This is a genomic window from Paraburkholderia sp. BR10954 (assembly GCF_040965775.1).
GTDB classification, from domain to species: Bacteria; Pseudomonadota; Gammaproteobacteria; order Burkholderiales; family Burkholderiaceae; genus Paraburkholderia; species Paraburkholderia youngii.
The window spans coordinates 113,061-170,006 of sequence record NZ_JBFRCK010000008.1 but is presented as its reverse complement, the minus strand read 5'-3'; the positions used below and the strand labels follow the sequence as shown (position 1 = coordinate 170,006).

Here is a 56,946-nt window from a genome sequence, read left to right as displayed (position 1 = left end):
CTGTCGAGTAAGGGCGGCAATGTGCGCGCCTGATCCAGCTGAGTCCGCACGGTTCGCGCCGCCTCCCAGAAACAGTCGGTCTTACCTTCGGTGATCGAGGTGATACCGGATGTAATATACAACCCGACATCGTCTTCGATGGAAGGCAAATGGTGACGTGCATTGATGGGTGACAGACTGCGCCGCGATGGCCCTTCACTGGCAAGAAGCGCGGCGGCCGTCAGGGCGCTGTGAAGCGTCGTACGTTCGTAACGGCAGCGCAAACCCAGTTCGTCGACGACATCGGGCGAGAGTGAAAACGTCGCGATGACAGGCTGTCGCGAGGGTATGTGACCGACTGTCATCGAGACAGCGTCATACCGTGAAGCGGTCGAGCCGGGGGTGATCAGTTGTTCGCGGCTCATGCGCGCTGGCAGTGGGGCGCGAATTTCACCCTGCACCGCTGCGAGAATATCCCTTGTGAGATAAACGGCGGAGATACCGTCGCCAATGGCGTGATGAACGGCCAGTAGCAAATGCGAAGTCGATTCGCCCTGAACAAGGCGTACGCGTATCAAGGGGCCTTTCTCCGCGTCAAAACGCGTATGGAGTTCGCGGGTCGCGGCACCCATCCATGCAGCCTCGCCTGTTCCATGATCCAGTCGAAACTGGATGGGCTCGCCAGTCGCGACGAATCTCGGCCGTGCCCCAGGGTCGCAGACAATGCGGACGCGCAATGGAGGATGTCTTTGCTGAACCGCGGCCAACGCGGTCGGCCAAAAAACTCGGCCTGACGGAAGATTGTCGATCTCTGTCACCAGAAGAAAATGACGCGGCTCGATTCGATCGGTCGCCCAAAGGATCTGTTCGAAGGCGTCCAGTTCACGCGTCAGGACATGAGTCGACCCGTCCTGCATCGTGGTTTTTTGCTCGGTGTTTGACATATCGATTGAATGACACTGGTGAATTCTTCAATTATTTCCACCTCGGCTGCTGAGGCAGTTGTGCTGGAAAAAGGGCACAGCTATCCCACGATGCCAAGAACGAACGCATTCACGGCCAAAAGCAATAGAATCAGGATCGCAGGCAGATAGCGTATGGCGACTGATCCGGCATCGCGCTTGTGCGAACCGGGCGTCGCATTGAACCTTGCTCGTTTTCTCATTTCGAAGGATTCTGGAAGCGGCGCGCGCAACGATGATGCACACCCCGCAGCGAGGCGCGCGTGGTCTCACGGCACAGCGTTGAAGGTTCCCGGCAACGAACAGCGTTGCCGTGTTCAGTAGGCAGCAGCCATCGACAGCAGCAGATAGCGCATGAGTTCGATTTCTTCATCGAGCGGCGCGTTCGGCGCGGCGTTGTCGTCCGTCGACGGCGGCGCCGTATCTCCGTCGAGACATGCAGCAGTCGGCGCTTCCGGGGTGCAAGACGCATTGCCACCGCCCGGACCGCCGCGCCGAAGCAATCGGCTCAGCGCGCCGATCACGAGGGATCCTCGACGAGATGCGTTTCGTCGATCGGTATCCGCATATAGCGGCGGCCATTGTGGTCGGAAGCGGGCAGACGTCCGCCGCGCAGATTCACCTGCATCGCGGGGAACAGCAGTGCGGGCACCTTCAGCGTGAGATCGCGCGCAGTTCGCAGCGCAACGAATTCGCTCTCGCTGATGCCGTCGCGCACATGAATATTGTGTTGCCGCTGCTCGCGGATCGTCGTCGAGAAGCGTACGTTACGCCCCGCCGGCGGGTAGTCGTGACAGACGAATACGCGAGTCGATTCGGGTAGTGCCAAAAGCCGCCGGATCGACGCGTAGAGCGTTTGCGCATCGCCACCCGGGAAATCGCAGCGTGCCGTGCCGAGGTCGGGCATGAACAGCGTATCGCCGACGAACAGCGCATCGCCAACCAGATAGGCCGTGTCGGCGGGCGTGTGTCCAGGAGTTGGAATCGCACGCGCCGTCATTGTGCCGATCGTGAATGCTTCCTCGGGGCCGAATAGATGATCAAAGCCGTGCTCATCGGCGAGATCGAATGTCATCGAGAACAGCGAGCGCACGTTGACGATGCGCTCGCTCGTTGCGATGGTGCCGCCCATGCGGCGCTTCAGTTCGACTGCACCCGACAGATGATCCGCATGCGCATGCGTTTCGAGAATCCATCCGACGACGAGTTGCTGCTCGCCGATAAACGCGAGGATGCGATCGAGCGACGCAGTCGATGCGCGCCCCGACGCCGCGTCATAGTCCAGTACGGGGTCGATCACCGCGCAAGTCGAACCGGCGCCTGCATGAACGATGTGACTGACGGTGCCCGTTGCTGCATCATGAAAAGATTGAACGTGAGGGAACATAGCACTCCTGAAACGTGATTCACTGCATGCACGAAGCGCGCACGAGAAAGAACGTGCGTAGCGCGGCGGGCGCGGGCGCCGCTGCCCCGTGATCGACATAGCGTTCGATCTGCACGTGATCGAAACCCGCTTGGAAGCAGGCTTCGCGAAAAGTAGTCGGTCCGTAGACGCGAAAACCGTGGCGGCCGAACGGCATCGACAGCGCCGCTTCGGGTGTCATCGCGGCGATCACCAGTCGCCCTTCGTCGCGCAGCACCCGGCGGATTTCCCGTAGGGCTGCCAGCAGGTCCGGCCAGAAGTAGACGCTGTTGATCGCGATGGCCTTGTCGAATGAGGCGTTCTCGTAGGGAATGCTGGCGGCATCGGCCGTCGTCAGCGCGACGCTTCCGCGCGCGAGCAACATGGCGTTGCGTTCGCGAGCCGCGGTTGTCATCGTCGGCGATATGTCAAGGCCGACGAGTGTGAGCCGTGGCGCACGCGTCAGCACGGATTCGATATGGCCGCCGTTGCCCGGCCCGATCTCGACGATGCGTTCGTCCGCTTGCGGATCGAGTCTGGTGAAGGCCGCGTCGATCAACGCCGCGTTGACGCGCTCCATCATGTCGCCAACTGCGAGGCCGGTCTCGCCCGCAGGACACGCGAGGTGCGACATCAGGGTATCGATGTCGATGCCCGCGAGTGCGTCGCTGCTGCTATCGGTTCTGGAGGTCACCTTCGACTCCTTCTTCGTGCGGCTTCACGAAAAGCAACGACGACGCGAGGACGACGACAAAGTTGACAAGCAACGCGATCACAGCGGCATAGACAGGCATCGCGAGCGCGCCGACGTGAATCGTGTAAGTAGCGGTCTTGAAGCCGTTCCCGGCAATCATCCACGTGCCGGTGCCCAGCCCGGCTATCCAGCCTGCCATCAGACTGCGTGCGCGCATGGCCGGCACGAAGAGACCGAGCACGACAGCAGGCAAAGTCTGCGTAATCCACACCCCCCCGAGTAACTGCAACTGAATCGCGAACTGCACGGGCACGAACAGGACAAAACCCAGCGCCCCGAATTTGACGAACAGCGAGACCCGCTTCGCCACCCGGGTCTCGCGCGCCGCGCTGCAATGCGGCGCGAAATACGGCCGCCACACGTTGCGCGTGAACAGGTTGGCCGCGGCAATCGACATGATCGCGGCGGGCACCAGCGCGCCGATGCCGATCGCCGCGAACGCGACGCCGACGAACCACGAAGGGAAGTAGTGCAGGAAAAGTGCGAACACCGCGAAGTTCGGACCGTACTGCCGGAACTGATCAGCGTACTCGGGCATAGCGCCGACACCCGCTGCGAGCGCCATCACACCAAGCAGTGCTACGAAGGCGAGCAGCAGCGAATACGCGGGAAGCAAGGCCATGTTGCGCCGGATCACGCGATCCGATGAGGCGGAGAGTGTTGCCGTCATCGAATGCGGATAAAGCAGCAACGCAAGCGCCGAGCCGAGCGCGAGTGTTGCATATGACGAGTAGCCGTTGAGGCTCGTGGCGTCCGGCGCTTTCAGCAGCAGCTTCGCTGCCGGCAACGCCGCGAACATGTGGCCGAAGCCGCCAAGCTGCGTCGGGATCACGATCAGTGCCGCGATGATCGTCGCGTAAATCAGCAAGTCCTTGACGACAGCGATCATTGCGGGCGCGCGCAATCCGCTCGACCACGTATAGACCGCGAGCACGCCGAACGCGACGAAAAGCGGCAGTTCGCCGAGCCACCCATGCGTCGGAAAACCGAGCGCGCCGAGCGTGACCTGAATGCCCACCAATTGCAGCGCGATGTACGGCATGGTCGCGAGCAAGCCCGTCAACGCAATCGCGAGCGCGAGGGGACGACTGCCAAAGCGGTGTTCGATGTAGTCGGCGACGGTCACGTGGCCATGCTGGCGCGCAACGCGCCACAGGCGCGGCAAGACGAGAAAGCCGAGGGCAAACGTGATGATGGTGTAAGGCACCGCAAAGAAACCCGTCGCTCCCGCCGCAAATACAAGCGCCGGCACGGCGACGAAGGTATAGGCGGTGTAAAGGTCGCCGCCGATCAGGAACCAGCTCATGACAGTGCCGAAGCGCCGACCGGCGAGTCCCCATTCGTCAATGGCGCTGAGATCGCCGCGCCGCCATCGCGATGCCACCATGCCGAGCGCGCTCACCAGCGCAAAGAGTGCGACGAAGATACCTATGGACATCACGTTCATGCGGCACCTTCTTGCGATCGCACGGCGGCCTTGCGTACGGCGCGCGCATCGAGCAGGTAGGCCGCGCCCGTCAGCAGCGCGCCCGCGAGGACGCAGCCCGTTTGCCACCAGTAGAAGAATGGCCAGCCATCGAGCGTTGGTGTCACGCGGTTGTAGAAGGGCACGCAGAGTACGGCAACGATAGGTGTGGCAAGCAACAGTAGAGTCAGCCGGGTTGTCATCGGTCGAGATCCAGGTCGAAAACGGGGGTGAACGCACGCGAGTGCGCGTTGATGAGCGCAGCCAGCCGTTCGATGCCGCGGTCGATCTGCTGCGGCGATACGGTCGCGAAGGACAGGCGCAGAAAGTGGTGGAGCGGATCGCGTGCAAAGAACGGCGCGCCGGGGACGAATGCGACATTGACGGCAAGCGCGTCCTCGAGCAGTGCCGCGCTGTCGATGTCGGGCGGCAGCGCGAGCCAGACGAACATGCCGCCTTCGGGCACGTTCCAGCGCACGCCTTCGGGCATATGCTTGTCGAGTGCAGATAGCATTGATTCGCATTGCTGATGATAGAAACTGGCAAGCCGCGGAATGTGAGATTCGAGAAAGCCGTCGCGCACGGTCTCGTAGACGATGTGTTGCGAAAGCGTCGAGGTATGCAGATCGGCCGCCTGCTTGACCTGGACAAATTTTTGCTGCAGCACGCCCGGCACGATCATGTAGCCGACCCGCAATCCAGGCGCGAGGGCCTTTGAAAACGAACCCAGGTAAATGACGTTGTCGGGCGCCATCGAATGGATGGACGGCAACTGACCGGCGTCGAACGCAAGCGCGGCATAGGGATCGTCCTCTACGACCATGAGCCCGGTGCGGCGGGCGATTTCCGCGATCTTCCTGCGACGCTGGAACGGCAGACGCGTCCCCGTGGGGTTCTGGAAGTTCGGCTGCAGATACAACAGCGCGGCGCGCTCGGGTTCGATGTATTCGAGCGCTTTCGACACGATGCCGTGGTCGTCCGTCTGCACGCTCACGAATTCGGGTTCGTATAGCGAGAGCGACTGCAACGCGCCGAGATACGTCGGCCGCTCCACGAGCACCGCGCTTTGTGGATCGACGAGCACCTTGCCGATGAGGTCGAACGCCTGCTGGGAGCCGCTTGTGATCAGCACGTTGGACGGCGTGACGGGATGCTGGCTGGTCGAGTGCGCGCGCGCGATCCATTCGCGCAATGGCGCATAGCCTTCCGTCGCGCTGTACTGAAAGCTGTCGGCACTGGAAGCATGCGTCGCCCGAGCGGATGCATCGCGTAGTGCGGCGAGCGGAAACGAGGCGGGCGACGGAACGCCGCCCGCAAACGAGATCATCTCGGGTCGTTCGGTAAGCTTGAGAATTTCACGAATCGCCGAACTGTTCAGCGACCGCGCACGTTGAGCGATACGCCTCTCGGCATGGGACAACTTATTTGCCATCTGATTGCTCCTTGAAGAGCGTCATCGTAGACAGCAGGGAAACGATAAAAAAGATGGATCGAGGAGTAAAACTGTTTCCGTAGGGAAACGACAGGGATAGCGACGCAATCGGGCCCGCGCGACTTTTATGCGCTCGAATGAAGGATTGCTTGCGAAGGGACTCAGTCGTTCATCAAGGCGGGCAATGCTTCCGCGAGATAGTCGACGGTCACGCGCATTGCTTGCGTCATGCCGCGTTGCGACGAAAAGACGACACTGAGCGTGCCGCGTGGAATGTGCCAGTCTGGCAAGACACGCACGAGCCGGCCGTCCGCGAGTTCTGCCTTGCACATCGGCGCGGGTAGGGCGACGACGCCTAGCCCCGCCTGGGCGGCGAACTTCGCGAGCGGCGCGTCGTTGCAGCGAATCCTCGGGTGATATGAAACGGTCGCGGTGCGGCCGTTCGACCCATGCAGCAACCACGTGCTGTCGGTATCGCGACGCGCCAGCTGCATGCCGGACACGCCATTCAGCTCATGCGGTTCGGTGGGCGGTCCGTTCGCGAAGAGCGTGGCGCTCGCGACGAGCACAACGCGCGTTTGAGCGACGGGGCGTGCAATCAGCGAGGAACTTTGCAACGGCTCCGTATGGCTGCGTAGCGCGATGTCATACCCTTCTTCAACGATGTCGACATAGCGGCTGGAGGTCAGCAGATCGATGTCGATTTTCGGATGCATGACGAGAAACGGCGGCAACACTTGATCGAGCGCCATGCGGACGATGCCAGCCGCGCACGTGATGCGCACGCGTCCGACCGGCTCCGTTAGGCGCGCTTGCGCGGCCTGCTCGGCATTGCGTACTTCGTTCATCACGCGCAGGCAGTGCGCGTGGAAGTCCACGCCTGCCTCGGTGAGCGAGAACTTGCGCGTCGTGCGGTTCGCGAGGCGCAGTCCCAGCGCCCGCTCCAACGCCTGCAAGCGTTTGCTAAGGGTGCCCTTGGGAATCCCGATCGCGTCGGCCGCGGCGGAAAAACCGCGTTTCTCGACCACGACCGAAAAATAATACAGATCATTGAGGTCGATCATGGCGATCGTTTCCTTGGTGAAACAATGAATCCATTCTAGACCGCTTTGAGGGCAGTTTTCGTGTTGCGGAACGCTGAACAAAATGGCGCAGCACGCCGTAGCGCGCCGCCCGCGCGGATCACAGGATGCCGTTGCCGAGGCCACCGTCGACCTGGATCGTTGCGCCGTTGATATAACTTGCGCGGGGAGACGCCAGAAACGCGACCAGCGCGCCGAGTTCCTCAGGGCGGCCGAGGCGCCGCAAGGGTACGTCTTCGGCCAATTCCGCCAGCCCCTGCTGTTCGCTCTTGCCATCAGCGAGTTTCTGCTTGAGCGACGACTCGCGGATACGGTCGGTTAGTATCAGTCCCGGCGCCACGTTGTTGACGGTGATGCCATTTCCGTTCGCCTCGCGTGACAGCAGCTTGGCGAGACCGACTACACCCATGCGCATGCTCGTAGACAGTATCGATCCTTGCACCGCGTGCCGCACCGAAAAGCTGACGATATTGATCACGCGGCCCTCGCCGGAACGGCGCAGATGTGGCAGCGCCAGGCGTGTAAAGCGCGCAATGCTCATGAAGCTGAGATCGAACGCCTGCTGCCACGCGGCATCGTCGAACGTGTCGAACGAGCCGAAGGGCGGACCTCCGGCGTTGTTGACGAGAACATCGAGCGAGCCAAAGCGGGCGATGGTATCGGCGATCGCATGCGACGCGTCGTCGGGACGCCGTACATCCACGGTGATCGCGTCCGCGTTCGGCACGCCCGCATCGCGTAGTTGCGCAAGCGCGTGCGCATGACGGTCACCGTTCGACGACGCGATCATCACGTTCGCCCCTTCGCGTCCCAGTTCGATTGCGCTCGCCAGCCCGATTCCGCGCGATGCGCCTAGCACGAGCGCCGTTTTTCCAGACAGTTTCAGATCCATCATCTACCTCTTGTTTACAAGAACACCGGCAGTCTAGTTTCCGGCGATACTTGCATAAATGGTCGGTTTGGTAATGCTGGATTCCATTATTGAAACGACTGGTCGACGCGCTCGTCTGGGGATTGAACTTATGGACTGGAACAGATTGCGGTTTTTTGTTGCCGTCTATCGGCATCGCACGCTTGCGGGGGCTTCCCGCGAACTGAACAGCAATCCGCCCACGGTCAGCCGTCAACTCGCGGCGCTGGAGCATGAACTGAAATCGAGGCTATTTCTGCGCACGCCCCGCGGCTATTTGCCGACAGACGCAGCCGATGCACTGATCGACGTCGCGATGCAGATGGAGAGCAGTGCGCTGGAACTCGAGCGGCGCGCGGGCGGTGCAGATACGTCGTTGAGCGGTGTGGTCCGTGTTGGCACGTCGGATGTGCTGGGCACCGGGTATGTGATACCGGCCATTGCATCAGTGCGTCGCGCGTACCCGGAGATTCGCATCGAAGTGGATATCGCCTCGGCATTTTCCCGGCTCGCGCAACGCGAGAACGATATCGTCGTGCGTAACGTACGGCCTGAGCAGGCGTCCGCAATCGTGCGTCGTTTACCCGGACTGACGACTGCCCTGTATGCGAGTCCAGCGTACCTTGCGAACTTCGAGACGCCACGTGACATCGGCGATCTCATTGCGCACGAGTTCGTAGCGCTCGTCGCGGGCGACGGGATACGCTGGTTTCCGCCGCTGCACGCGCTGCGCCCCAGACTGCGGGTGCCGGGCGTGCAGGTAAACTCGATTCTCGCGCTCGTCGCCTCCTTACAAGGCGCGGTGGGCATCGGGGAATTGCCGGCCTATATAGGTGATGCCATCGCTGATCTCGTACGCGTGCTCCCCGATGTAGAGAGTGCCTACGATGTCTGGCTCGGCATGCATGCTGATTTTCATCGAACGGCGCGCGTACGTGCCGTCGTCGATATGATCGTTCAACAGTTTCAGGGCGGCAAGCTGGTTCATTAGCGGGGTGGGTGACCGCCAATCCGAAGGCAGCGCTGCAGAATACGGCTTGCGTCCCACGTGAGGATCGATACTTCACTTGCCACATGAACAGGAGGAAGCCTTGCAATGACAAGGGAGCGAGCGGTATGCACATCCGCGTCAGGAATGCAGATGCGCGACGTTCAGCGTGACGGGGAATCGGCCTTTGGCATTCGCCGTATGCTCGTGGGCGAGTTCGAAGAAAGCCTGACTGCACGGCGAGAGCGAGCGCCCCTTGAGCCAGACGAGATTCAGCGCACGCTCTATTCGCATGTCGGCCACTTCCAATGTGCGCAGTTCGCCACGAGCGATTTCCTCACGGATACTGAGTGAGGATACGTAGGCCATGGTCTGTTGCGCGACAAGCATGCGCTTGATGGCCTCGGTGTCGCTCACCGACATCGAAGGTATCATCTCGAGCCCGGCGCGCTGATACGCGCATTCGACTACCGCTCGCGTACCCGACCCCGGTTCGCGCAGGATTACCGTCTGCGCTGCAAGATTGCGTGCAAGCAGTGGCCCGTTGTTTTGCCGATATGCCGGCGCGGCTGCGAGTACGATTTCGTCGGAGCCAATATATTGCGCATGCAGGCGTGCTTCGTCATATGGACCCTCGATGAAACCAAGCGTGAACTCGCCGTTACCGAGGCCGCTTATGACCTCCTGTGTATTGGTCACAGTCAGTTCGATGCCGACCTTCGGATAAAGCGTCGTGAATTCGGCGATCATCTGCGGCACGAGATACACACCGAGCGTTGCGCTCGCACCTATTTTCAGGTGTTCTGGGCTCAGGCCAGCGACTTCCTTCAATTCGAATCGCGCCGCTTCGGCGAGGGTGAAGATCCGGTCCGCGTAACCGAACAACAGTTTTCCTGCATAGGTAAGGGACACGCCCCGGGGCAGCCTGTCGAACAGCAGAACACCGAGACGCCCCTCCAGTTCCTTGACCTCGCGGCTAACGGCGGGCTGGCTCACCCGCAGGCGCCGAGCGCCGCCACTCAAGCTGCCGGCACGGGCAACTTCGTAGAACGCAAACAGATGAGTGAAATTCATTGCCAACAGCCCGCGAATATCGCCGTGGCCGATTCTCGGTCCGAGATCCGATGATCAATGGCTTCCGACGCGATGGCCAAAATGGTAGCGGCGATTCGTTTGCCATTGAAGGAACTTGTGCGAGCAATACTGTTTCCTCTGGGAAACGATCGACTTAAAAAGAGGCTGCCAGACTCTGAAAACGAGTCGGGTATAACTCCAGGTCAGAGTAGGAGGTGCCTATTTTGTATTTTTCAGAACGCCTAACGATGAATAGCCTAGTCGCTCCGTTTAACACACCGGTGTCGACATGTCGTCCCTTTTCCCGAACCGCCCAGCATTGCGCAGCAAGAATCCGACTGGGCCTCGTTACCTTATTGGAGTGCTTCCCGGCATCGCGCTATGTATCGGCGTGTGCTTGATCGCGTGGCTGCTGCAAGCGCTGCAAGCGCATCTATTCGGTCACGTGTGGCTTGAATCGCTCGTGCTCGCGATTCTCGTTGGCGCGCAGGTCCGCGTCATATGGACGCCAGGCGAGCGTTGGACGCGCGGAATTACGTTCAGCGCTAAAACCTTGCTGGAAATCTCTGTCGTGCTGCTCGGTGCATCGTTTAGTGCCGCCGCGTTGCAAGCGACCGGCATCAAGTTGCTGTCGGGCATTGTCGTGATCGTCGTCGCGGCCATCCTTGTCAGCTACGGAATCGGACGCGCACTCAAGTTGCCGAGGCGCATGGCGCTGCTGATCGCGTGCGGGAATTCAATCTGCGGAAATTCGGCCATCGCGGCTGTTGCCCCCGTGATCGGCGCAAGCCGTGATGATGTTGCTGCGTCGATCGCCTTCACGGCGGTGCTTGGCGTTGCGGTAGTGCTTGGATTGCCGCTGCTGTCCCCGGTTCTTCGTCTTAACGCGGTGCAGTATGGGACATTGGCAGGTATGACCGTCTATGCGGTGCCACAGGTGTTTGCCGCGACCGTGCCGGTCTCAACCGTCAGTGTCCATATTGGCACGCTGGTCAAACTGGTGCGTGTGCTTATGCTCGGACCGGTGATGCTGCTCCTCTCGGCGCTCGCCCGTAGGCGTGATGCGAACACAGGAACGCCAGAGCAGGGCAACGACGGGACGAACCGGCCCGGTATGGTTCGTCTGACGAAGCTGGTGCCATGGTTTATCGTCGGCTTCGTTCTCATGGGCGCGGCACGCGCGACGGGGCTGATTCCGATGACGCTGTTGCAGCCGGCAAGCCAGTCAGGCAGCGCGCTCACTGTCGTTTCAATGGCTGCGTTGGGTTTAGGTACCGATCTGCGAACCATCTCAAAGGCGGGGCTGCGCGTCACATTTGCGGTGATTCTTTCGATACTCGCGTTGGCGGCGATGAGTCTGGTGTTGATCAACATATTGCGGATTGCATGACGTTGCCGTCCGGCCGATATATCGACGAGCCGACTCCTGCAAGGGTGCAAGACTGGCTGGCTTCGCGCACGGACGCGCGACAGGCGTTCGCACGCCTCGTCCTCCATTGTTTCCATGCGGAAACGGTTTTTTCCCGCAGCCTGCTTTTTCATGCGCTCGACCTTGCCTACGCTGTCGTTTGCCTGGAAGCGCGTCGACGGATGCCGGATGCCGTGCGTGTATGGACAGGTCACGCTGGCGATCGCGAGGGGCGCCGCGAAGTCTTCCTTGTTCGAACGTCGCGCATGTCAGAGGAGTGTCGTTGATGTTTCCGTGTGTCGAGACGTTTTACGATCCTTCGGCGGGCACGGTCAGCCACATTGTCTACGCCGGTTACGGCTCGCCGTGCGCCGTCATCGACCCGGTTCTCGATTTTGACGCCGCCATGTCGACACATTCGATCGAGCGCCTCGTCGCTTTCGTCGAGAAAAAGCGTCTGGAGGTTGAGTGGATACTTCAGACGCACGCGCATGCCGGTCATCTTTCGGGGGCGTCGGTGCTCAATGGCCGCGTCGGCGGAAAGACCGGCATTGGCCGCAGCATTGTCGACGTACGATCGATGCTTTCTGCGACGCTCGATCTGTCGAGCGAGCACGGTTTCGATCATCTGTTCGCCCCAGATGAGGTCTTCTTTATCGGCACGCTGCAGGCCCAAGTGCTTGCCATGCCCGAACCTGCCCCGTTCGATGCCGCGTTCATGATCGAGGACGCGCTGTTCGTCGTCGATACGCTGTTCATGCCGGAAGTGGGAGCGTGGCGCCGGGTTTGCGTTCGTGGACCTGCAAGTCTAGCCTGGCATGCATGCCGATTTCCATCGCACGGCACGCGTACGTGTCTTGGTCGCCAGGATCGTTAGCATGAAAATGCATGCCGGAGGCGGCGCTCCAGAGAATGGCGCTTTAAACAGGCGTCACGTGGGAAGCCTGAAGCGAAGCCCACATTGCTCGTGCTACGCGCGCCTGCTCGTCCGCGGACTTTGCTCTTCGACGCTCAACACGACCTTTCCAATGTTCTTGCGATCTTCTATCTAGGCATGCGCGTCGCCAGCGCGTTCGAATGGGAACGTGCGGTCGACATGAGGCCGAATCCAACCGGCTTCGACTCCGCCAAGCAGAGACCTCATCCACGCTTGCAGTTTTGGGACCTCGTGCCACAGATGCCCCAGGTTGACGCCAAAGACGCCGCGATTGCGACTCATCAAACTGAGCGGATGAAACCACGGAGTGGCGGCGGCGAGTGCGAGCAAGCGTAGAGCGCCGGGCAACTGCGTGGTGGTGGCGCTGGAAATGCCAAAGATGCCGAGACGGCCTGTCGAGCGCAGGGCCGAATAACTCTTCTTCCAATGGGAGCCGCCGAGAGGGTCAATGATCAATTCAGCCCCAGCGCCCGAGGTAAGCCTTATGAATTCTTCTTTCCAGTCACCACGAGTGTAGTCAATAGCGTGGTTCAGGCCGCGTTCGCGCAAGAATGGATGTTTGGCGGGACTCGCTGTCCCGTAGATCGTCGCGCCCAGGTGGCGTGCGATGTCGATCGCAGCCAATCCGACGCCACCACCTGCGTTATGGACCAGTACTGAGTCGCCGGCTGTCACCGCGCCCATCACCACCAGCAACTGCCATGCGGTGAGGTACTGGACGGGCAGCACGACGGAATGCTCATAATCCAACGCGGCCGGCATGGCGAACACTTGCGATGCTGGAACCGTTACGGTGTCGGCATAGCCGCCGAAGTGGACGAGCGCGAACACATCGCGGCCAAGCCATTGCTTGTCGACCTCGCTGCCGAGTTGGTCGACGATTCCTGAAACTTCATAACCCACGACCATCGGTGGGCGCGGTGCATCTGGATACAGGCCGCGCCGGGCAAGGATATCGGCGAAGTTGATGCCGCAAGCCTTGACGCGCACGCGAACTTCGTCTGGTCGCGGATTCGGGTCTGGCGCTTCACGAACCTGGAGCTTCTCCGGTCCGCCATGACCCGTGATCACGATTTGTTTCATGGGCTGTTAATTCAAACGTACCTCGTTTAACTGATCCCCACGCTCAAATTCGGTCATTCCTGCGTCGGTATAAAAGATCGCCGGACGCAGGTCGGATTATGATCGGATTTGCTCCACCACGTCTTGGAATCGTTCCAGATCGATGAGGATTTGAAACCGGGTTGCTTCGAGCACTGTCCACTTTATCGCAAGAGGAGGGTCAAATGGTTGACTTCAAAAAGCCTCGCGCCATCGGCTTCAACCACGTGGCGCTGGAAGTCGACGATATCGAGGAAGCGCTGGCGTTCTATGGCCGCATCTTCGATTTTCAACTGCGTGGCAAGAGCAAGACAATGGCCTTTATCGATCTTGGCGACCAATTCATCGCGTTGCAGGCAGGACGCAAACAGCCCGCCGATGACGGCCGGCATGTCGGCCTCGTTGTGGATGACAAGCAGGCGGCGCGCGCGGCTCTCAAGGCGGCGGGGGTCGAGCCGATCGAAGGTCCGTTTCTGGATTTCCGCGACCCATGGGGCAATCGCATCGAGATCGTGGGCTATGACAATATTCAGTTCACAAAGGCTCCGAACGTTCTGCGGGGTATGGGCCTGACGCATCTGACGAAGAACGAAAGCGCGAAAAAGGAGCTGGCGGAAAAAGGCATGGCGGACAGCTAGAGCGACCGTGACGACCGACGTTCAGATACGTCCGAATTCGAGTTGCGCGTTAATGCCGCCGTAGCCTCATTGCGGCTTGTTCACGGACTGCGCCATACCCGTCGCGCGCCTTCCAGCGGCGCAGTGTTCGAGAAGAAATATGAGGCGCGTTTTCACCAGCCCATGCTGATCTGCGCACCGTTTTCGTCCGACGCCACACTCGCTTCTAACAAGCACCTATGGCATTTAACATAATATAATTTATCAACGATTTTAGTGTAGGTCCCAAATAGAAATGTCGGGTTTCCGCTAAATAGAAATGTCGGGTTTCCGCTAAATAGAAATGTCGTGTTCTGGGTAGTTTGACTGCCGGACATCCGCTCAGGGAGCCGGCGATGAACGCGACCGGGACGATCACGATGACGATGCGTGAGATCGATCGGCTGAAGGTTATTCAGGCCGTGACCGAAGCCCGGCTCAAGCCGGGCCAGGCCGCCGAACGCCTGGGGTTGAGCGTGCGCCAGATCGAACGGCTGGTGCTGCGTTACGACGCGGCCGGCGTGGCCGGGCTGGTGTCAGGCAAGCGTGGGCGTGCAGGCAACCACCAGCTGCCTGCTGGCAAGGCGCAGCGGGCGCTGGCGCTGATCCGCGAACGCTATGCGGATTTCGGGCCGACCTTGGCGCGCGAGAAGCTGCGGGAATGTCATGGCATCGAACTGGCGGTCGAAACGGTGCGCACGCTGATGATTGCCGCGGGACTGTGGGTGCCGCGCAGGGATCGCCCGCCGAAGGTGTACCAGCCGCGTAACCGCCGCGCGTGCCTCGGTGAACTGATCCAGATCGACGGCAGCGATCACCGCTGGTTCGAGGACCGGGCGCCCGCCTGCACGCTGCTGGTGTATGTCGATGACGCGACCAGCCGCCTGATGGCGCTGCATTTCACGGCGACCGAATCGACCTTCGGCTACTTCGAGGCAACGCGTGCGTATCTGGAGCGGTACGGCAAGCCGGTGGCGTTCTACAGCGACCGGGCGAGCGTGTTCCGCAGCACGGCGGCCGGCAAGACGGGGCGCAGTGTCACGCACTTTGGCCGCGCGATGTATGAACTGAACATCGACACGTTCTGTGCGAACTTGAGTTCCGCCAAAGGGCGAGTGGAACGGGCGCACCTGACACTGCAGGATCGCCTCGTGAAGGAACTGCGCCTGCCCGGCATCAGCACGGTGGCGGGCGCCAACGCTTACGCGCCCTCTTTCATGGCCGCCTACAACGCGCGATTCGCGAAGCCGCCGCGCAGCGCGTTCGATGCACACCGGCCGTTACGGGCTGACGAGAGTCTGGATCTGGTACTCACGTGGCGCGAGCCGCGCAAGGTCACGAAGGCGCTCACGGTGCAGTACGACCGCGTGCTGTACCTGCTGGATGACACGCCTGAGCACCGCAGGCTGATCGACCGGTACATTGAGGTCTGGGAGTATCCGGATGGCCGTATCCAGCTGAGGGCCGATGGACGCGTACTGACCTGCCGGCAATATGACCGGCTTGCTGAAATCGATCAGGGCGCGATCGTTGAACACAAGCGTCTGGCTCACGTCCTTCAGGTGTCGCAGGCGATCCAGGCGCAGCGCGATAACCGGCGCATTGGCAAGGCGCCCTCACGGACTCACCGGGGTGCCGAAACCCGGGGTCAAGGCAATTCGCCAGGCAAAAAGAAGCAACGTGAATTTACTCAGGCCGATGTTGAACGGGTGATCGTAGATCTGGCGCAACAAAGAAAAGGACCGGTTCTACCACGCAAACCTGGCCGTCGGTCGGCAAGGGATCTCACAACAGACGTCAGCGCCCTGCCCGCTCAGGCCCGAAAGCTATATCTGAATCTGGCCATGACATTAGGGTCATAGGCACCGGCTCCGTAACTGGAATGGAGTGGCCATTCGACCTATATTCTCGGCCAGGAAGTTCCTCGCTTTGTCGGCCACTTGATGACCTGCAGCGATGAGGCGCTCCGGACTATCTAGCCATATTCGCAGCTGCCAGTTTTAGCCGCGAGGCGAATTCCACCGCCGCGGGCTTGAGGCGATTGCCTCTGCGCGAGAGAAGATAAAGGTCCACGTGCACAACCGGATTTGCTCGGCGCCCTTCCCGCGTTAATTGCGGCCTGCGAGTCGAAGGTTATCCATGTCCGGAGTAGGGATGGCTTCGCTGATCGACATCCAAACCCCGCCAGGTCATCATTAGGGGACAAAACTTTGGAGCCACAGAATGAGGGCATCGAATAACGGCATCCACCCAGGCACGCTCAGGAACCGTGAGCGGAAGTCTCGGCCAGAAGCTATTGAACAGCGCATCCAATTGATTTTTTAAGCTGGCGCTGACTTTATTGGCTTTGTTAGATGTATGTCATTGACGAAATATATGACAGGTAATTAACCATCAATCCATCCGCGCTGACATGCCGACCGCTTTCGCACAGACCGTCGAGGCCCACTTTGCCGAACTCAGTCCAACGCCCCAGCGCATTGCCAGTTATATGCTGGCGCATCTCGAGCGACTAGGCCTGGCAACGGCTGACCAGATCGCGCAGCAAACGGCCACCAGCGGAATCTCTGTGGGGTGTTTCCTGCGCAGCGTCGGCTATCGCAGCCTCGACGACCTCAAGCGCGAACTGCGCGGCGCGCAGGGGCGCCAGTGGATGATTACCGACCGGCTCGACGAATACCGGTGTATGCGCGAGCAGTTGGCCAACGCCCCGCGCCACGGCAAAAACGGCGAAAACCTCCGAACTAGCGCCCTGACCCACTCGCTGCAACTCGTCGACACGATCCAGCATGTGTACCAGTTGGCGCAATCGCCCATGTTCGCCCGCATCGCGGAGCGCATCTCCCAAGCGGGCGCCGTATATATCCTCGGCATCCAGTCGACCCGCGGCACCGGCAACGCGTTCAACGGCTACCTCGAATACATCCGTCCGCGCGTCTTGTACTCCGACGGCATGTCCGGCTCATACGTCGATTCGCTGAACTCGGAATTCGCCGCACCGTACCTCGTCATTACCGACACGCGCGCCTACCCGGTGATCGCGCGCCGCTACTGTGAAGCCGCGGCGCATCGTGGCGGGCAGTTTCACTGGCCATCGACATCTATTGCCCGTGGGCTCGTGAATTCGATTGCGATTTGTTGCAGATCAAAACCGATGTCGGCCAGTTCTGGGACTCGCTGGCGCCGCTCAGCTGTCTGTTCAACCTGCTGATGATTACCGCGATCGTTGCTCGACTGGGGACCGCGATCGACGAACGCGTCGCAGCGAGCTGCAAGGCGAATTCAACCAGTTCGATCTCTAACCCTCTCACATCCGGAATCTGAACGCGCCCGCCATGACACAACCGCGACTCATCGAAATCACCGCCGCCACGCATGGCGTGGACATCGACCTCGTCTATGCCACCGAGCGCAATTTGACAGGCAAGCCCATCTACAAGGAAGCTCACTGCCTGCTGCTCGAACCCGCAGAAGCCGCTTTGCGCGAGGCAGTGGAGATTGCCCGCAACGCCGGCCTGACCGTGCGGATTTTCGATGCATACCGTCCGCCCCAGGCGCAACAGGTGCTGTGGGATTTTCTGCCCGACCCGACCTACATCGCTGAGCTTGGCCGTGGTTCGAACCATAGCCGCGGCACGGCGATCGATCTGACGCTGCTCGACGCTGACGGCAACGAACTCGACATGGGCACGGGCTTCGACGCGATGACGATCGAGTCCGAACATTTCCATACTGGCCTGCCCGCGCACGTGCAGCGCAACCGCCTGTTACTGCTCGGCATCATGCACGCCGCCGGCTTCATCCACATCAAGAGCGAATGGTGGCATTACGAGTTGCCTGGCTCCCGGGCGCTGCCGTTGATCGATAACAGCGAAAGCGGTCCGTTGCGTCTCATGTAATGGCGTTCGATTTCTCCATCCGTTGTTCCCTGACAGACTCTACCCATTCCTTATGGAGCGGCAATGAAACTGGTATTGCGCAATGCACTGACGGCGGCGGTGATCTCCTCCACCTTGACCTTGTCGTTCACAGCCGCCGTCCCCGCTGCGGCGGCGACGCCGAAAGACATGTTCGTCATGGCCACGCTCCTCGACGAATTCACCACGCTCGATCCGGGCGAAATCTACGAACTGGTGCCGGAAGAATATGTAGCGAATACGTATGACCGGCTGGTGCGGGTCGACCTGAAAGACCCATCGAAATTCAACGGCGATGTCGCACAATCCTGGACCGTGAGCCCCGACGGCCTGACCTTCACGTTCAAGATCCGTCCAGGTCTCAAGTTCCACTCCGGCAACGCGTTGAGCGCCGACGACGTCGCGTGGTCGATCCAGCGCACCGTCCTCCTCGATAAAGGCGCGGCGGCCGTGCTGCAAGGCATCGGTTTGACCAAAGACAACGTGCTGGCCAATGTGAAGAAGGTCGACGACACAACCGTCAGTGTGACGACCGACCAGAAATACGCGCCGACGTTTGTGCTGAACGTACTCGGTTCGTGGCCTGCCTCGGTGGTAGACAAGCAGTTGCTGCTCACGCACCAGAAAGGCAATGACTTCGGCAACGAATGGCTGCGCACGAACGAGGCCGGCTCAGGCGCCTACAAGCTCGTCAAATGGACTGCCAACGACAGCATCGTCCTGCAGCGCTTCGACGGTTATCGCGTACCGCTCGCGATGAAGCGGATCGTGTTGCGTCACGTGCCGGAAGCATCGAGCCAGCGCCTGCTGCTCGAGAACGGTGACGTCGATGTGGCGCGCAACCTGAGTCCGGATGATCTCGTCGCGCTGACGAAGTCCGGCAAGGCGCATGTGAGCGCGGTGCCGCAAGCGACGCTTCTATACCTCGGCCTGAACGTCAAGAATCCGAATCTGGTCAAACCGGAAGTCCAGCAAGCGATGAAGTGGCTGATCGACTACAACGGGATTCAGAGCAACGTCGCCAAAACCACCTACAAGGTGCACGAAACCTTCCTCCCCGAAGGTTTCCTCGGCGCGCTGAATACCGACCCCTACCAGCAGAACGTCGCCAAGGCCAAGGAACTGCTGGCAAAGGCCGGGCTTCCGAACGGCTTTTCCGTGACGATGGACGTGCGTAACGGCTACCCGTACAGCGAAATCGCCGAGGCAGTGCAGGCGAACCTTGCCCACGGCGGCATCAAGGTACAGATCATCCCCGGCGACAACAAGCAGACGCTCGCCAAGTACCGCTCGCGCTCGCATGACATTTATATCGGCGAATGGTCCGCCGATTACATCGACCCGCACAGCAACGCCCAGGGATTCACCTGGAATCCCGACAATTCCGACAAGTCGGCCTATAAGATGCTCGCGTGGCGCAATTCATGGGACATCCCTGGCCTGACGAAGGAAACCAACGCGGCGCTCGCCGAATCGTCGACGGCGAAGCGCGCCGAGCTGTACCAGACCATGCAGAAGCAGGTGCTCGCGAGCTCCCCCTTCGTGATCATGTTCCAGCAGGTCTCGCAGGTGGCCGCGCGACCGGGCGTAACGGGTCTCGAGGTGGGTCCGATCAACGACCTCGTGTCGTATCGTGATCTGAAGAAGCAGTAACGTTTGCGGTGGAGGCGAGACTGTCCGGGCTTCGCCTTCGACCGAGGAACTTACCATGTCCACTCGCCTCACGACTTTCGAGCGCATGCGCGCGCTTTCGGTTGAAAGCGCCAGCGTGCGCTGGACCTTGCGCCTCGTGCGCTGGATCGTCACGCTCGTCATCACCTTCGCCGGGTTGCTGGCGGTCACGTTCGTGATCGGCCGCAAAATACCGATCGATCCGGTGCTAGCGATTCTCGGCGATCGCGCGTCAGCCGCAGCCTACGCGGCGGCGCGTCTTCAACTCGGGCTCGACGCGCCGCTCGCAGTGCAGTTCCTGATCTACGTGCGCGATGTGCTGCATGGCAATCTCGGTATGTCGCTGCTGACCGCGCATCCTGTGATCGAGGACATCCAGCGGGTGTTTCCCGCAACGCTCGAACTCGCGACCCTGTCGACCATCATCGGCGTGCTGATCGGCGTGCCGCTGGGCGTGATCGCCGCCGTGCGCCACAACCGCTGGATCGATCACGTCGCGCGCTTCGTCGGCCTCGTCGGCAGTTCGGTCCCGGTGTTCTGGCTCGGGCTGATGGGCCTGCTGCTGTTCTACGCGAAACTGCATTGGGTGGCGGGGCCGGGACGCGTCGATCCGGTATTCGACGGCATGGTCGATACGCGCACAGGCAGCCTGCTGATCGACTCGCTCATCGCCGGCGAATGGGACGTGTTCTTCAATGCGTTCTCGCATATCGCGCTGCCCGCAGCCATTCTCGGCTACTACTCGGTCGCCTATCTGAGCCGCATGACGCGTTCGTTTATGCTCGATCAACTCAGCCAGGAGTACATCACCACGGCGCGCGCGAAAGGCTTGCCCGAGCGCCGGGTGGTCTGGCGCCACGCGTTCAGTAATATCGCCGTGCCGCTTCTGACCGTGATCGCGCTCACGTACAGCTATCTGCTCGAAGGCTCCGTGCTGACCGAAATCGTCTTCGCCTGGCCCGGTATCGGTTCGTACCTGACGGGCGCCCTCCTGAACGCCGATATGAACGCCGTGCTCGGCAGCACGCTAGTGATTGGCGTCACGTTTATCGCGCTCAACCTGTTGACCGACGCGCTCTATCGCGTGTTCGATCCACGCGCCCGCTGACATTGCGGAGGTCTCTTTCGTGCGTCCCCCTACCGATGAATCGATGCAAACGCAGGACTGGCCGATGAATGCCGCGCCCCGACGATGGAAAGACTGGCTGCTGAGCGACACGCCCGCGTCACGCAAGCAGGCCGCGCTTGGCCTCGCTTACCGGCGCTGGCGACGCTTCGCGGGTAATCCGCTGTCGGTCTTCGGCCTCGTGATTCTGGCCTTGCTGATCATCATCGCCGCAATCGGGCCGCTAATGTCACCGCACGATCCGCTGCAGCAAGTCCTCTCCGACCGCCTGCTGCCGCCGGGTTCGCCATCGCACTGGTTCGGCACTGACCAGCTTGGCCGGGATATCCTCTCGCGTCTGATCTACGGCTCACGCCTTACGCTCTCGATTGCGATCCTCGTCGTGATGATCGTGGTTCCGGTGGGGCTTTTGATCGGCACCACTGCCGGCTTCTTCGGCGGCTGGGTGGACAACGTGCTGATGCGGATCACCGACGTAGCACTCGCCTTCCCGAAGATCGTGCTCGCCCTCGCTTTCGCGGCCGCACTGGGGCCCGGTGTGATCAACGCAGTGATCGCCATTTCGATTACGGCGTGGCCGGCCTATGCCCGCCTCGCGCGGGCGGAAACGCTTCGGCTCGTGCAAGCCGATTTCATTCACGTCGCGCGCTTGCAGGGCGCCTCGCGCAAGCGCATCCTCCTGCTTTATATCGTCCCGCTCTGCTCGTCGTCGGTGATCGTGCGCGCGACCCTCGATATGGCCGGCATCATTCTCACTGTCGCGGGCCTCGGGTTCCTCGGCCTCGGCGCGCAACCGCCGAGCCCGGAGTGGGGATTCATGGTCGCATCCGGCCGCAATGTGCTGCTCGATTCATGGTGGGTGGCCACTATTCCCGGCTTCGCCATTCTGCTGGTGAGTCTTGCCTTCAACCTGCTCGGCGACGGTCTGCGAGACGTCTTCGATCCGCGCCATGGAGGCTGACATGCCAGTCGATATGGCCCAGCCTTTGTGTGAAATCGACGACCTGCGAATCGGCTTTCGCAGTCATGGCGGCGAATTGAGCGAAGCGGTGCGTGGCCTTTCGCTGACGCTGCGGCGCGGCGAGCGGCTTGGCATCGTCGGCGAATCCGGTTCCGGCAAGTCGCTGACCGGGCGCGCTCTGCTCGGCCTGCTTCCGCCTGAGGCGCAATGTCATGCGAAGGCGATGAAGTTCGACGGTCAGGATCTGCTTGCCATGCCCGCGCGCAAGCGCCGGCAACTGTGCGGCCAGCAGATGGGCATGATCCTGCAAGATCCGAAATACTCACTGAACCCGGTGATGACCGTCGCGCAGCAAATGCGCGAAACGTTCGAACTGCACGGGTCGAAGTTCGGCCGCCGCGAGATACGCGAGAAAATCATCGAGGCACTGGCAGCGGTGCATATCCGCAATCCAGAGCGTGTCGCCGACTCCTACCCGCACGAGTTGTCGGGTGGCATGGGGCAGCGCGTGATGATCGCCATGATGGTGTCGTCCGGGCCGCGTCTGCTGATCGCCGATGAACCCACCAGCGCACTCGACGTGCTCGTCTCGATGCAGGTCCTCGGGATTCTCGACGAGATGATCGCAAAGCATGACACTGGCCTCATTTTTATCAGCCACGACCTGCCCCTCGTCATGTCATTCTGCGACCGCGTCGTCGTGATGTTCGCGGGACGGGTCGTGGAAACATGCGCGGCACGCGATCTCGTCCACGCCGAGCATCCCTATACGCGTGCCCTGCTCGCGGCGAATCCTCCGCTTGTCGATCCGCCCGAGCAACTGCCCGTGCTGAAGCGGGACGCGGCATGGCTCACGCAACCGGCAGGAGATTCAGCATGATCGATGTCGACGCTTTGACGGTGCGCTTCAAAACCAGGACCGGTCACTTCGACGCGGTGCGCGCGGCGAGCTTTGATGTCGGAGAAGGTGAGGTGTTCGGACTGGTCGGCGAATCGGGTTCCGGCAAGTCGACGATCCTGCGCGCGTTGACCGGTCTCGCGCCCGTCGCCGGCGGTTATATGAAAATCGGCTCGCACGTGCTCGGAGAAAAACTCGACCGCTCCTTCCGACGCGACGTGCAGATGGTGTTTCAGGACCCGTACGGCTCGCTGCATCCGCGCTTCACAATCGATCAGAGCTTGCGCGAGCCGCTGACCATCAACGGCATCGGCGGGCAGGAAGAACGCATTGTCGATGCGCTGCGCGAAGTCGGCTTGGGTCCGTCTTATCGTTTCCGCTATCCGCATCAGCTGTCCGGAGGGCAGCGGCAGCGCGTCGCAATTGCTCGGGCGCTGATCGTCGAACCGCGCGTGCTGCTGCTCGATGAGCCGACGTCCGCGCTCGATGTGTCCGTGCAAGCCGAAATCCTCAACCTGCTGAGACGGCTTCATCGCGAACGCAATTTGACGATGATGCTGGTAAGCCACAATCTGGCGGTGGTGGGCTTTCTCTGCTCGCGCGTCGCGGTCATGCGCCATGGTGAGATTGTCGAGCAACGCGATATCGCATCCATTCGCGCGCAGCAGATCGAGCACGAATACACGCGCAGCCTGCTGCTCGCGACCACGGGCTACCGGCGCAAGTCGGTCGCGGTAGACGGAGCGGACGCACTGTCATAAATGTCAGTTGCGGCGAGGTTTCGTCGCCGTGCGTATTCGCGAACTGAGCACGCTCAACAGTCGCCACGAACGCCGCAGGCGCGGCCGAAAGGTGATGGTCGTGTGCTTCCCGTTGCCCTACCAGACGGGAAACACGACATCCGGCTGTGGCGTAAATTGAATCCCCGAGTCAGGGCAGCTTACGCGTCCCTTGACTGCAACCCGCTGGTTCAGGTACGGCAGCAGCAGTGAGGGCGCTGCCTCGCCTCCGTCGGCAAGAGGGATGTCCGAGAGCACCTTGTCGTTGCAGGGGGAAGTGGAAGGTCGATCCAGCACTATCGTCGGATAGTCACCCAGCGCGTACTTCCCGCCCCCACGCTCCACTGTCCCGGTGATCCAGATGTCATGCTGCAGGGGCAACGTCGGCAGGGGGCTGGCCGACCTGACGTTCTCTGACCATAACCCAGCGATCATGGCTGCTGGGACAAGGACACACAATCGTCTTTTCATGCCGCAAACCTCTTGACGTCCAGTGACGCTCGCCTGCACGTCACTGCTCCTCTTCCACTTCCCTGATGCGGCAATCGAAACGATGTGAATGCCAATGAAGTTCCACCATGACCTCTTTCGAATTGCGCGTCTCTGCTCACGTTTGACGACGCCATCAGGCAGCCTCCGGGAAATCCGGAGGCGGTCCGTCGAATGGGCGCCGCTCGACCAGTCGGATCGCGTAGTCCATCGCCTGCGCTTCCGCATCCTCACGCGTGGCGCAGCGTCTTTGACGCTGCGGCATGTGCCAGTCCACGCAGACCTCGCCTTCACGCGCGATCTGCACGAACGCAGCATAGCCGCCCGCCGAAGTTGCGTCCGCCTCTGGGCAGCCGTGGCCGTCATGCACAAGGACCGTTCTGATACCAATCTCGTATCCGTTGCACTGCTCGATTTTTATCGTCTTCATCGGATCACCGTGTCATCGCCTGGCTAAATGTTGCGCACGCCGGTGGCGCCAACGGCTAAGCGAGCGTGGCGCCCCTGTCCCATTCGCCGCTGTGGTGAAAGGCATCGACGCCGCATGCTTTGTCAATCACTTTGCGCTAGCGCCTGCGTATGTGCGATATCCACCGTCGGATCGTCGTTCGCATCGCGGTGACCTGTGCATCGAGCAAGCGACCAGCGCGTTCCCGAAGCGATCGTAGAACGTCGAGAACGGAGGCAGTCGTGCGGTTCAGAAGCTCGAACAGATTGGAGTACAGGCGTGGGTGAAGGTCGCTCATTGTCTTCTCCTTATAGGCAGCAAGGAAGAGAACGGGCTTGCGCGCTCCAGTTCGCCTGCCATGCTGCGGGGCAAACAAATCGAAACACGCAGTGTGCAATTAGTGGATGATTCGGCACACTGCCTGAGCTGGATATAAATTAGTTTAACTCACTAAAAAATTCAAGTTCTTCAATGCTGCCGAGGCCTTGGTACTGCCGAGGTAAGGCGTCAGCCGCACAAAGATAGATCGCAACGCGCGCCACACGGGAAATCGTCAGACTTTTAATTGTCTGAATCCGCGTGACCAGACACTGGCACACCCCGTAGTTTGGGGGGAGCCTATCGTGGCTGCGCCAGCAGACCGCTGTTCCGCTTGCGAGCGTGCCGTGTCACTGGATTGGCGGCGCCGTACCGAGCTTTTCGGCGAGCATCCTCTCATACACGCCAAAGTGCAAATCCACTTCGGACTGTTCCACCGTCGTGACGATCAGGTTGATGTGGTCCGATGGGAGCCCAAGCACGCCAGCGATATACGTTTCGAGTTGTGGCGCACATGCCTTGTCCTTTGCCACTGTTGTGCCAATCGTGACTTCGTAAATCTTCTCCTGGCGGCAGACAACTTCTACGAGGCGCGCGCGGGCGCTCATGTTGCTGTCGACCGCAATGCGTACGACCTCCACCGCCTTGCGCATGGCTTCCGTCGGGAAGCCCTTCGTCGAGCGCAGCCGCACGCGGTGCGGGCCCAGCGTCAACCAGTCTGTATCGAATTCCATGACCTCCTCCTGTGGTCAAACGGCCTCGTCCGCGATAATAGGACCGGCCTCAAAAAATTCAAGCGTGCCCCTGCACTCTTCCCTTGAAAAATCTGCCGCAGAGCCTATCTTAGGTTTCGCTCAGGCAGACGTGCGGTGCTCACGGGATCGTACGCTGCGTGTTTCGATTTATTGCCAGACGCTGGCAGGCGAACCGGAGCGCGTAGGCTGGTTCACCTCGATGCGTCACCTGAGGAGAACTACATCATGAGCGATCTTTACTCTGGCACTGACCTCTTCAGCGAGTTCGACCGGCTGCAGCGGCAGATGGCAAACTTCTTCGGTACTTTCCCCTCCAGTCTTCGGGCAAGCCGCCTCGGCTCGCTCCCGCCCGTCAATATTGGCGCCACCGACGACTCGATTCACATCGTCGCGTTCGCACCCGGCGTCAATGCGGCCGAACTCGACATATCGATAGATAAAGGGCTGCTGACCATCAGCGGTGAGCGCAAGCCAGCGCGACCGGATACCGGCGAGGATGCCCGGGTCTATGCGCAGGAGCGCTTCACTGGCCGGTTCCGGCGGGTCATCGAGCTGCCGGAGAACGCCGACCCCGACAAGGTTGAGGCGCGCTACGAGAATGGCTGCCTGTCGATCGCCATCGGCAAGCGCGAATCGTCGAAGCCTCGCGCGATCACCGTCCAGTAATTCCAGGAGACGAAAATGAGCGATACCACTGAACTGAGCAAGCGCGAACCGTCCGCGGTGACGCGCAGCGAAAGCGGGTCGTCCGCGCGGCGGATGACGATCACCCCCGCTGTCGATATCTACGAGGACACCCAGGGCGTCACGTTGTGGGCGGACCTGCCGGGGGTCACGAAAGAGAAGCTCGATGTGCGGGTTCATGACGGCAATCTCGCCATCGAGGCCGAGGCGGTCGTGCCGACACCGGCAAATCTGCGGCTGCAGCATGCCGAGATCCGTGAGCCACGCTTTGCGCGAACCTTCACGCTCTCCCCGGACTTCGATACGTCCAAGATCGAGGCGAGCCTGAAGGACGGCGTACTGAAGCTCACGATCCCGCGCCGCGACGAAGCGCGTCCGCGGCGGATCGAAGTGCGTACGGGCTGAAGTCAGCGCGTCGGCGGCAACGCCAGGAAGCACGCGAAGTGGCGGCGGCCTGGCTGCCACCCTCCGACAGCGCAGGCGCGGGTGAGCCGGCCGTTCCCCACAGAAATGTCCGTGGCCGACACAGCAGTGGCTCACCGCGGGAGCTCGCCGGAGCCATCCTGAGATCATCAACTGATTGCGCCGTGACGCAAGAACGCAATCCTGTTCGCTGTGACAGATCACCGAGGAGGAAACGATGAACAGCGATCCGAAGAAGTGGAACCCCTTCAAGTTCCTTCGCGGGACTGTGCGCAAGGCCGATGCGGACAACCTGGAGAGCACGCCCGCCGGCGAACCGTGGCGTAGCGCATGGCCCGACATTCCGCGACTATTCTCACGCGAGCCGTGGCGCGCAGTCGAAGAGTTCTTTCACGACCCGTTTGCTGGCCGCGGCGCGCTCGAACGATGGTTCGGCGACTTCAGTTCATCGCGCTTCCAGCCGCGCATCGACGTTGTCGACGAGGGACCGGTGCTGCGCGTCACCGCAGAACTGCCCGGGATGGAGCGCGAAGACGTGAGGGCAAGCGTCGAGGACGGCGCGATCGTGCTGCGCGGTGAGAAAAAACAGGATGTGCACAGTGAGGAAAACGGCTGCTATCGGCTGGAGCGTGCTCATGGACACTTCGTACGCACGATCCCAATGCCGGAATACGCTGATCCCGGTCGCGCGCTTGCGAAATTCGACAACGGGGTACTCACGTTGACGGTGCCGAAAATCGAGCCGGCACCGTCCGCGAGTCGCACGATCGATATCGGTTAGGGCGAGCGTCCAAAGCGCTATAACGGCGAAAAAAGAGAGGATTGGGTCGTTAGCTCAGCTGGTAGAGCAGCGGACTTTTAGTCCGTTGGTCACTGGTTCGAATCCAGTACGGCCCGCATGCCATGAAGAAAATGCACCGGTCAGCCTCGCTGACCGGTGCGGAGCGGAACCGAAGCGGTTAATACTCCAGTTCCGGCGCGCTCGCCTGCGCCGGCTTTTCGTCCTTCGGCGCTTCAGCCACCGTTGCATCCGTCGTCAGGATCAGTCCGGCAATCGACGCGGCGTTCTGCAGCGCCGTGCGCGCAACCTTCGTGGGATCGACCACTCCCGCCTCGACAAGATCGCCGAACTCGCCAGTAGCCGCGTTGTAGCCGAAGTTGCCCTTGCCTTCCAGCACTTTGGCGATGACCACGGAAGGCTCATCGCCAGCGTTCGAGGCGATCACGCGCATTGGCGCTTCGAGTGCGCGCAGCACGATTTGAATGCCCGCGTCCTGATCACTGTTGACGCCTTTGAGGCTCGTCACGGCCGAACGCGCGCGCAGGAGCGCCACGCCACCTCCCGGCACGATGCCTTCTTCGACTGCCGCGCGGGTCGCGTGCAGCGCGTCGTCGACGCGGTCTTTCTTTTCCTTCATCTCAACCTCGGTCGCCGCCCCGACCTTGATCACGGCCACGCCGCCTGCCAGCTTTGCAACGCGCTCCTGCAGTTTCTCCCGATCGTAGTCACTAGTCGCTTCCTCGATCTGCGCACGTATCGACTTCACGCGTGCCTCGATGCGCTTTTCGTCGCCTGCGCCGTCGATGATGATCGTGTCGCCCTTGCGAACTTCCACGCGCTTGGCGCGCCCCAGGTCTTCGAGTGTTGCGTTCTGAAGTTGCTTGCCCGTCTCTTCGGAGATCACGGTCGCGCCGGTGAGGACGGCGATGTCCTCGAGCATGGCCTTGCGGCGATCGCCGAAGCCGGGGGCCTTGACGGCCGCAACTTTCAGGATGCCCCGCATTGCGTTGACCACCAGCGTGGCCAGTGCTTCACCGTCGATATCTTCCGCGACAATCAGCAGCGGTTTGCCGGCCTTCGAGGTCGCTTCGAGAGCCGGCAGCAGGTCCCGGATACTCGAGATCTTCTTGTCGTGCAGCAGGATCAATGCGTCGTCGAGATACGCGGCCTGTTTTTCCGGATCGTTGATGAAGTAGGGGCTCACGTAGCCGCGGTCGAACTGCATGCCTTCGACCACATCCAGCTCATTGTCGAGCGACTTGCCGTCTTCGACGGTGATCACGCCTTCCTTGCCGACTTTTTCCATCGCGTCCGCGATGATCTTGCCGATCGCCTCATCGGAATTCGCCGAGATCGAACCCACCTGCGCGATCTCCCTGTTGGTGGAAATCGGCTTCGACAGATTGCGCAGTTCGTCGAGCACTGCGGCCACAGCCTTGTCGATGCCGCGCTTGAGATCCATCGGGTTCATGCCAGCGGCGACGTGCTTCATACCTTCCTGCACGATGGCCTGCGCCAGCACGGTGGCGGTGGTAGTGCCGTCGCCAGCCACGTCAGCGGTCTTCGAGGCGACCTGTTTGACCACCTGCGCTCCCATGTTCTCGAAGCGGTCCTTCAGTTCAATTTCCTTTGCGACCGACACACCATCTTTCGTGATGGTCGGCGCGCCGAAGCTACGCTCGATCAGCACGTTGCGTCCTTTGGGTCCGAGCGTGACCTTGACGGCATCGGCGAGGACATTCACGCCCTTGACGATACGGGCGCGAGCGCTGTCATGAAATTTGACGTCTTTTGCACTCATGTTCTTGCTCCTGGTAAAGTCGTTGACTGAACGCGTCGCGAACAGCGGGTCGGGTGTCCGCGACCGTAACGCGGTTTCAGGCGGCCTTTCGGGCGGCGCCCGCGTCGGCCTCGAGGACTCCCATGACGTCTTCCTCGCGCATGACGAGCAACTCCTCGCCGTCGACCTTGACGGTCTGGCCTGCGTATTTGCCGAACAGCACGTGATCACCGACTTTCAGTTGCAGCGCGCGCAGCGTTCCATCCTGCAGCAGCCGGCCACTGCCGACTGCGACGACTTCGCCTTGTTCTGGTTTTTCTGCCGCTGAATCGGGAATCACGATGCCCGAAGCCGTCGTCCGTTGCGTTTCGATTCGCTTGACGATAACCCGGTCGTAGAGGGGACGAATCTGCATTTCCATCTCCTGAGCGATTAAAGGATCACCAATAAGGGAATCCGGCTGCGGGAACCGGGGCGCGCATACGCCGCGGTGCAGCCGAGCCAATGTCTGGCGGAATGCGAAATAGAGGCGCCAATGCCGCGCTTCAAGGGGCGCGAAAATGTCTATTTGTAACAGAATATTTCAACGCGGCAGCAGCACGCGCTGCACTTTGCCGAGGCGATAAACCGTGCGACCGCGTCGATCCGGGTGGGGGGGTTCAGGCAGCACCGGACAGGGCGGCTGGCGTCCACCATCCGCATCGAGGGTGTCGTCGGGTTCGTTGAGCGTGCCCCACAGGCCGCCCTTGACCGGGCGGAACAGCCAGCGCAGGTAGCCGCTGTGCGCGGCAAGACGCATCAGCGCGTCGCGGTCCATATCGTCACTGACAAGCTGCGGGTCGCGGGCCCCGTGCCCGGGATAGTTTCCGAACGCCTGACGGCAAGCGAGCGCCTCGGCCTCGCTGGCACCGATCACGTTGCATCCTCGCCGCTCGACGCGCTCGACGTCCCACGCGCCGGATTGCCAGGCGGCATCCAGCAGCATGGCGTCCGCGGTCTCAAAGCTGTGCCACGGTGCGTCGAAGCGAAAGGCCGACCCCGGAACCGGTCGTCGCGGGATCTCGATGCCGGGCAGGACAAGCGGCGTCGCTCGCCGGAATCCGTGCCAGTGGAGTATCGCAAAAAGCGGCGTATTCACCTGCGCCACCGCCGTGACGGTGACGGCAAAGAGCGGCAGACGCACGGTGTCGATCTGCTCCTGAAGCCTGTCGAAAAGTTCCATGAAGCCTCCCGGATGACATGTTGCAGGGCCTCTTGAAATTCGCGTTCCTTGCGCTATTTTATCCATCGCTAAGGCAGTCGCGACCAAGCGTTGCGTGTTTCGATCTGTTTGTCGGTGGGGCTTCCCACGGGCAGGCGAACTGGAGTGCGTGGTCAGGTTCGCGCTTCGTGAGAGGCTGCACATCCCGAATCATCTGTGTCGCCTGAGGGTCACTACCTCGGGCTCGCCGTTATGCTCGATCGACTTCTGAAAATAGCGCTTCGCCGCAGCCTTGTCACGATGCGCGCGCAGCAGAAAATCGATCGTGTCTCCCGCCTTGTCCACGGCCCGGTACAAGTACTTCCACTGTCCCTTGACCTTGAAAGGGCGCATGACGGCGGCCGTGCCTACAGCTTGTTTTGGTGCGCACTCAGTTCGCAGTGCCAGGACCCGCACCGGCCTGGCAGCCCGGCACCGTGTTGATCACTTCACGCCCGAGCAAGTCGACGGCCTTGCTCGCGTCCAGCGCATCATAGACCCGACCAGCGCCCCTTCTCGCGCCTCGCCCCAGCATGGTCCGTCCCGGCAGACCGCACAGTCGACACGGCGTCGGTCGTCGTTGAGCGGCGAGTCGCTTACATGCCCCGTTCAAAGAATTCTGCGCTATGGTCGATGAATGCCCTGACCTTTGCGGGTAATAGCGTGCGGCCGATATAGGCCAGTCGGACTTCAGCCGCCGTATCGACGATCTCGAAGCCTTCAAGCAGACGTACGAGCCGGCCAGCCTTGATGTCCTGTTCCACAAGCGCGAAGGGAAGCAAACCCACACCGTATCCCTCGAGAATGATGTCGCGATTGAATATCGGGTTATTCGACGCGATCTCGTATTTGATCTGGACTGCGACGGTTTCGTGGTCGATTTGGAACGTAAGGGTTGGTTTATGCATCGAGGGCGGCACCGTGACGAACACATGATCGGCCAGCTCGGCAGGATGCCGCGGTGGTGGACGCCTGCCGAGGTACGCCTGCGTCGTGACGATGACCAGCGGCAGCCGTTGAAGAAGCCGCGTCACGGCAAGATCCGTCGCGAGCATGAACGGTAGCACGATGCCCAGATCGTACCCGTCGGCCGTCAGGTCGACAGATCGCTCTGTCAAAGTGATGTCCAGACTAATATTTGGATGCTTGCGCTTGAACGATGCCATCAACGGCGCAAGCCATGTCAACGCAGCCGTAGTGTGCGCGACCACACGTAATACGCCTGCCGGTAGTCGCCCATGACCTGCGGCGCTCGCTTCCAGGCGATCCAGATCGTCGAGAATGCGACAGCACCCCTCGTAAAAGCGCTCCGCGGCTTCCGTGAGAGAAAACTGCCGCGTCGAACGATGAAACAGTCGTGCTCCCAGGCGCTCCTCCAGCGAGGCTATCGCGCGTGAAACGACCGAAGGTGACAGGTCCATCATTTCGCCCGCGCGCCGGAAGTTTTTCACTTCGACGATCGTGCGGAAGAGACGCAAGCTTTCTATATATTCCATGATCTACGTTTCGGGCATCTGGACGAATTGCAATCGCGACCCTTTGCGACCTCGTTCAACGATTCTCGAGAGTGCAGCACTCGTGCCATCCCATCGGCGGTGTTTGTTGAATTGACTGCCGATACGGTACGGACGAAGCAAATTGCGCTAGCACTGTCTGACCCAACTGGTCGATCACACTCTGCGGATAGCACAGATTAAAAAGCTGCATGCCTTCGCAAAGGCTCACGAGGCAGAGCGCCAACGCATCCGACGGCAGCGGCAATGTGCTGTCGCTTTCCCTCAGGAGCGTTTGAATATGGGCGCTGACCTGCAAAAGCTTCGCGCGTCGCAACCCATGAAGCCGTTCCTGAAAGATGCTGTCGCGGCGTGCGAGGAGGTACGCCTCGACCCAAAGCGGAAAGCATTCACGCTCACGCCAGAAACGGACAAGATTCGTAATCACGCGCGCGGTCGCTTGCTCAGGCGTGCCAGCATCTTGAAAGATCGCCCGCAGATCCGCATGCGCCGCTTCGACGTCGCGCCGCAACAGTTCCGTCAGCAGCTCGTGTTTGCTTCTGAAATTGGAGTAGAACGCGCCCCTCGTGTACCCTGCGGCCTCGACGATGTCCTCCACGCTCGTCGCTGCGAAGCCCTTCCCGAGGAACATCGTCCTTGCGGCACCATACAGGCGCTCCCGGGTCTGCTCTTTTCTGCGCGCGTGGCTCAGGCGTTCGTTCTTCATGGCGTGGCTCGAGGCGATCTCTCTGTCCGATCGTCTGCGCAAGACGAAGCTGTGAAATCGCCGTTACTCGGTGGCCCCGCTGAGACTGGCTCATGCTCCACAGCGTATATTAGACATTAGACTCATAATTGATTTTTATGTCAATGCAGAAATTGAGGGCGCGAGCGACGCTTCAGTTAGCCTCCACCTCGCTGGCCGTCAGCGCGAGGCTGACTTCTCCCAGGTACACACTTTCGCCGACCGCACACTCGCGCGTTGCATTGCCCCGCGCGTGACGAATCTCGATCCGGTACCGCAATACCCCGAACCCTTCACGTCAGGCCTTTTCCGCCATGGCGGCATCGTCGAGCTTGACCGTGTCGAAGACGCCAGCGGGGCAAACCTGCTCGCAGCGCGGATGCTGCCAGCCCTGGTCGAGCAGATGTGCATCGAAGATCCACGTCTGCGGCACTTGCAGTTCCTCGTTCCAGACGATCGCCTTGTACGGGCACGACTTGACGATGTCCTTGCGCCCTCGCGCCTTCTCCGGATCGATGATGACGATGCCGTCGGAGCGCTTGCGGACCGCATCGCCGCCGACGCGCCTGAGCGACGCAAGCTTGTGCAAGATCGCCTGCACTTTCGGCCACAGGTCTATGCCGGGGTGCGGCGCCAAGGTGATAAGCACACTCGCGCCTGAGGCATTGAGCAGCTCGCCTATTGCGTCGCTTTCGAGCAGTGGATTGATTGCGCAGACAATGCCGACCGCCTCGCCGCCCCACACCACGAAGTGCGTTTCGGGCAGATTCGGCAACACATAGGCGACCACCGTGTCTCGCTGCACACCCAGTCGTGACAACATGTTCGCCGTGCGCGTGGTGTCGCGCACCAGTTCGCTGTAAGTCCAGCACTTCGGGCTCGCGTAGTCGTCCGCGGTTGTGTCAAGAACGAGAACGCGGGTGCCGATGGATTGATCGCGGCGCCCCGGCAGATCATTTCGTAGGTGCTCGACAGAAGTTCCGCCGGTTGCCCCCGCGATTCGATAGCGAGGACATCCTGCTCGTTAGCGACGGCTTTCATGCGGCCTCTGCGACGACGACGTTGCGCTGGGTACCGAGATCGATCGAGCCATCCTTGCTAACGATACGTGCTTCGACCACATCGCCAATCTGAAGATACTGCGGTCGCTCGGCTTGCAGCCCGAGGAAGAGACGCCATTTCTCCGCTTCGGGCAGTTGTGCCGCAGCGCGTTGCTTTTCCGGCGACGGAATCATCAGCGCGCAACCGGACGGCGTACCTGTTGCAAGCAGGTCCCCGGCGTGCAGGTCCTGAACGCCGGACAGTTCGGTCAACGTTTCTGCCGGACCGTACACGAGACCCGAGGTCGAATCGTTCTGTCGAACCGTTCCGTTGACAGTCAGCGTCAGCACGAGCTGCTCGAGCTTCGGCATATCGTGCTTTTCGAGCAGGCAAAGATACGGGCCGACCGGGCCGAACGTCCGAAAGCTCTTGCCCTTGTAGAACTGCATCTGTGGAATCTGCACATCGCGCGTGGAATAGTCGTTCACGATTACGGCGCCGGCAACGTAGTCGTGCAGGTTCTCGTCGGTAATCGTTGCGCGGGACGTGATGTCGCGCTTGAGGACGAGACCGAGTTCGATCTCGTAATCGAGGAACCGCACCGAATGGGGCTTCACGAGTTTCGAGTCCGCTGGAACGATGCAGCTCGTGGCCTTCGTGAAGATCATGTTGAATTTTTTCGCATCCGGGTCCATGCCGGATTCGATCATGTGCTGGCGGTAGTTCGCACCCTGGCAGATGAACTGCTGATTGGCCGTCACGGGCGACAGCCATTGCACGTCCGCTTCGGGAATCGTGGGGCCGTCCAGCATCAATAAGCGCTCGACCGGATTGGCGTGAATAAACTCCGCGGTCGTGCTGAACTCACCGGGAATCGGCGTGATTGCGTTGTTAGCCACCACGCCCCACTGGGCGCGACCATCGTGCAGATAATGCAGAACGTGAATTGCCATTTTGGCTGTCTCCGGATTCGGTAAAGAGGTGCGTCAGGCAAAGATCTTCAACAGTGCGCGAAGTCGCGCTAACGTGACGTCGGGGCTTCGGCGCAGGTTTGCGATCAGCGCCGCGATGCTCGCAAGCGCCAATCGGGGCTTGGTGAAGCTGCTCGGCATCGTCGGCCCCCACTGGGCCATCGCCTCGCGGCTCGCGGCATGGATTCCCGTGTCGGCTTCGCTGGTGAAAAGATCACCGTCGCAGTAGTGCTCATGCTTGTCTCCCCACGGGTCTTGCCAGTAGTCGAAAATCTGGCTGCCGAGGATATGGCGCCCGATGCCCCACGCGTGCGTCCATCCGCCCTTGCGCAGAACGCGCTGGCCCATGCCGACCGCATCCGCATCAACGAGTTCGTAGGCGCTATGGCTGTATTTCGGCTCAAAACTCTGTGCAAGCGCGAGCGTGTGATGATCGGCGGGCTTGCCGCCGAGATCGAGCCGCATGAACGCGACAGCCGGTGACCCATCGGGCAACACCTGCACGTCGCTCGGGATGAAGCCGAAATGGCGCGTGTACCACGCACAGGTGTCCTGATAATCGGCCAGTTCCAGCACCACGTGCCCAAGCCTGATGATCTCAGGAGCGCCCTCGGGGGGACGCTGCGTGCCGTTGATGCGAACCGCGGCATCGACGGAATTGAACGCCAACGGCAGCCGGTGCGGCAACGCAGTGGCGGGCGCCTGGCCCCAGACCGCATCGACACGGAACCCCGACGGATCCTCCAACTGCACCACGTAGCCGCCGCCCGGCAGCTTAGAGGCCTTCGCCTCCGACGCGCCCGGCAGCCTGGCAAGCGCATCCAGTTCGGCTACGCTGCCGACCTCCAGGCCAAAGCCGACAAATCTCGCTTTGGGCGCCTCTCGCACGACGTAACAGAAGTGCGACGCGCCTGTACCGCGCAGGAGCAGCATCTCTTCGCCACGCGTGACCGTTCGAAGCCCAAAGTCGTTGAGAAACCGTTCAGCTTTCTCGAGGTCCGGCCGATCGAACATCAGATAGGCCAATGCGGTCGCTTTCGCCGTTGGATTCGGGTGACGAGCCGGCTGTGCAGTGGTCAGTTTCATGGTGAACGGTGATCAGGCAGTTAGGATCGGTGAAGCCGCGCGCAGGGCTGGCGCGCCGCACCGCGCGAGCACGCGGGCGCTGGCGGCCTGACTAGATGGGCAATTTGCGGACGCGGGATCGATGGCGGGCCCTAAAGCCCGGATGGGCCGTTGGGTAAGGTGATGGCGGCCGCTGGGCGCAATGCCGGTTCTGTTTGCTGTCTCCACAGTCACTCCGTCTGTTCTAGTAAGACCGGCTTTTGCCGCCGTCTATGACATTAAACTCATCACTGATCGTTTTGTCAATAAAGACATTCGAATCTATACTGTGGCTATGACCAGAACTGGATCCACCATGACAACCACGACTAAGCGCGCGCCAGCCAAACGCTCCCCGGCTAAGGCGTCCGCCTCCCCGGCTCCCGTCATCGAAGAAAAAGAGCCTCGCGGCGCCCGCCGCAAGCGCGAGACGCGCGCGCGTCTGCTCGACGCAGCCCTCAGGCTGATGGCCGAAAGGGGCATGGAGGGCGTGGCGATCAATGAAATCACCGAGGCCGCCGATGTCGGCTTTGGCTCCTTCTACAACCACTTCGAGTCGAAGGAAGCGATCTACGCGACGCTCGTCGACAACGTATTCGAAGAGTTTGCGAACGTGCTGGATCGCCTCGCGGGAGGCATCACCGATCCCGCGGAAGTGGTGGCCGTCTCGGTGCGCCACACTATCCTGCGTGCGCGGCACGATCCGGTGTGGGGACGCTTTCTGATTCGCGAAGGGTTTTCGGCGCCTGCGCTGAGTCGTGGGCTGGCTCAGCGGCTCATGCGCGACATTCGAAACGGCATTGCGGCAAAGCGATTTGTCGTTGCCGACCCGTTTATCGGCTACCTCGCAGTGGGCGGCACCGTTCTGTCTGCCATCGCGGCCGAACTGAACTATGTCGCGCCGGGCGCAAGTGCCGCAGATATGCTGAAGGAGCTGGGTTTCAGCGGCGAGCACTTTCCCAAGCGCACGGCAGCCATGTTGCTTCAGATACTCGGCCTGAAGCGCGCAGAGGCGGAAAAGATTGCCGCGCGTCCACTGCCGATCGTCGACGCAGCCGACGAGGCAGCTTGAGGTCGCCAGTCGTGAGCGGAACGTTTCTGGCGATTGGTCCCTGTCCCGACTGGCGACGGGCTGCGAATTTATCCGCCGGAGCGCGGAGCCGCCGGCCTGTTTACCTCGGTTTGCGCCCCGCCTGAAAATGGCGGGCAGGACAGCGTTGTCATTCCCCTTCCGCCGCGCCCACCCGTAAGGCCAGACGGCCGATCCGCCGCGGTCGCCGCGAAGGCGCGCACGACCTCGGCTATCTGGTCAGCAATCGCATTGATCGCACGACGATGCCCCTCGACGATGCCCTGGTATCCGCCAGACACGGGCTCCGTCACAGTGCTGTGGCAAGTCAGCGTCTGCTGGCCTGCAGACCCGCTCACACTCCACACGGCGTCAACCAGCACATGTGAACCGGGCCACGATTCGAAGCGCTGAACATCGACGCCAATCTGATAGACAGGAACCGCATCGCCACGACCAATCGCGCTGGCAGCGGATGCGGCGGCCTGTTGGCTCACGCGAGCCACGAGTGCATAGCGAATCTCGTCCGGAAGCGCCGACGACCATTGGTCGTCTTCAAGCACCTGCACCTGGGCCGCATTGACCTGCACCACAAGCTGGCTTCGGGCGACTGCGGCCGGCACTTTGACCGGGCGTACATCGATCCGCAAAGCGGGGCTTGTCACACTCTTCGCGACAGCCGGCTCTGCGTCCGTTCCGAGCGTATAGACGCGGGTCGCCGGTGATGCGCACGCCGTCACAACGGCCAGCCCGACGACAGAGACGAGTGTCCTCATCATGGTGCGGAACGAGCGGGATTGCCTCGCGATCATTGCTGGTCTCCTTTCTTGCCAAACAGCAGCGCCTGTGGATGCCGCTCCAGGTAGTCGGAGAGCGCATTGAGCGATTGCAGCGTGCGCGTGAGCTGCTGCATGGCGTCCTGAACGTCCGACTGCATCGGCGCAGTCTGCCGGAGTGTCGATTCCGCAGTCGCGAATGTCTTTTGCGCGGCGGCGAGCGTGTCGCGTGCCTGCGGCACGATCTCCGTGTCCATATGTCCGAACAGCTTGCTGGCGTTCTCCAGGGCACCGTCGAGGTTCGCGCCGATCCGGTCGAACGGCACTTGGTTCAGCTTCCTTGCGATGTCCGCAATCTGCACCTGCAGCTCGTCGAGCGTATTCGGCACGGTCGGCAGATTTAGCGGGTTGCTATGCACGTCCACCGTCGCGCGAGGCGCTTTCGGGAACATGTCCAGCGCGACATACAACTGTCCCGTCAGGAGATTGCCGGTCCGCAATTGCCCGCGCAGCCCTTCCGTCACCAGGTGTTGCAACAATTCGTGCCCGCCAGGCGTGTCCGGCGCCGGCAGCGCTTCGCTGGAGCGCCGGCTGAGCCGGTCGGGGTAAAGCGCCATCGCCACCTTCATGCTGAAGCTCTTGCGCTTTTCGTCGTACTCGATGCCGATCTGCGTCACCTGCCCCAGCGCGATCCCGCGAAGATCGACGGGTGCGCCAACCGACAGTCCGCGCAAAGACTGATCGAAACGCATGACCACGTTGAGCGGCTGGCCGTCGGGCTCGCGCATGGCGTCCGATTCATCCGCGGCGAGCCGGAACTCCGCCTTGTCTGCCGCCGGTGGGCCCGCGTCCTGCCCGGCCGGAGACTGGAACGCCAGCCCTCCGACGACGACAGTCGCGAGCGATTGCGTATTGAGCTTCAGCCCGTTGGAGTCAAGACGCAGATCGACGCCGCTTGCATGCCACCACCGCGTATTGGTACCGACGTACTGGTCGTACGGTGCATTCACGAAGACATTCACGATGACGCCCGCGCCGTGAGGATCGAGCGAGTAGCCGATCACCTGACCCGCCTGGATACGGTGGTAGAAGATGGGGGCGCCGATATCGATCGAGCCCAGCGAGTCGCCTCGCAGCGTGTACTGATGCCCCGGTTGTCCCGTGGTGACAATAGGCGGACTTTCAAGACCGAGGAAGGCGGTTTGCCGCTCGGTCGAGCGCCCGATGTCCACGCCGATGTAGGCGCCCGAAAGCAGCGTACCGAGGCCGGAGATGCCATTGGCGCCGACGCGCGGGCGTACTACCCAGAACCGCGTGCCTTGCGTGGCAAACTTCTCTGCGTCGTTGCTCAACTGGATACTCGCGATAACATGCCGCAAATCCGCGGACAACGCAACGGCTTGCACGACACCGATTTCAACGTCCTTGTACTTGACCTTCGTCTTGCCCGCCTCGATGCCCTCGGCGTTATTGAAGGTGACCGTCACGACGGGTCCTTTTTCCGCAACGGATTTGACCACCAGAGCAACGCCGATCAATGCCGAGATCAAAGGCACTAACCAGATCAGGGATGGCAGCCAACGCTTGCGCGGCTTGATGTCAGGTCTGGATAGATTGGAAAGATGCATCGTCTTTTTCAGGAATTCGGTTTTTCAAGAGAGGAGCAGCTAGAGCTTCATCGTTCGCAGTTGAAGCGGCACGCGGCCCCGGACCCACGTTGTCCCAGATGAGCCGAGGATCGAATTGATGCGATGCAAGCATGGTCAGGATCACAACCGCTCCGAAAGCGAGGGCGGCCGGTCCAGCAGTAATGACGGCGAGCGAGCCGAAATGCACCAAGGTGACTGTCAGTGCAACGACGAACACGTCGAGCATCGACCACCGGCCAATGCGCTCGACGAGCCGGTACAGGGTCGCTTTTTCACGAGCGCGCCAGCCCGAACCGCGCGAAGCGGCCACCGTGAGAAGCGTGAGAACAACGAGCTTGAGAACCGGCACGAGAACGCTGGCGATGAAGACGACGACAGCGAGCGGCCAGTCTCCCGAGGTCCAGAAATACGCCACGCCGCCAAGGATCGTGTCGTCTTCCGAGCCGCCCACGGATGACGCGTGCATGATCGGCAGCAGATTCGCCGGAATATAGGCAATCGCGGCGGCAAGAAGCAGACTGGCCGTCCGCGTAAGACTGTCAGGATTGCGTTCGTGCAGCACATGCTGGCATCGGGTGCAGCGCTGGTGGGCATCCTTTTCGCTACGCGTCTGAACGAGTCCGCATGCGTGACAGCCGACAAGTCCGGCTCGCCGTGCCGTGATGGCGGTCGACGAACTGGCTTTGCGCGCCCCCGAGGGCCGCATGAACCGCTCTCGCCCGGTGCTCACCTTCGACCACCGAACGTCCGCCACTCGCGAGCGCCTGATTTCTTCACTGATCGCCCAAAGCCCGCTCGGGTCGAATGAAGCAACCACGCCCAGCATGACGGTCAGCGTGCCTAATGCGAACAACCCCGGTCCCGGGATCACTTGCGCGATGCTGACCATCTTCACGATCGTCACCAGCACGCCGAGCATGAACACTTCGACCATGCCCCACGGCCGGACGATCTGCACGAGACGCACCATCGCATTGAAACGAGGTGGCCGTATACCCAACCGCAGCGGCACCAGCACATAGAGCAATGCGAGCAATTCGATCAACGGAAAAAGTACCGCCGAGCACAACACCATCACCGCGACGACACGCATGTCGCCGAACCACAGCGAGCGCACGGCGCCAAACAGCGTCGCCTCGGACGTCATGCCGCTCGCGTGCATTTCGATGAGCGGGAAACTCTGCGCGATACAAAAAACGATCAACGCGGCGAGCGTCACAGCGCAAATCCAGTCGAGCGACAATGCGCAACCCGGTAGCGCTGCGAAGCCCGCACCGCATCGCGAGCAGGCCGCACGGTGTCTTTTCGCGGCAGCGGGCTTGCGAAACAACAGGTCGCATTCGTGGCAGACAATCAGTCTTTGGTAATCCATACGGAAATAAAGCGGAAAACCGCGGGCATTCACACTCGCAGCAGGCCCAGACCGCGCGTTGCAGCGCGGACCCAGCCGGCAATCGATGTGGGTCCAACGGCTATCGACGTGGCTCGAGCCACTACTAAACGGCGAGGGCGGTCCCGCTGGATCGCCCTCGTGTGTCACGAGCGCCCGGTCTTTGCAGTCAATGCGGTCGCTTGCTGGGCGTCGGGCAGTTCTCCCATCGCCTGGAAGAGCGCCGCCGTATCGCCCATGCGCTGACCTGCGGCACGTGCTGCTGCGATTTGCGCGTTCAGGTAGCGCGATTCGCTGGCGTGCGTTGCCGCCGAAGGCAGCGAGCCCATGCGGTGGCGCGACGCGGTGTCGTCGAATGCCGTGCGCGCGGCATCGGCGGCGGCTTCGCTCGACGCCAGAGTCTGTGCGTCGTTATCCAGCGCGGCGAGCGAATTCGCCACGTCCTCGAACGCAGACAGCACGGTCGCCTTGTAGTGCAGCACGGCGGCGTCGTACGCATCGATCGACGCGCGGCGTTGCGCGAACAGCGCGCCGCCATGGAAGATCGGCTGCGAAAGGCTCGCTCCGATGGCCCACAGTCCGCCCGCACCCGAAACGACTGCCGGCCAGCTGAAGCCGCCGCGCCCCATCGCGCCCGTCAGCGACAGGCTCGGGAAGAGTTGCGCCGTTGCCTCGCCCACGTCGGCGGCTGCGGCCTTGACGGCCGCGTCGGCTGCCTGGATGTCCGGGCGCGAGCGCAACAGGTCCGAAGGCACGGCTACGGGCACGCGCTCCGGCAGCGACAGGCTGTCCAGATCCGGCACGCTCGGGGCATTGTCCGGTGTACGGCCAATCAGCACCGCGAGTGCATGAACCGCGGTCGCGCGTTGCTGACGCAGTGCAGGCAAGCTCGCCGCGATGGAGGCCGCGTCCTGCTTCGACTCGAACGCCTGGGCTCGCGAAACCGAGCCGAGCGCGTAGCGCTGTGCGTCTTCGTTCGCCGCATCGTTCGATACGGCGGCGAGCCGCTCGGTGAGTGCAATCTCCCGGTCGAGGGCCGCCACGTTGATCGTGGCTGCCACGATGTTTGCCGCGAGCGCACGGCGCGACGCTTCCAGCTCGAACGCCTGCACATTCACACGGGCCGCGCTCGCGGAGTTCGCATAGCGCGTCTGGCCGAACAGGTCGAACGTGTAATGCGCTTGCAGCTGCCCGGCAAAGAAGTTGTATTGCACCTGCTCGGGCAGGCCAAGCTGGGGCGCGACCGGTGAACGGGCGCGCTGCACCTGCGCTGCGCCGTCGATCGATGGCAGCTTCGATGAGCCGATCTGCGCGCGCAATTGCTCCTGCGCCGATGCGAGCGTACGCTGCGTTGCCGCAAGCGTCGGGCTGTTGCGCAGTCCTTCGTCGACGAGTGCGTCCAGCGCGGCACAGTGGTAGAGCCGCCACCACTGCGGCCCCGGCGTGGCGCCGACATCGAAGGTCTGCGCAACGCCGCCCGCTGCCGCCGTCTTCGCAGGCTGCGCCTGCGCACCGTAATGCTCGGGAGACGGCATCGCCGGCGGCTCGCCGCTGGGCCCGAACGAACACGCCGTCATGGCGAACGCCGCGGCCGCCGCAAACACGGATGCCTTGTAAGTAAAACTCATGATCAAACCTCCGTATGCTCGACGACGACCGGTTGCTCGCCGCGCTCGTCACGACGGACCCTGAAGCAGGTCGCGTAGAGTGCCGGCAGGAAGAACACGGTCAACAATGTGGCGACGGTGATGCCGCCCATCAGCGCAGTCGCCATCGGCCCGAAAAAGCCCGAGCGCAGCAGCGGAATCAGCGCGAGCACGGCGGCGGCGGCCGTCAGCATGATCGGCCTGAAACGTCGCACCGTTGCGCCGATGATGGCGTCGAAGCGCGGGTGCCCCGCCGCGATGTCCTGATCGATCTGGTCGACGAGAATCACGGAGTTGCGCATGATGATGCCGAACATCGCGATCACGCCCAGCAGCGCGACGAAGCCGAACGGCTTGCCGAACAGCAGCAGCGCTGTCACGACGCCGATGAGACCCAGCGGCGCGGTCAGCACGACGATGAAGGTGCGCGCGAAGTTCTTCAGCTGGATCATCAGCAGCGTCAGTACCGCAATGATCATCAGCGGCATTTCCGCATTGATCGACGTCTGGCCCTTCACGCTCTCCTCGACTGCCCCGCCCACCTCGATCCGGTAGCCCACGGGGAGCTTTGCGCGCACAGCCGTGAGTGCGTTCTCGATGTCGTGCGTCACGTCGATGCCCTGCGCGTCGCCGCGCACGTCGGCCTGCACGGTGATGGTTGGCTGGCGGTCACGCTCCCAGATCACGCCATATTCGAGCGTGTCGCGCACGTGTCCGAGCGAGCCGAGCGGAACCGGGCCGTTCGGTGTCGGAATCGCAAGGCTCGTGAGCTTGGCGGGATCGACGCGCTCGCTCTTCGGCGCTCGCAGATCGACGTTGATCAGCTTGTCGCGCTCGCGGTACTGCGTGACGGTGTAGCCGGACAGCGTCATGGCCAGGAAGCTGGAAACGTCCGCTGACGTGACGCCAAGCTGCCGCGCGCGGTTCTGGTCGATCTCGAACGAAATCGAGCGTTCGGCCGGCTCGTCCCAATCGAACTGGACGTTGCGCGTGCGCGAATCGGCACGGACTTTTTCCGCGACCGTATCCGCGATCGATCGCACCGTCGCGATGTCGTCACCGCTCACGCGGAACTTGATCGGAAAGCCAACAGGCGGACCGTTCTCGAGCCGTGCGACACGTGTGCGAGCACCGGAAAAGTCCTTTTCCAGTTTCGCGTCGAGCCAGCGCATCAGTTCCTCGCGTGTTTCGACGTCCTTGGCCGTGACCACGAACTGCGCGAAATTGGGCTGCTGGAGCTGCTGGTCGAGCGGGAGATAAAAGCGCGGAGCACCCGTGCCGACGAAGTCGACGTAGTGGTCGATTCCGGCCTTGCCATCGAGAACCTTCTCGAGGCGCTTCGATTCACGCAGCGTCGCCTCGAACGAAGCGCCTTCAGGCAGCCTCAAGTCGACCAGCAATTCAGGACGCTCGGAGTTCGGGAAGAACTGCTGCGGCACGCGCGTGAACGCAACCATGGCGAGCGCGAACAGGCCGCAGGTGACGCCGAGCACGATCCAGCGCCGCTCGATGCACCAGGTGACCCAGCCCGACAGGCGTCGGTAGAAGCCGGTGTTGTAGACGGCGTGCTCATGGTCGTGCCCGGCGCCGGCGTGAGCCTTGCGCTCGGGCAGCATATGAAAGCCGAGCAGCGGCACCAGCACGACCGCCGCGAACCACGAGACGATCAGCGCGATGGCCGACACCTCGAAGATGGAGCGGGTGTACTCACCCGTGCTCGATTTCGCCAGCGCGATCGGCAAAAAGCCCGAGACCGTCACGAGGGTGCCGGTCAGCATCGGAAATGCGGTACTCGAATACGCAAACGCCGCCGCGCGCATGCGGCTCCAGCCCTGCTCCAGCTTCACCGCCATCATTTCGACGGCAATGATCGCGTCGTCGACCAGCAGCCCGAGCGCGAGCACGAGCGTGCCAAGCGAAACCTTGTCCAACCCGATACCGAAGGTATGCATGCACAGCGCGGTCACGGCAAGCACGATCGGGATCGTGATCACCACCACCATGCCCGTGCGCAGACCGAGCGAAACGAGGCTCACGACCAGCACGATCGCGACGGCTTCTCCGACCGAACGCACGAATTCGTCCACGGAGTGCTTGACCGCGTGCGGCATGCTCGAAACCGGCACGAGCTTCAGACCCGCCGGCAGCGTTGCCTGCAGTTCGGCAGTCTTCGCGTCGAGCGCGCGACCGAGGTCGATGACGTCGCCGCCCTTTTGCATCGTCACACCAATGCCGAGCACCGCCTGGTCGCCAACGCGCATCTGCGTGACGGGCGGATCGTCGTAACCGCGCCTGATCGTCGCAATGTCGCCGAGGCGGAAGGAGCGCTTGTTGACGGTGATCAGCGTGTCCGCAAGCGCGCGCTCGTCCTTGAACGCGCCGCTCGGACGCACGAATACGCGGTCGTCCGCCGTGGTGATCGTGCCGACAGGCGCGACGGCATTCTGCGCGTCGATCGCCTGAGCAAGCTGTTGCGGCGTGATCGAAAGACGCGTCAGTTGCGCGTTCGAAATCTCGACGAAGATGTGCTGATCGGGGTCGCCGAAGTAGTCGACCTTCGCAACGCCGGGCACCCGCAACAGCACCGTGCGCAGCCCGTCCGCATAGTCGTGCAGTTGCGCCGGTGAGAAGCCGTCGCCTTCGAGCGCATAGATGTTGGTATAGACGTCGCCGAATTCGTCGTTGAAGAACGGTCCGACCGTCCCCTTCGGAAGCGTCGCCTGGATGTCGCCGACTTTCTTGCGAACCTGGTACCAGGTCTCGGGCACCTCCTTGACCGGCGCCGAGTCCTTCATCGCGAAGAAAATCATCGACTCGCCGGGCCGCGAGTAGCTCTTGATGTTGTCCACATACGGCGCCGCCTGCAACTGACGACCGATTCGGTCGGTGATCTGCTCCTGCACTTCGCGGGCGGTCGCGCCCGGCCAGTACGTCTTGATCACCATTGTGCGAAACGTGAAGGGCGGATCTTCCGATTGCGCGAGGTGCGTGTAGCCGATCACGCCGAACAGCGTGGCGAGCCCGATCAGAAAGATCACGAGCTGCTGGTGCGTCAGCGCCCATGCGGAGAGGTTGAAGCCTGTACCGCTCGCGCGTTCCTCGCCAGAAGCATTTGCCGGCGCCCGTTCGACCGAAGTTTCGTTGTCGCGCGCGTTCATACCGAGCCCTCCCGATGCAGCGGAGGCACCACTTGAACTTGCTCCCCGGAGCTCACGGCATGCACCCCCTGCAGGATCACCCGGTCGCCATCGTGCAGTCCCGCACTGAGCGAGACCGTGCGCTCGTCATACCGCTGTATCGTGACGGGGCGCAACTCGAGCGTGTCGCTGCCTTTACGCACGACCCACACGGCCGGGTTATCACCCTTGTGAAAGAGCGCCGTCACCGGGAGCGTAAAGATCTGGCCGACACCGAGATCGTCGGCTGAGCTGAATGCCACATTCGCGGTCATGCCAAGACGCACGTCGGGACCCGGCGCAGTCAGCGTGAGCTTCACGCGCCACGTGCGGCTTTCGGCGTCGGCCGCCGCCGACACCTCGCGCACCTGCGCTTCAAACGTCTTGCCGGGCAGCGCTGGCAAGGTGACGCGCGCCTTGCTGCCGACGGCCAGGGAGCTCACGGTCCTTTCGGGCGCGTCGCAAACGATATCGATGTCGCCGGTCCAGTCGAGGTGATACACAGCCTGCGTTGCCTGAACATTCTGGCCGGTATCCGCATCCTCCGATGTGATGACACCGTCGTGGTCCGCGGTCAGCGTCGCGTAGCGCAGGTGATCCGTCGCGAGCGCCATCTGCGCGAGAGCGGAAGTGCGCTGTGCGAGTGCGGAAGCGTAGGCGTCCTGAGTTTGCTCAAGCTGAGAGGGCGCGATCAGGTTTGCGCGCGCCTGCGCCTCATCGCGGTCGAGCTGCTGCTTCGCGAAGACGAGGCGATGCTCAGCCGCATCGAGTTGCGCGCGCGCATTGACGAGGTTGTTCTGCAGATCCGTCGGATCTAGCAGTGCAACGGTCTGTCCCGCCTTGACCGTATCGCCGATATGCACTCGGCGCTCGATGACCTTGCCTCCCACCCGGAACGACAGAGGCGTGGAATAGCGCGCCTGCACCTGTGCGGGCAGCGAGGTGCTATCGACGCGCTCATCCGGGTGAACCGCAAGCGCAACGACGGGCTTAACCTCGGCGACCACCGCGTCGCGCTGGTGGCATGCGCCAAGGACGATGGCGCTGCACGCCGCAAGGACGATAGTTGCCTTGCGTGTGGATGGAAAGAAGCAAGGTAACAGGGAGCGCACTCGTTTCAGCGCGACAAGACCGGAATGTTTCACGATGTTCACACAAGGCAGGTGATGAAGTCAGGTAGAAAAGTCGTCCGCGCCGATGGCCAGCCGCGCCTGCGGGACGTGCGTTGCCAGTAACGCGAAAACAAAGCCATTGATGCGGAATTGATCCTCTTTGATGACCCGATGGAACGGCGGCACAAGTTCCTTGACAGACCATCGCATCGGGTAAGCAACACGTGCCTCGAAGCGGGTCTGCGCCATTTGACAGGCACATTCGCTGATGCACGCGCTCGTCTGCACGACGTGTGCGGACTCGGGCGCGGGGCAACTAGTAGCGCCCCGGAGACTGGTTCGCCGCTCCCCGGTTCCGCCGTTTTCCCGCTTCCGCCGTCGCACAGATGACATTAAATCCATTTCTGATTATATTGTCAACTATGAGATTTAAATCTACAATCTGTGGCATACAGAGGAGGAGTTGACATGCCCAACGTTCCGAGTTCGCGCACGAACCGTCGGCAATCCAAAAAGGGATCGAGTCCATCCAATTCCGTCCGCGAACCCATCGGAGCAGGATCGCCGCGCGTGGCCCGGCGCAAGCTCGAAACGCGGCTTCGTCTGCTCGATGCTGCGTTCGAACTGGTGGCGCAGAAGGGGATGGACGGCGTCACGATCACCGAGATCACGAACGCCGCCGACGTGGGATTCGGGTCCTTTTACAACTACTTCGACTCAAAGGAAGGGATCTTCGCGGCGCTTGTCGAATGGCTGTTCGAGGAATTCGCCGGTACGCTCGATCGCCTGGCCGCGGGATTGCCGGACCCAGCGGAAGCGGTTGCAGTGTCGGTGCGTCATACGCTTTTACGCGCGTATCGGGAGCCCGTTTGGGGGCAACTCCTGATACGCGAAGGGCTGTCAACGCGCGTACTGAGCAGGGGACTGGGTCAGCGGCTGCTGCGGGATACGAAGAGAGGGATCTCGGAACGGCGCTTCATGGTCGCGGACGAACTGATGTGTGTGTTTTCCGTGATCGGCACTGTTGTCGCTGGTGTAGCAGCTGAGCTTCACTTCTCCGGATTTTCAAACCGGGCGGTTCGCGCACGAAAGACCCTTCGATCCAGGCACGAAAAGTTCGCCGAGAGCACGGCGGCCACGGTGCTGCAGGCGTTCGGCATCAAGCGCGCGGAAGCAGAAAAGATTGCTCGCCGTCCACTTCCTGCACCCACTCGAGCGGCGCCCATCTGAAGCGACAGGCGGTTTCAGGCTCGGCGCCACATGCCTTCGCACGCAAGCGAGCATCATCCGCTGTTTGCTGGCGCAGTGCGCAACTACTGCTGGTCTAAAAACGATCAGTCATGGTAAAGCGCACTTGCCAGATAGCCCCGCCGTAGTTCCCGTAACGCTGAAACAACGACGGCACTCACCGGCAGCGCCAGCAGCACGCCGAAGAAACCGAACAGTTGCCCAAACGCCAGCAACGAGAAAATAACCGCCAACGGATGCAGGCCAATGCGCTCGCCAACGAGCCTCGGTGTCAGAACGACACTCTCGAGGATCTGTCCGATTCCATATATGACGGCCACCGCTGCGAAGCCGTACCAGTTCCCGAATTGCAGAAACGCGGCGAGCAGTGCAAGGACCAGCGCGGTCGAGAAGCCGATATACGGCACGAACACGGCAAGTGCAGTGAGAAGGCCGACAGGCAGCGCAATGTCCAACCCGGCGATCGCCAGCGCTGCGGGGTAAAACACCGCAAGTATCACGACGACGAGCAGTTGCCCACGGAGATATTGCGCCAGCATCTGGTCGATCTCCGCAACGAAGTGGCGAGTTTTTCCGAGCCAGCGCCGCGGCACAAAACTCTCCATGCGCTCGAGCGCCTCATGCCTGTCGTAGAGAAGGTAGAAGAGAACGACCGGCACCAGCACCGCATTGCCCACCAAGCTGATCATCACATTGCCGCTCGTGCGCAAGTACTGCCACACAGCGAGGACAGCGCCGTGTTCGCCTGAAGTCAGTCGCGCTGCCAATGCGTCGCGAACATGCTCAAGATCGAGCGAATGGTTGATCCCCAGGAAAGCCAGCCGGGGTTTCAGCGCAGCGTCCAGTTTGGCCGCCAAGGAGGGCACCTCTTTTGCGAGTTCGGGCCCTTCTCTCTGGATGACCGCGAATACCAGCAAAACAAACAGCAGAACAAGCGACGCGAACAGGGAAATCATGACGAACGCCGCCAGACCGCGGGGTGCGCGATGCCGTACGAGCCACTCCACGCCTGGCTGCAAAACGTACGCGATCATGGCACCGAGCAGAAACGGCGTCAGGACGGGACGCAGGACCCATAACAGGATGCCAGCCGATAGGGCAACTGCTCCCCAGAACAATGATTGGCGATGGTAGACAGTCATACGTAAAGACCTTTCTGCGTTAAAGCTCAGTTCGGCAGGCGAGGGGCGCTGCACAATTCGCCTGACTCGCATGCGCTGCCCTTATCCTGCCGTCATCGCCGCACATTTGCCGTCCCCGCGATGACAGTGGCGACACACCTGCAATCAGCACGAGTGATATTATCATCATTATTGGTTAGATCGTCAATCATGAACTGATCTCCCCTGCTCCGGGACATGCCGAGCACCTGACGACAGCGATAGCCGCATTGGTACCGACCATTAACGGTAGGAGCAGTGCGGCAAGCGACCTGTTCATTGACACCTCCCCGGAGCGTTGCATGTGTTCTCGGGCAGCCACTCGGGCCAAACAAAGTTCAGTGCATCTGCCCGCTATTCAGTGTGAGCAGGCGCTCCAGCTCTAGCAGGGCCTCGCCAAGCAGGTCGATGGCGCCGTTGGGCGTGGACGCCGTCGCTGCACTGCGAAGCGCGGCCTGTACGATCTGGTGAGCGCTTTCTGGTCTTGCGTTACCGATCCTCGCAATGAATTGCTTTTCCATAAGTACTCCTTCTCTCGACAATAAGAACCCGGCACCTGATGGATGAGGTGACGGCGGCGGGAAGTATATTTGCCGTAGACCTTGAAGGGACGCTCGCAATTGTGTGTTTCCATCTTGCCAACGAAGGAGGCGATGGGCGTCCGTGGGAGCTCGCAAGGTTGCGCCCGGCGGAACTGTTCGTTGCCGTGCAGTTGCTTGTGAGTGGTTAGCGATTCGATAGACTCTCGCTCAACGAACTGGCGGCTTGCTGCCCCAGCACGTTATTTCAGAAATCCGCGTCCTCTTATCTCCGACGCGCTAGTGGAGAGACCATCATCGTGAAGGCAAGAAAGTTCATCCCGGGTACCGTTCTCGCGTCTGCGCTAACCGTACCGGCTGTCTCATTCGCACACAGCACCAGCTCGCCAATGAGCGAGCTAGTGCACGCCCCGGTTCGGCCGCAGGGTGCAAGCTACCTGGACAGAACAACCGCCGCCGCAGCCTACCCAATGGACTTTGCGTGCGCCAAGGCGCGGATGCAAGCCCAACAACAGGCGTTTGAACATTATGGTGGCGTGAGAAGCTCGTCCGCAAAGCAATTGTCAGTCCAACCGGTTTCCGGCAGCGGCGTGATATCGGATATTTGAAGTTAGCGGCGAAAAAGTTCAGGTGGCCGGTTTTTTTCAGGGCGGCAAAGTTAACGCAACAGCCCCTCGCTTCCGCAATTCCCCCAATAAAACTGTCGAAGCTGCTTGCGGCCGCGAAGTCCTGCGCGAATGCGCACGACACTCGCGGCCGGTATGGATGTTTGTACTGCAGTGCACTCTTTTGCCGACCGCCCCACGATCTGTTACCGCGCGTTGCGTCGACGGGCGCTTGTCGCGAACTCGCTACAATTATGGTTTATATATCACTGATGATATACTAATCACTTTAGACATCGGACAGCGAACGTCTCCTGCGCTACCGGCATGGGCACATCGGTGATGGCACCTGCTGCGCCATGAGGCAGGCAATGACGTTTTGCGCGTCTCCTTCCCTGCCCGAGCCATGCGACAAGTACTTTTGGTCACTTTCCGCCTCATCGTTCTTACGTTGTGGGCCCTTGTCCCGGCCGTTGCATGCTCGGCGGGCGGTCCGTCTGACGGGGCTGACCGCGGGTACGTCGCGCCCATCGCTGGTGTGGGTTCTGAGGCGGCGGAAGCACTCAATGCGCTTCAGGCCAGGGAAGAGGCGGTCAGGCAGCGAGCGTCGAGGGCAACCGGTGATGCAGAACTGATCAAACTGGACTTGCTGAGCCGGCGCATGGTCGACGACGTCGACACATTGGTCGCAACCTCGCTGCAGCCCGAGCTCGAACGGACACACGCGCAGCTCGATTTGCTCGGCGCGGCACCCATCGCCGGTGCAAGGCCGGAAACACCCGCCGTCGCCCAGCAACGCGACGCCCTCACGGCGCAGCAGGCGCGGCTTGGTGCGCAGCTCCGGCAGGCGCGAAGCATTAAGGGCGATCTGGTCAACGTCGATGCACAGATCGGACGATTGCTCCACGAACATCTGAAAGACCAACTGGCGCTCCGCACCGACAGCATTCTGAGCACTGCGTTCTGGGTACCCATGGTTCACCCGGAAGCGGCTGACTATCAGAGTCTGCGAGCGTTTGGAAAGCAGGTCGAAAAGCAGATGCAATCGATGTGGCAACCGGGACGCTTCCTCGCCACCACGATCCTTCTGCTGGCCGCGGTAGCCTGCGCAACAGTCGGTGCCGGCCTTCTTGAGCGAACGCTAGGATGGGTTTGCGTTCGCCGTCTGCCGGAAGGACGGCTGCGCCGCAGTGCTTTCGCGATATCGACCGTACTTGCGACGCTTGCGACCACGGTGGTTGCAATACACCTGGTCGGCGTGGCGATTGGCGGTCGACAAAGCTTGTCGCCCGCCCTGCAGACCTTCACTGACGAGCTTGTCAAGCACATCGTCAATTGTGCGTTGATCCTCGCACTTGGCAGGGCGTTCCTGTGTACAGAGCATCCTACCTGGCGCCTGCCTGCTATCGCTGATCCTGTGGCGCAGGCGCTCAGATCTTTTCCACGGACATTGGCCGCGCTCCTGCTATTTTCAGGGGCGATAGAGCAGATCAACAGAGCGGTGGACACCAGCCTTCAAATCACGATTTTCACTCGCGGTCTGGTCGCGTTGATCGTCGCGTTGGCCATCGGCGCTTCGTTGCTTCATGCGAACCGGGTACGTACCGCTCCGGCCGCAGCCGGAAATTCACCGGAAGGTCGGTCAACAGTTGCGGGTCTGATTCACGCCGCTGTCTGCGTTGTCGTAGTGGGCGCCCTGGCTGCATTGGTCTTCGGATACATTTCCGTTGCGCGTTTCCTGACCTACGAACTCGTGTGGTTCTATATCGTTCTGTGCAGTCTCTATTTTCTGGTGATGCTTACGCGCGATGTATGCGAAAGCATCTTTTCGCCGACGCATGCAAGCGGTAATGCGATCAAGCATCTGTTTGGCCTCGAAAACGCCCATCTCGCGCAGATTTCGACAGTGCTTAGCGGGGTTTTGCGAAGCGCGCTCATCGTCGCCGCAGTCGTTGCGCTGCTCACAGGCGGTCTCGGAACAACGCCCGCGGACCTGATCGACAGCATTCTCGAGGTGCTGGGCGGCGACCGACTGCGTGCGCTCAATATCGTCCCCGCTCACATCTTTAGCGCCGTGCTCACGGCCGGCGTCGGAATATATCTGGTGCGGTCCGTGCGCAAATGGTTAGACAGGGAGTTGCTGCCTAAGACGGAAATGAGTCCCGGAATGCGGGCGTCGCTGCTCACATTGTTTGCGAACATCGGTTACGTGCTCGTCATACTGCAGTCGTTGTCGGTGCTAGGCGTCAGATGGCACAACCTTGCGTGGATAGTCAGTGCGTTGTCGGTGGGAATCGGTTTCGGTCTGCAGGAAATCGTAAAGAACTTTATTTCCGGACTAATCTTGCTCGCGGAGCGGCCGGTGAAGGTGGGCGACATGATCAGTATCGCCGGCATCGAGGGAGACATACGGCGCATTAGCGTGCGTGCCACCCAGATCCAGCTTGCGGACAAGTCGACTGTGATCGTGCCGAACTCACAGCTCATCTCGCAGAACGTGCGCAACGTCACGATGGGAAACACCACACAGGGTATCGCCTGCCTGGTGCTCACGTTCGCCCTCGACGTCGACCCGGAGCAAGTCCGCGACATTCTTCTCGATGCTTACAGGGATCATCCTTCGGTTCTGGCACATCCGGCGCCATCCGTCATGTTCAGTCAGTTGACGGCCGAAGGCATTACGCTCACCGTTATGGGGCATGTGAGGAGCCCCAGGATCGCTGCCGACACCAAAAGCGAACTCCTGTTCGCCATCCTCAAGCGGCTCCGTGGCGCGGACATCCCTTTGTCGAACCCACGAACGGTTTTGATCCATGCACCGCGCGGTTGTCTCCCCAATGGGCTTGGGGCGGCTGCGGGTGGACCGCACCATAGCAGTTCTTCGTCAGCCGGCACCACGAGCGTATCGGCGAATACGCGAAATATTGCGAGCAGCGTCGAGGCGTAGCGCAGGTCTTGCGAGGATTGCCAGTCGACCGGCCTGCACAAAGCCATCAGCGCCAGTAAACGCCCTGCGCAGGCGGGCTGAAGATCGTCGGCTCGGTCCACGGCGACTGGACCCAGACGGTCGCGCAAAAGCAGGTCGCGGGCATTCTGCCGACTTTGCGCAGATCGACGGCGTCGTGACGCAAGGCGGCGACGGCTTCGGCGCCGCGCAGGCGATCAAGACGGCGGGACGGCCGACGCCGATCATCATCCTCGGCAACCGTCAGGAAGAACTCGCGTGGTGGGCCGATCAGAAGAAGAGCGGCTGCGAGACGATGTCGGTGACCATTCCGCCCGGCGCGTCGACGTTCGCGTTCCGGGTGACGCAGCAGATTCTGGCCGGCAAGAAGGTGCCGCACGATATCCGGATGCCGGTGCACGAAGTGAAGCCGGAAGAACTCGATGCGGTGCTCGGGAAGACGCCGGCCGGTGCGCTGGCGAACAAGGAGTACACGCGCGACGAGGTGGTTGCCGTGATTGATGGAAGAAGTGAGCTGACGGCGCCTCGAGCACCCACGCGGCCATCGCCCTGAGCCACAGACGACGCCTGGATTGTAGGAGCCGCACCGGCGTCTTTGACCGCTAGCGGCTATACGAACGTCGTTTTCAGCAACGCTTCGGCCGCGCGACGGCGCGGCTGAAGCGTTTGCTGGCCGGGCGGTTCGTTGGAGACCCAACCTAGGGCTGGATCGCTCTCGGCAAGCAGCGGGTCGCCCACGGCGCTACAGTTTCACAGCTTCGCCGTTCAGCCCCGCTGACGCACGCGCTGTGGTCATGGCGGTGCGCACATATGGGGGCGTCATCTTGACGAATGGGCGTGGCGATCCCCGTCATGCATAAATGTACTGAGCATTGACTTGGCACCCGGCCTCGAGCTGCCGCCGCTAGCGACGGCGAGTCAGATTTGAATGCCACCCGCCACTTCTATGCGCTGCGCGTTTACCCAACCAAAGTCATCCGACAAAAGACCGGCAATCACTGGACCCACATCCGACGGCAGTCCGGCTCGGCCAAGAGCGGTATGGTCGGCGACGGTCTTGTTGACCTGCGGATTGTCTCGCACGATGCCACCACTAAAGTCCGTCGCGATTGCGCCTGGCGCGACGACGTTGACCGCGATCCGGCGCGGCGCGAGCTCAAGGGCCATATAGCGCGTCAGCGCTTCAACGGCTGCCTTCATCGGCCCGTAGATCGCCCGCCCCGGAAACGCGAAACGTGCCAGCCCCGAGGAAATGTTCACAATGCGTCCGCCGTCGTTGATGAGCGGCAACAGCTTTTGCGTCAACAGGAACGGCCCCTTGAAATGCACCGCGAACTGAGCGTCAAGCTCCGCTTCGGTGCCCGCTGCGAACGTCGCCGCTGACGACGTCCCTGCATTGTTCACCAGGTAATCGAAGTGTTGCGCGCCCAACTGCCCGAGTGCCTCTCGCAGACGTGTGACGAAATCATCAAATGCGCTTGCATCACCCACGTTCAACTGGAGGGCAAGCGCCTGTCCGCCCGTTTCGGCAGCCATCGCACAGACCTTTTCCGCCTCGACTCGATTCGAGTGATAGGTGAAGACCGAGCGGACTCCACGAGTCGCGAGGCGCAGAACTGTGTCGCGGCCTATCCCGCGACTGCCTCCGGTGACGACCGCGATTCTCGAAGTCGGGTGACGACCATTGTTTGTTGCCATTTGGCACCTGGCGGGAAGTTTGAAAACCTCAATTCTCCCGGCAGAGCCACCAGCAGTTAATACCCGAAGCTACCCAAATCTTGCCTGATCCTGCTGCGCTCACTAAGCTTGATCCACGCGCATGCTCCATACAAGGCAGCTATGTCGAACGAACTGGCCGTTGCACTACTTCGTTATATCGAAACGCGAACAGGAACAAGCCCATACCGCACGGCCGTCGACGGGCTTCTGATTCTGCGCTCCGACCACCCGAAGCCGCCGACATTTCTCGTGGCGCGCCCAGCACTGTGCATCGTTGCACAAGGTGCCAAATGGGCCAGCTTCGGTGGGGCGAAACTGGAGTACCGGGCCGGACAGGCGCTGGTGGTCGGCGTTGAGACTCCGTCGCAGGGCCGCGTGTTCGAAGCGAGTCCCGACAATCCTTGCCTGGTTCTTGTTCTGGAACTCGACCTGATAATGATGCGCGCCGTTGCAAGGGAGATGTCGCCACCACCTGTGGCGGCAGGAGATGCAAGCTGCGGCGTGTTCATCGCGGACTTCGACGGTCCGCTGGCCGATTGCGCGTTGCGGGTTGTACGCTTGCTGGATACCCCGGACGCGGTCGGAATTCTTTATCCGCTGCTCATGCGGGAGATTTGTTATTGGTTGCTAAGAGGTCCGAAAGGTCCCGAAATAGCAAAGCTGGCGTCGAGCGGAAATGCCTCGCACGGTGTTCTGCGCGCGATGGAAAATATCAGAACTCGATTTTCGCAGCCAGTGCGAGTGGAAGATCTGGCTAAAATCGCCCAACTGAGTCCGTCGGCGTTCCACCGTCAATTCAAGGCGCTGACCGGACTTTCCCCTCTTCAATATCAGAAGCAATTGCGCCTACTGGAGGCCCGCAGGCTGCTGCTGTCACAGTCGATGAGCGTTCAAGCCGCCTCATTTGCGGTGGGATATGAGAGCCCTTCGCAATTCAGTCGGGAGTACGCGCGGATGTTTGGCGCACCGCCCAAAAGAGACAAAGAGGACTCAACCAATGCGAAGACGATGCGCGAGGCTGCTTGAGTTACTCCGGGGTTCCGGGGCTCCCGCTTCGTGAGCCCGCGCGTCGCAACGTAAGCGCGTCGGCATCTGCCTGCGCCAGTCAGAGAGTGACAATTTCAATGGGGACGGCTCCAGCACGGTTCCTGCATGGAAGTCCGCTGTGTTGCACAGAGCGGGCGCTCGCATCACCGCGTCGCAACGATTGTGAACGGCTGCAGGTGGCCACTCATTGCCTCATGCAAGTCGATGCCTACGGCGTCTCAAACTCGGCCGTTACGTGATCTGCTGGAACACTCTGTAGCGCGTGCAGCAGTCTTCGGCAACAGCGCACTCGGCTCGGAGAAAGACACGATCGACCAGGTGCGCATCGGCGCACTCGACATGACGGGTGCCAACGGTGCTTCATTCACCGAGATCGTGCCGGAAATCATGGAAGGCCAGAAGATCCTCAACGCGTTCACGGCGAAACGCATGGTCGCTCTGACGTTCTACGAGAGCGGCGCTAGCTCGATGTACGCGAAGAAGGCGATCAAGTCGCCGGCAGACATGAAGGGCCTGAAGGTTCGCGTGCAGCCGTCGGACCTGATGGTCGACGAAATCAAGGCAATGGGTGGCATCCCGACACCGATGCCGACCGCTGAGGTGTACACGGGCCTGAAGACCGGCATCGTGGGCAGCGCAGAAAACAACTTCCCGACTTATGAAGAAGGCAAGCATTTCGAAGTCGCCACGGTCTATTCGGAAACCCAGCATACGATGACCCCCGAAGTGCTGGTGTTCTCGAAGAAGGTGTGGGACACGCTGACGCCGCAAGAGCTGCAGATCATCAAGAAGGCTGCGGCCGACTCCGTGCCGGTGTATCAGCAGTTGTGGACCGCACGTGAAGTCGAAGCGCAGAAGACCGTCACCGCAGGTGGCGCAACGATCACCCCGGCAGCACGGATCGACCGTGCCGCGTTCGTGAAGGCGACCCAGCCGGTGTGGGCGAAGTACGAAAAGACCCCGCAGATGAAGCAGATCGTCGACGAGATCCAGGCGATCAAGTAAGTCTCGCTCCCTGGCGGCAATGGTCCCGCGAGATTCTTCGCGGGACCTATAGTGCAACAGTAG

The 56,946-nt window shown here is 61.4% G+C and carries 49 protein-coding genes, 1 tRNA gene and 5 pseudogenes (1 of these 55 cut by a window edge); 22 read left to right on the top strand and 33 right to left on the bottom strand.

The genetic code is table 11. The features are described from left to right. The 9 genes from AB4Y34_RS14805 to AB4Y34_RS14765 all read right to left on the bottom strand — a co-directional run. Positions 1–923: the 5' portion of a condensation domain-containing protein gene (locus AB4Y34_RS14805; RefSeq protein WP_368716430.1), read on the bottom strand. It extends 322 nt beyond the left edge of the window; the window shows 923 of its 1,245 coding nt (coding positions 1–923); its start codon is at positions 921–923; its stop codon lies beyond the left edge, outside the window. Positions 924–1,258: 335 nt separating this feature from the next. Then, the gene (locus AB4Y34_RS14800) at positions 1,259–1,465 is read right to left on the bottom strand and encodes a hypothetical protein (RefSeq protein WP_342964608.1); all 207 of its coding nucleotides are present in this window, start codon (positions 1,463–1,465) and stop codon (positions 1,259–1,261) included. After that, complete coding sequence (locus AB4Y34_RS14795) at positions 1,462–2,328, bottom strand: MBL fold metallo-hydrolase (RefSeq protein WP_176125009.1); 867 nt, start codon at positions 2,326–2,328, stop codon at positions 1,462–1,464. The genes AB4Y34_RS14800 and AB4Y34_RS14795 overlap by 4 nt, the downstream gene beginning before the upstream one ends. A gap of 19 nt (positions 2,329–2,347) precedes the next feature. Then, entirely contained in the window at positions 2,348–3,040 is a 693-nt protein-coding gene (locus AB4Y34_RS14790) for a class I SAM-dependent methyltransferase (RefSeq protein WP_368716429.1), read from the bottom strand. Further along, entirely contained in the window at positions 3,021–4,547 is a 1,527-nt protein-coding gene (gene mctP / locus AB4Y34_RS14785) for a monocarboxylate uptake permease MctP (RefSeq protein WP_368716428.1), read from the bottom strand. The genes AB4Y34_RS14790 and mctP overlap by 20 nt, the downstream gene beginning before the upstream one ends. Then, on the bottom strand, positions 4,544–4,768 hold the full coding sequence (locus AB4Y34_RS14780; protein ID WP_176125012.1) for a DUF3311 domain-containing protein: 225 nt from the start codon (positions 4,766–4,768) through the stop codon (positions 4,544–4,546). The genes mctP and AB4Y34_RS14780 overlap by 4 nt, the downstream gene beginning before the upstream one ends. Next, positions 4,765–5,997 (bottom strand): PLP-dependent aminotransferase family protein, encoded by a 1,233-nt coding sequence (locus AB4Y34_RS14775; RefSeq protein ID WP_368716427.1) that lies wholly within the window; start codon positions 5,995–5,997, stop codon positions 4,765–4,767. Before AB4Y34_RS14775 ends, AB4Y34_RS14780 begins: the two co-directional genes overlap by 4 nt. A 161-nt stretch (positions 5,998–6,158) precedes the next feature. Continuing rightward, positions 6,159–7,061 (bottom strand): LysR substrate-binding domain-containing protein, encoded by a 903-nt coding sequence (locus AB4Y34_RS14770; protein WP_368716426.1) that lies wholly within the window; start codon positions 7,059–7,061, stop codon positions 6,159–6,161. A gap of 118 nt (positions 7,062–7,179) precedes the next feature. Continuing rightward, positions 7,180–7,974, bottom strand: coding sequence for an SDR family oxidoreductase (locus AB4Y34_RS14765; RefSeq protein WP_368716425.1), 795 nt, complete (start codon positions 7,972–7,974; stop codon positions 7,180–7,182). 70 nt (positions 7,975–8,044) lie between these two features. Here AB4Y34_RS14765 and AB4Y34_RS14760 point away from each other — a divergent pair, with 70 nt between their 5' ends. Continuing rightward, entirely contained in the window at positions 8,045–8,980 is a 936-nt protein-coding gene (locus AB4Y34_RS14760) for a LysR family transcriptional regulator (RefSeq protein WP_368716424.1), read from the top strand. Positions 8,981–9,118: 138 nt separating this feature from the next. Here AB4Y34_RS14760 and AB4Y34_RS14755 read toward each other — a convergent pair whose 3' ends face one another. Beyond that, positions 9,119–10,051, bottom strand: a complete 933-nt coding sequence (locus AB4Y34_RS14755; protein ID WP_368716478.1) for a LysR substrate-binding domain-containing protein — start codon at positions 10,049–10,051, stop codon at positions 9,119–9,121. 289 nt (positions 10,052–10,340) lie between these two features. On the opposite strand from AB4Y34_RS14755, the gene AB4Y34_RS14750 reads away from it, so the two are divergent. Continuing rightward, positions 10,341–11,441, top strand: a complete 1,101-nt coding sequence (locus AB4Y34_RS14750; protein WP_368716423.1) for a YeiH family protein — start codon at positions 10,341–10,343, stop codon at positions 11,439–11,441. A 301-nt stretch (positions 11,442–11,742) separates the two neighbouring features. Next, a complete protein-coding gene (locus AB4Y34_RS14745) occupies positions 11,743–12,336 on the top strand; it encodes an MBL fold metallo-hydrolase (protein WP_368716422.1) in 594 nt (197 codons plus the stop codon). 171 nt (positions 12,337–12,507) lie between these two features. Here AB4Y34_RS14745 and AB4Y34_RS14740 read toward each other — a convergent pair whose 3' ends face one another. Further along, the gene (locus AB4Y34_RS14740) at positions 12,508–13,479 is read right to left on the bottom strand and encodes a zinc-binding dehydrogenase (RefSeq protein WP_368716421.1); all 972 of its coding nucleotides are present in this window, start codon (positions 13,477–13,479) and stop codon (positions 12,508–12,510) included. Between the two features lie 203 nt (positions 13,480–13,682). On the opposite strand from AB4Y34_RS14740, the gene AB4Y34_RS14735 reads away from it, so the two are divergent. From AB4Y34_RS14735 to AB4Y34_RS14695, 9 genes and pseudogenes are all read left to right on the top strand, one after another. Beyond that, positions 13,683–14,135 (top strand): VOC family protein, encoded by a 453-nt coding sequence (locus AB4Y34_RS14735; RefSeq protein ID WP_176384515.1) that lies wholly within the window; start codon positions 13,683–13,685, stop codon positions 14,133–14,135. Positions 14,136–14,509: 374 nt separating this feature from the next. Next, on the top strand, positions 14,510–16,015 hold the full coding sequence (locus AB4Y34_RS14730) for an ISNCY family transposase (protein WP_368716420.1): 1,506 nt from the start codon (positions 14,510–14,512) through the stop codon (positions 16,013–16,015). A gap of 551 nt (positions 16,016–16,566) precedes the next feature. Continuing rightward, positions 16,567–17,455, top strand: a pseudogene (locus AB4Y34_RS14725) (MurR/RpiR family transcriptional regulator). 33 nt (positions 17,456–17,488) lie between these two features. Then, complete coding sequence (ddpX, locus tag AB4Y34_RS14720; RefSeq protein ID WP_176381967.1) at positions 17,489–18,052, top strand: D-alanyl-D-alanine dipeptidase; 564 nt, start codon at positions 17,489–17,491, stop codon at positions 18,050–18,052. Positions 18,053–18,115: 63 nt separating this feature from the next. Next, positions 18,116–19,723 (top strand): ABC transporter substrate-binding protein, encoded by a 1,608-nt coding sequence (locus AB4Y34_RS14715; protein WP_368716419.1) that lies wholly within the window; start codon positions 18,116–18,118, stop codon positions 19,721–19,723. Positions 19,724–19,778: 55 nt separating this feature from the next. Further along, on the top strand, positions 19,779–20,849 hold the full coding sequence (locus tag AB4Y34_RS14710; protein WP_368716418.1) for an ABC transporter permease: 1,071 nt from the start codon (positions 19,779–19,781) through the stop codon (positions 20,847–20,849). Positions 20,850–20,913: 64 nt separating this feature from the next. Further along, positions 20,914–21,828 carry a nickel transporter permease gene (gene nikC / locus AB4Y34_RS14705; RefSeq protein WP_368716477.1) on the top strand — a complete coding sequence of 305 codons (915 nt, stop codon included), beginning with the start codon at positions 20,914–20,916 and terminating at the stop codon, positions 21,826–21,828. Between the two features lies 1 nt (position 21,829). After that, complete coding sequence (locus tag AB4Y34_RS14700; protein WP_368716417.1) at positions 21,830–22,708, top strand: ABC transporter ATP-binding protein; 879 nt, start codon at positions 21,830–21,832, stop codon at positions 22,706–22,708. Continuing rightward, entirely contained in the window at positions 22,705–23,487 is a 783-nt protein-coding gene (locus AB4Y34_RS14695; RefSeq protein ID WP_368716416.1) for an ABC transporter ATP-binding protein, read from the top strand. The genes AB4Y34_RS14700 and AB4Y34_RS14695 overlap by 4 nt, the downstream gene beginning before the upstream one ends. A gap of 643 nt (positions 23,488–24,130) precedes the next feature. On the opposite strand, the gene AB4Y34_RS14690 is transcribed toward AB4Y34_RS14695, so the two are convergent. Both AB4Y34_RS14690 and AB4Y34_RS14685 read right to left on the bottom strand, forming a co-directional pair. After that, complete coding sequence (locus tag AB4Y34_RS14690; RefSeq protein WP_176381954.1) at positions 24,131–24,424, bottom strand: hypothetical protein; 294 nt, start codon at positions 24,422–24,424, stop codon at positions 24,131–24,133. A 686-nt stretch (positions 24,425–25,110) separates the two neighbouring features. Then, positions 25,111–25,494 carry a hypothetical protein gene (locus AB4Y34_RS14685; protein WP_176381952.1) on the bottom strand — a complete coding sequence of 128 codons (384 nt, stop codon included), beginning with the start codon at positions 25,492–25,494 and terminating at the stop codon, positions 25,111–25,113. Between the two features lie 246 nt (positions 25,495–25,740). Between AB4Y34_RS14685 and AB4Y34_RS14680 the strand changes: the two genes are divergently transcribed. The 4 genes from AB4Y34_RS14680 (at position 25,741) to AB4Y34_RS14665 (ending at position 27,519) form a co-directional block, all read left to right on the top strand. Then, positions 25,741–26,181, top strand: a complete 441-nt coding sequence (locus AB4Y34_RS14680; protein WP_368716415.1) for an Hsp20/alpha crystallin family protein — start codon at positions 25,741–25,743, stop codon at positions 26,179–26,181. A 15-nt stretch (positions 26,182–26,196) separates the two neighbouring features. After that, positions 26,197–26,604, top strand: coding sequence for an Hsp20/alpha crystallin family protein (locus AB4Y34_RS14675; RefSeq protein WP_176110855.1), 408 nt, complete (start codon positions 26,197–26,199; stop codon positions 26,602–26,604). A gap of 235 nt (positions 26,605–26,839) precedes the next feature. Continuing rightward, positions 26,840–27,403: an Hsp20/alpha crystallin family protein gene (locus tag AB4Y34_RS14670; RefSeq protein ID WP_176381948.1), complete on the top strand. Its 564-nt coding sequence runs from the start codon at positions 26,840–26,842 to the stop codon at positions 27,401–27,403. A 43-nt stretch (positions 27,404–27,446) separates the two neighbouring features. After that, positions 27,447–27,519, top strand: a tRNA-Lys gene (locus AB4Y34_RS14665). 62 nt (positions 27,520–27,581) lie between these two features. On the opposite strand, the gene groL is transcribed toward AB4Y34_RS14665, so the two are convergent. The 10 genes and pseudogenes from groL to AB4Y34_RS14615 all read right to left on the bottom strand — a co-directional run bounded on the left by groL (position 27,582) and on the right by AB4Y34_RS14615 (position 35,759). Continuing rightward, on the bottom strand, positions 27,582–29,204 hold the full coding sequence (gene groL, locus AB4Y34_RS14660) for a chaperonin GroEL (RefSeq protein WP_176381946.1): 1,623 nt from the start codon (positions 29,202–29,204) through the stop codon (positions 27,582–27,584). Between the two features lie 76 nt (positions 29,205–29,280). Further along, positions 29,281–29,598, bottom strand: coding sequence for a co-chaperone GroES (locus tag AB4Y34_RS14655; protein ID WP_026228167.1), 318 nt, complete (start codon positions 29,596–29,598; stop codon positions 29,281–29,283). A 168-nt stretch (positions 29,599–29,766) separates the two neighbouring features. Further along, a complete protein-coding gene (locus AB4Y34_RS14650; protein ID WP_176381944.1) occupies positions 29,767–30,405 on the bottom strand; it encodes a diguanylate cyclase in 639 nt (212 codons plus the stop codon). A 204-nt stretch (positions 30,406–30,609) separates the two neighbouring features. Next, positions 30,610–30,765, bottom strand: a pseudogene (locus AB4Y34_RS14645) (DDE-type integrase/transposase/recombinase); the annotation flags it as partial. 254 nt (positions 30,766–31,019) lie between these two features. Then, entirely contained in the window at positions 31,020–31,919 is a 900-nt protein-coding gene (locus tag AB4Y34_RS14640; RefSeq protein ID WP_176381941.1) for a LysR family transcriptional regulator, read from the bottom strand. Positions 31,920–31,974: 55 nt separating this feature from the next. Beyond that, the gene (locus AB4Y34_RS14635) at positions 31,975–32,643 is read right to left on the bottom strand and encodes a TetR/AcrR family transcriptional regulator (RefSeq protein ID WP_368716414.1); all 669 of its coding nucleotides are present in this window, start codon (positions 32,641–32,643) and stop codon (positions 31,975–31,977) included. Positions 32,644–32,815: 172 nt separating this feature from the next. Continuing rightward, positions 32,816–33,226: pseudogene (locus tag AB4Y34_RS14630) on the bottom strand (4Fe-4S dicluster domain-containing protein); the annotation flags it as partial. Continuing rightward, positions 33,227–33,702, bottom strand: a pseudogene (locus AB4Y34_RS14625) (AMP-binding protein); the annotation flags it as partial. Then, on the bottom strand, positions 33,699–34,655 hold the full coding sequence (locus tag AB4Y34_RS14620; protein ID WP_368716413.1) for a fumarylacetoacetate hydrolase family protein: 957 nt from the start codon (positions 34,653–34,655) through the stop codon (positions 33,699–33,701). The pseudogene AB4Y34_RS14625 and the gene AB4Y34_RS14620, both read right to left, overlap by 4 nt. A gap of 33 nt (positions 34,656–34,688) precedes the next feature. After that, positions 34,689–35,759: a VOC family protein gene (locus AB4Y34_RS14615; protein ID WP_176381935.1), complete on the bottom strand. Its 1,071-nt coding sequence runs from the start codon at positions 35,757–35,759 to the stop codon at positions 34,689–34,691. Between the two features lie 334 nt (positions 35,760–36,093). On the opposite strand from AB4Y34_RS14615, the gene AB4Y34_RS14610 reads away from it, so the two are divergent. Then, positions 36,094–36,849 (top strand): TetR/AcrR family transcriptional regulator, encoded by a 756-nt coding sequence (locus AB4Y34_RS14610; protein WP_368716412.1) that lies wholly within the window; start codon positions 36,094–36,096, stop codon positions 36,847–36,849. Between the two features lie 68 nt (positions 36,850–36,917). On the opposite strand, the gene AB4Y34_RS14605 is transcribed toward AB4Y34_RS14610, so the two are convergent. The 7 genes from AB4Y34_RS14605 to AB4Y34_RS14575 all read right to left on the bottom strand — a co-directional run bounded on the left by AB4Y34_RS14605 (position 36,918) and on the right by AB4Y34_RS14575 (position 46,844). Next, the gene (locus AB4Y34_RS14605) at positions 36,918–37,658 is read right to left on the bottom strand and encodes a membrane integrity-associated transporter subunit PqiC (RefSeq protein ID WP_368716411.1); all 741 of its coding nucleotides are present in this window, start codon (positions 37,656–37,658) and stop codon (positions 36,918–36,920) included. After that, positions 37,655–39,250, bottom strand: coding sequence for an intermembrane transport protein PqiB (locus AB4Y34_RS14600; protein WP_368716410.1), 1,596 nt, complete (start codon positions 39,248–39,250; stop codon positions 37,655–37,657). Before AB4Y34_RS14600 ends, AB4Y34_RS14605 begins: the two co-directional genes overlap by 4 nt. Beyond that, the gene (locus AB4Y34_RS14595; protein ID WP_368716476.1) at positions 39,222–40,643 is read right to left on the bottom strand and encodes a paraquat-inducible protein A; all 1,422 of its coding nucleotides are present in this window, start codon (positions 40,641–40,643) and stop codon (positions 39,222–39,224) included. Before AB4Y34_RS14595 ends, AB4Y34_RS14600 begins: the two co-directional genes overlap by 29 nt. Before the next feature lie 164 nt (positions 40,644–40,807). Further along, positions 40,808–42,289: an efflux transporter outer membrane subunit gene (locus AB4Y34_RS14590; RefSeq protein ID WP_368716409.1), complete on the bottom strand. Its 1,482-nt coding sequence runs from the start codon at positions 42,287–42,289 to the stop codon at positions 40,808–40,810. Between the two features lie 2 nt (positions 42,290–42,291). Then, the gene (locus AB4Y34_RS14585; protein ID WP_368716408.1) at positions 42,292–45,465 is read right to left on the bottom strand and encodes an efflux RND transporter permease subunit; all 3,174 of its coding nucleotides are present in this window, start codon (positions 45,463–45,465) and stop codon (positions 42,292–42,294) included. Then, a complete protein-coding gene (locus tag AB4Y34_RS14580) occupies positions 45,462–46,586 on the bottom strand; it encodes an efflux RND transporter periplasmic adaptor subunit (protein ID WP_217910464.1) in 1,125 nt (374 codons plus the stop codon). Before AB4Y34_RS14580 ends, AB4Y34_RS14585 begins: the two co-directional genes overlap by 4 nt. 69 nt (positions 46,587–46,655) lie before the next feature. Then, positions 46,656–46,844 carry a hypothetical protein gene (locus AB4Y34_RS14575; RefSeq protein ID WP_176381923.1) on the bottom strand — a complete coding sequence of 63 codons (189 nt, stop codon included), beginning with the start codon at positions 46,842–46,844 and terminating at the stop codon, positions 46,656–46,658. A 219-nt stretch (positions 46,845–47,063) separates the two neighbouring features. On the opposite strand from AB4Y34_RS14575, the gene AB4Y34_RS14570 reads away from it, so the two are divergent. Further along, positions 47,064–47,825 carry a TetR/AcrR family transcriptional regulator gene (locus tag AB4Y34_RS14570; protein WP_176381920.1) on the top strand — a complete coding sequence of 254 codons (762 nt, stop codon included), beginning with the start codon at positions 47,064–47,066 and terminating at the stop codon, positions 47,823–47,825. A 104-nt stretch (positions 47,826–47,929) separates the two neighbouring features. Here AB4Y34_RS14570 and AB4Y34_RS14565 read toward each other — a convergent pair whose 3' ends face one another. Beyond that, positions 47,930–48,985: an AI-2E family transporter gene (locus AB4Y34_RS14565; protein ID WP_176381918.1), complete on the bottom strand. Its 1,056-nt coding sequence runs from the start codon at positions 48,983–48,985 to the stop codon at positions 47,930–47,932. A 356-nt stretch (positions 48,986–49,341) separates the two neighbouring features. Then, positions 49,342–49,524: a hypothetical protein gene (locus AB4Y34_RS14560; protein WP_368716407.1), complete on the bottom strand. Its 183-nt coding sequence runs from the start codon at positions 49,522–49,524 to the stop codon at positions 49,342–49,344. Between the two features lie 1,029 nt (positions 49,525–50,553). On the opposite strand from AB4Y34_RS14560, the gene AB4Y34_RS14555 reads away from it, so the two are divergent. Further along, positions 50,554–53,094: a DUF3772 domain-containing protein gene (locus AB4Y34_RS14555; RefSeq protein WP_368716406.1), complete on the top strand. Its 2,541-nt coding sequence runs from the start codon at positions 50,554–50,556 to the stop codon at positions 53,092–53,094. Between the two features lie 74 nt (positions 53,095–53,168). Continuing rightward, a pseudogene (locus tag AB4Y34_RS14550) lies at positions 53,169–53,665 on the top strand (substrate-binding domain-containing protein); the annotation flags it as partial. A gap of 365 nt (positions 53,666–54,030) precedes the next feature. Here the strand turns inward: AB4Y34_RS14550 and AB4Y34_RS14545 are convergent. After that, positions 54,031–54,810 carry an SDR family NAD(P)-dependent oxidoreductase gene (locus AB4Y34_RS14545; RefSeq protein WP_368716405.1) on the bottom strand — a complete coding sequence of 260 codons (780 nt, stop codon included), beginning with the start codon at positions 54,808–54,810 and terminating at the stop codon, positions 54,031–54,033. Positions 54,811–54,951: 141 nt separating this feature from the next. Between AB4Y34_RS14545 and AB4Y34_RS14540 the strand changes: the two genes are divergently transcribed. Then, entirely contained in the window at positions 54,952–55,857 is a 906-nt protein-coding gene (locus AB4Y34_RS14540; RefSeq protein WP_368716404.1) for an AraC family transcriptional regulator N-terminal domain-containing protein, read from the top strand. Between the two features lie 225 nt (positions 55,858–56,082). Beyond that, positions 56,083–56,883 carry a TRAP transporter substrate-binding protein DctP gene (gene dctP / locus AB4Y34_RS14535; protein ID WP_368716403.1) on the top strand — a complete coding sequence of 267 codons (801 nt, stop codon included), beginning with the start codon at positions 56,083–56,085 and terminating at the stop codon, positions 56,881–56,883. Positions 56,884–56,946 lie beyond the last annotated feature (63 nt).

Excerpts from the sequence above, each read along its gene's own strand:
- AB4Y34_RS14565 (WP_176381918.1), bottom strand. The coding sequence starts at position 48,985 with ATGACTGTCTACCATCGCCAATCATTGTTCTGGGGAGCAGTTGCCCTA.
- ddpX (WP_176381967.1), top strand. The coding sequence starts at position 17,489 with ATGACACAACCGCGACTCATCGAAATCACCGCCGCCACGCATGGCGTG.
- AB4Y34_RS14710 (WP_368716418.1), top strand. The coding sequence starts at position 19,779 with ATGTCCACTCGCCTCACGACTTTCGAGCGCATGCGCGCGCTTTCGGTT.
- AB4Y34_RS14780 (WP_176125012.1), bottom strand. The coding sequence starts at position 4,768 with ATGACAACCCGGCTGACTCTACTGTTGCTTGCCACACCTATCGTTGCC.
- AB4Y34_RS14715 (WP_368716419.1), top strand. The coding sequence starts at position 18,116 with ATGAAACTGGTATTGCGCAATGCACTGACGGCGGCGGTGATCTCCTCC.
- AB4Y34_RS14735 (WP_176384515.1), top strand. The coding sequence starts at position 13,683 with ATGGTTGACTTCAAAAAGCCTCGCGCCATCGGCTTCAACCACGTGGCG.
- AB4Y34_RS14570 (WP_176381920.1), top strand. The coding sequence starts at position 47,064 with ATGCCCAACGTTCCGAGTTCGCGCACGAACCGTCGGCAATCCAAAAAG.
- AB4Y34_RS14730 (WP_368716420.1), top strand. The coding sequence starts at position 14,510 with ATGAACGCGACCGGGACGATCACGATGACGATGCGTGAGATCGATCGG.
- AB4Y34_RS14600 (WP_368716410.1), bottom strand. The coding sequence starts at position 39,250 with ATGCATCTTTCCAATCTATCCAGACCTGACATCAAGCCGCGCAAGCGT.
- AB4Y34_RS14640 (WP_176381941.1), bottom strand. The coding sequence starts at position 31,919 with ATGGAATATATAGAAAGCTTGCGTCTCTTCCGCACGATCGTCGAAGTG.
- AB4Y34_RS14770 (WP_368716426.1), bottom strand. The coding sequence starts at position 7,061 with ATGATCGACCTCAATGATCTGTATTATTTTTCGGTCGTGGTCGAGAAA.
- mctP (WP_368716428.1), bottom strand. The coding sequence starts at position 4,547 with ATGAACGTGATGTCCATAGGTATCTTCGTCGCACTCTTTGCGCTGGTG.
- AB4Y34_RS14675 (WP_176110855.1), top strand. The coding sequence starts at position 26,197 with ATGAGCGATACCACTGAACTGAGCAAGCGCGAACCGTCCGCGGTGACG.
- AB4Y34_RS14610 (WP_368716412.1), top strand. The coding sequence starts at position 36,094 with ATGACAACCACGACTAAGCGCGCGCCAGCCAAACGCTCCCCGGCTAAG.
- AB4Y34_RS14635 (WP_368716414.1), bottom strand. The coding sequence starts at position 32,643 with ATGAAGAACGAACGCCTGAGCCACGCGCGCAGAAAAGAGCAGACCCGG.
- AB4Y34_RS14760 (WP_368716424.1), top strand. The coding sequence starts at position 8,045 with ATGCTGGATTCCATTATTGAAACGACTGGTCGACGCGCTCGTCTGGGG.
- AB4Y34_RS14755 (WP_368716478.1), bottom strand. The coding sequence starts at position 10,051 with ATGAATTTCACTCATCTGTTTGCGTTCTACGAAGTTGCCCGTGCCGGC.
- AB4Y34_RS14650 (WP_176381944.1), bottom strand. The coding sequence starts at position 30,405 with ATGGAACTTTTCGACAGGCTTCAGGAGCAGATCGACACCGTGCGTCTG.
- AB4Y34_RS14555 (WP_368716406.1), top strand. The coding sequence starts at position 50,554 with ATGCGACAAGTACTTTTGGTCACTTTCCGCCTCATCGTTCTTACGTTG.
- nikC (WP_368716477.1), top strand. The coding sequence starts at position 20,914 with ATGAATGCCGCGCCCCGACGATGGAAAGACTGGCTGCTGAGCGACACG.
- AB4Y34_RS14670 (WP_176381948.1), top strand. The coding sequence starts at position 26,840 with ATGAACAGCGATCCGAAGAAGTGGAACCCCTTCAAGTTCCTTCGCGGG.
- AB4Y34_RS14590 (WP_368716409.1), bottom strand. The coding sequence starts at position 42,289 with ATGAGTTTTACTTACAAGGCATCCGTGTTTGCGGCGGCCGCGGCGTTC.
- AB4Y34_RS14585 (WP_368716408.1), bottom strand. The coding sequence starts at position 45,465 with ATGAACGCGCGCGACAACGAAACTTCGGTCGAACGGGCGCCGGCAAAT.
- AB4Y34_RS14655 (WP_026228167.1), bottom strand. The coding sequence starts at position 29,598 with ATGCAGATTCGTCCCCTCTACGACCGGGTTATCGTCAAGCGAATCGAA.
- AB4Y34_RS14540 (WP_368716404.1), top strand. The coding sequence starts at position 54,952 with ATGTCGAACGAACTGGCCGTTGCACTACTTCGTTATATCGAAACGCGA.
- groL (WP_176381946.1), bottom strand. The coding sequence starts at position 29,204 with ATGAGTGCAAAAGACGTCAAATTTCATGACAGCGCTCGCGCCCGTATC.
- AB4Y34_RS14740 (WP_368716421.1), bottom strand. The coding sequence starts at position 13,479 with ATGAAACAAATCGTGATCACGGGTCATGGCGGACCGGAGAAGCTCCAG.
- AB4Y34_RS14605 (WP_368716411.1), bottom strand. The coding sequence starts at position 37,658 with ATGATCGCGAGGCAATCCCGCTCGTTCCGCACCATGATGAGGACACTC.
- AB4Y34_RS14750 (WP_368716423.1), top strand. The coding sequence starts at position 10,341 with ATGTCGTCCCTTTTCCCGAACCGCCCAGCATTGCGCAGCAAGAATCCG.
- AB4Y34_RS14560 (WP_368716407.1), bottom strand. The coding sequence starts at position 49,524 with ATGGAAAAGCAATTCATTGCGAGGATCGGTAACGCAAGACCAGAAAGC.
- AB4Y34_RS14575 (WP_176381923.1), bottom strand. The coding sequence starts at position 46,844 with ATGGCGCAGACCCGCTTCGAGGCACGTGTTGCTTACCCGATGCGATGG.
- AB4Y34_RS14765 (WP_368716425.1), bottom strand. The coding sequence starts at position 7,974 with ATGATGGATCTGAAACTGTCTGGAAAAACGGCGCTCGTGCTAGGCGCA.
- AB4Y34_RS14690 (WP_176381954.1), bottom strand. The coding sequence starts at position 24,424 with ATGAAGACGATAAAAATCGAGCAGTGCAACGGATACGAGATTGGTATC.
- AB4Y34_RS14775 (WP_368716427.1), bottom strand. The coding sequence starts at position 5,997 with ATGGCAAATAAGTTGTCCCATGCCGAGAGGCGTATCGCTCAACGTGCG.
- AB4Y34_RS14695 (WP_368716416.1), top strand. The coding sequence starts at position 22,705 with ATGATCGATGTCGACGCTTTGACGGTGCGCTTCAAAACCAGGACCGGT.
- AB4Y34_RS14685 (WP_176381952.1), bottom strand. The coding sequence starts at position 25,494 with ATGGAATTCGATACAGACTGGTTGACGCTGGGCCCGCACCGCGTGCGG.
- AB4Y34_RS14620 (WP_368716413.1), bottom strand. The coding sequence starts at position 34,655 with ATGGCAATTCACGTTCTGCATTATCTGCACGATGGTCGCGCCCAGTGG.
- AB4Y34_RS14700 (WP_368716417.1), top strand. The coding sequence starts at position 21,830 with ATGCCAGTCGATATGGCCCAGCCTTTGTGTGAAATCGACGACCTGCGA.
- AB4Y34_RS14595 (WP_368716476.1), bottom strand. The coding sequence starts at position 40,643 with ATGGATTACCAAAGACTGATTGTCTGCCACGAATGCGACCTGTTGTTT.
- AB4Y34_RS14795 (WP_176125009.1), bottom strand. The coding sequence starts at position 2,328 with ATGTTCCCTCACGTTCAATCTTTTCATGATGCAGCAACGGGCACCGTC.
- dctP (WP_368716403.1), top strand. The coding sequence starts at position 56,083 with ATGCCTACGGCGTCTCAAACTCGGCCGTTACGTGATCTGCTGGAACAC.
- AB4Y34_RS14615 (WP_176381935.1), bottom strand. The coding sequence starts at position 35,759 with ATGAAACTGACCACTGCACAGCCGGCTCGTCACCCGAATCCAACGGCG.
- AB4Y34_RS14545 (WP_368716405.1), bottom strand. The coding sequence starts at position 54,810 with ATGGCAACAAACAATGGTCGTCACCCGACTTCGAGAATCGCGGTCGTC.
- AB4Y34_RS14680 (WP_368716415.1), top strand. The coding sequence starts at position 25,741 with ATGAGCGATCTTTACTCTGGCACTGACCTCTTCAGCGAGTTCGACCGG.